Raw genomic sequence first — 55,672 nt, forward strand, 5'->3', positions numbered from 1 at the left:
CCGATCCCCATGCCGACGCCGGCCACCGCCCTGAGGGCGTTCCGGCGCCGACGGCACCACGCGTTCGAACAACTCCCACAAGCCGTCCGGCACCATCCGCTGCACAAGCCCAGTCGTCACCACACCAGACTGCCGCAAGATCACACCAAACGAAATGGCGTCTGAATACGCGAGGCGCGCGGGGCCTCCGGAGCCGTGTGCACTTACGGGAGAGCGGCCCCGAGGTCGTTTCGGGGCCGCTCTGTCGTGCTGGGGGGCGGCGCAGTCAGCCGAGGGGTGTCGGCCGTCCTGGGGTGTGTTCGCCTTCGACAGCGTGAGAGAGGCGGTGTCCGCGGCTGGTTGCTGTGCGGAGTGCGGCTCGGAGGGCGGCGGTCAGGTCTGTTGCCACGAAGTGGAGTTCGTCTGGGTCCGCCTCCGGATCGGCGAGTACTTCGAGGGAGTGGTCGAGGAGTTCGGAGGCTGACTGGAGCTGTGCCTCCTCGGTGATGTCGGCCAGGCGGGACAGGAAGCCACCCCTGTTGTCTGTGCTCAGGAAGCAGGGTTTGTCGTCGGGGCCCGACCACGGGAGGAGGCGCAGTTCATTGGTTGAGGTCATCGCTTCGAGCCCCTCTCTTCGGTAATGGCTCGGGTGGTGAACAGCGCGTTCGCCCTGTCTCCCGGGAGGACCAGGAGGGCCGCCTCGACCACGCGACCGGTGGTGTCGGTCGCCACGCGTGTAAGCGAGAGGATCGCCAGGGACGTGCTGATGCGGAGGGCAGTTGCTTCGTCATGAGTGGGGAGGCGGGCGCTGACCGTCTCTTGGACTTCGGCCAGCGGCGGGCGGAGTTTGGCCAAGGCCAGCGCCGTCTCCTCGGGCGAGGTCACCCCTCTGGTCAGGTCGGGTGGTACGAGGTCGCTGGGGACGTAGACGCGGGCCAGACTGTGCGGCACCTTGCCTTCGTGAGCGACGAGGAGGAGTTCCGTCAAGGGGCTGCGGGTCGGCACGTTCAGCAGGCGGGTGAGGTGGTCGTCCGACCAGAGGTTCGTGGCGCGAACGGTCACTCGTAAAGGCTCGGAGAGGGCGGCGCACGCGGTCACCGTGCCCGCGCCCCCGAGGTAGGTGATGGGGTGGCGATGATGACGGACGAAGTTTCCACTGCCGTGGATCTTCTCCACCAGTCCCTCGCTCTGGAGCCGAGCGAGGGCGGTCCGCAGTGTCGGAGTGCTGACCGTGTAGCGGGCAGCGAGTTGGGCTTCGGACGGGAGACGTTCGCCGGCCTTGAAGCGGCCGGTCGTGATCTGGTGCCGGAGGTCATCGGTGATGGAGTCGCGGAGAGAGGCCACGGGAAGGGTCACCACTTCCTCGTCAACCGGAGGGCCGTGAGCCGACTGCGGGCGCGCATCGTGAGGACTTCGCCCGACTCGAACAGCAGGCGCTTCGCACCAGCGGGGAGTTGGACGAGGTCGGCCACACGGCAGGGCCGGCCGCCGACCTGGATGACGTCGCCGCACTGCACTTCGGCCGATGTGATCTCGATCTGGGCGGCGAGCGAGCTGCTGGGGGGACATCCCTTCACTGGTTCACCTGCTGCGGTTGGGGCTGGGTGCCCGGCGCGTGACAGGGGCAGTCGCAGGCCTCGTAGATCACGGGGATGCCGACCGGTGCCGTGATGGGGGACGAATGGGCGCACTCGTGGTGCGTACCGATCGCGCACACGCTGGACCGGTAGGTGGTTCGGGCGTGCGTGGCATAGGAGAGTGCGGGGAGTTGCAGCCCACTGGTGGGTGCGACGGCAGTGCCCTTACGGTTGAACACGCTGATCAGCTCCTATCGCTGATGGCCAGGTCCCCGGACATCGCCCGTCGCGGGGACCGCTTTGCCTACGGCCGCCCACAGGGTGCGGCCGGTCAAGCTGCTGGCGAGAAGACCGAATCGGTCGGCCTCTGCCATCACTTCCAAGACCGCGCGCCACGTCTCGGCGGGCAGCGCCTCCGGTACCTCCGCTTCGATCGACGTATGGGTGGCGTGCCGCTCCACTCGTGTGGTCAGGCCCAGGGCCGACAGCTGGGCGGCGAGGTCCTCGGCCCTTGCTTCCGAAGCGGGCACAGAGGACCTCCGTCGCCGATCAATCACGTTGAGTGAAGCTAGTTAACTAGATTAGAGCTAGTGGACTAGATTTTCCATATGCCTGAGCAGCCGCCTTATCTCCGCATCGCCGACGTACTGCGGCAGCGGATCGCGGAGCACGAGTGGACGGTCGGCGATCGGCTGCCCTCTCGCGCCCAGATCGCCGGAGAGTGCGGCGTCGGCGAGAACGTGGTCCGTCGAGCACAGGAACTCTTGATCTCGCAGGGCGTTTTGGAAGGGCGGGCGGGTTCGGGTACGTACGTCGCCGAGCCCCGTCGGCGTGTGCGGGTGGTCCGGTCGTCCGCCCGTGAGCAGCCCAGCGGTTCGCCGTTCCGAGCCGACATGCAGGCCCTCGGCAAGCAGGGGCATTGGGAGAGCCGGACCGAAGCGAAGGTGCCGGCGCCGGGCGAGATCGCGGCGCGGCTGGGCATGGCGGCGGGTGACCTCTGCGTCCGTACCGTCTACGAGTTCCTCGCCGACGGGCGGCCCGTGCAGCTGTCCACGAGCTGGGAGCCGTACGAACTCACCGCGGGCACCCTCGTCGTACTTCCCGAGGGCGGGCCGCACGCCGGGGTCGGCGTCGTGAACCGCATGGACGAGATCGGCGTCACCGTCAGCCATGCCGTCGAGCAGCCTGAGCCACGGCACGCCACCGCCGAGGAAGCCTCGCTCCTCGGGATTCAGAAGGCCGCTCTTGTCACGCACATCCGGCGGACGTACTACAGCGACGAGGGACGGCCCGTGGAGACTGCGGACATCGTCGTCCCCGCCGCATCGTGCGAGATCGTCTACGAGATTCCCGTCAACCGATAGCCGGGCCTGCTCCAAAGACCTCCGTCTCGGAGACTTCGAGGCAGGGAGACGAGATGATCACCCTCAACAAGGAAGTAACTGAGGGGGGACCATGCGGATCCGCACCATCACCGTCGGGGTGTGCTTACTCGTTTGCCTTACGGCCTGCTCGGAGCCTACGGACTCCACCGATGGTGCCAGCCGCGCCACCCCGGCACCCAAGACTGAGACACCGACACCAGCGAGCCCCACTCCCGCCGCCCCGCTTCAGATCGGCCAGGAACTCACCTGGGGAGGCGGCGCACAAGGCCCAGCAAGCGGCACGACCGTCGTCCTGGCCTACGAGCAGCCCGCCAAAGGCTCCACACCGCCCGGCGAAGGCCTCGGTGTCGACGACGCCGTGTGGGCCGCCGTCGAGGTGAAGGTGTGCAACAAGCAGGGGCCGGACATCAGCAGTGATCAACAGCCCTGGTCGCTGGCCTTTGCCGACGGGACACGGACGCAGACGACCGGGTTGAACGGAGGGGACTTGCCCAAGCCGGAGTATCCGACGCTCCCCACCGTGGTGAAGGCTGGCGACTGCCTCCGTGGCAAGATCCCGTTTCCTGTGTCGAAGGATCAGCGACCCACGAAGATCATCTACCGATCGGCAAGTGCTCTGACGTCCACCGAGTGGGCCGTACCCGCCTCGTAGGGCATCCAGCGACAGCCTGGCTTGAGTGTCCAACTGCGTGACAACCGGTGCGTACGACAGCGGACCGTGGCGGACGTTTACGGATCGCCATCGCAGGTCAGCGAGGTAGAGTCGGGGCTTCGCCCCTTGGCCCGGAATGCTTCGGGACGAAGAGGTCGTGGGTTCAAATCCCGCCACCCCGACTTCGTAAGACGCAAGAGGCCTGATCCACTCGGTGGATCGGGCCTTTCGTGTCTTTTCCGCACGCCCTCCGCCGCTTCGGGCGTGCCCGAGCTTGAGGTCCGTATCCGTGTCTCCTTCCTCTTCCTCCATAGCCGCGCGGCTGCCCGGCTTGCGTCGGCCCGCGCGGCCGGTCTGGTTCTCGCCGAAGGTCCTGCGGACCGAGGTGCTCGCCGGGCTGGTCGTCGCGCTCGCGCTGATCCCGGAGGCGATCTCCTTCTCGATCATCGCGGGGGTTGATCCGGCGATCGGGCTGTTCGCCTCGTGCACGATGGCCGTCGTGATCGCCTTCGTCGGCGGGCGGCCGGCGATGATCTCCGCCGCGACGGGCGCCGTGGCGCTCGTGATCGCCCCGTTGAACCGGGAGCACGGGCTGGGCTACCTGATCGCCGCCGTGATCCTGGCCGGCGTCTTCCAGATCGCGCTCGGCGCGCTCGGCGTGGCGAAGCTGATGCGGTTCGTGCCGCGCTCGGTGATGGTCGGCTTCGTCAACTCCCTCGCCATCCTGGTCTTCATGGCCCAGGTGCCCCAACTCGTCGGCGTGCCCTGGCCCGTCTACCCGCTGCTGGCGGCCGGGCTGGCGCTGATGGTGTTCTTCCCCCGGGTCACGAAGGCGGTTCCGGCGCCGCTCGTGTCGATCGCCGTCCTCACCGCCGTCACCGTCGCCGCGGGGATCGCGGTCCCGACCGTCGGTGACAAGGGGGCGCTGCCGTCCGCGCTGCCGGTGCCGGGGCTGCCGGACGTGCCGTTCACCCTCGACACGCTGGTCCTCGTCGCGCCGTACGCGCTGGCCATGGCGCTCGTCGGGCTGATGGAGTCGCTGATGACGGCCAAGCTGGTCGACGAGATCACCGACACGCGGTCCTCGAAGACGCGGGAGTCCGTCGGCCAGGGCGTGGCCAACATCGTCACCGGGTTCTTCGGCGGCATGGGCGGCTGCGCGATGATCGGCCAGACGATGGTCAACGTGAAGGTCTCGGGCGCCCGGACCCGGCTCTCGACCTTCCTCGCGGGCGCGTTCCTGATGGTGCTGTGCATCGTCTTCGGGCCGGCCGTCTCGGACATCCCGATGGCCGCCCTCGTCGCCGTCATGGTCATGGTCTGCTTCGCGACCTTCGACTGGCACTCCGTGGCGCCGAAGACGCTGAAGCGGATGCCCGCCGGGGAGATCGCCGTCATGCTCGTGACCGTCGCGTGCGTGGTCCTCAGCCACAACCTGGCCGTGGGCGTCGTCGTGGGCTCGGTCACCGCGATGGTCGTCTTCGCCCGGCGCGTCGCGCACCTCGCCCAGGTCACCTCCGTCCTCGATCCGGACGGCGGGCAGGTCGTCTACTGCGTGACCGGCGAGCTGTTCTTCGCCTCCTCCAACGAGCTGATCGAACAGTTCGACTACGCAGGCGATCCGGACCGGGTCGTCATCGACCTCTCCGCGGCCCACATCTGGGACGCCTCCTCCGTCGCCACCCTCGATGCGGTCGAGCACCGCTACGCGCAGCGCGGCAAGAGCGTCGAGATCACCGGGCTGAACGGGCCCAGCGCCCGCCTGCACGGCACGCTCAGCGGTGAGCTGGCCGGCGGAAGCTGACCCTCCGCACGACGCGCGCCCGACGTCCCCGGCCGGCCGCGGCCGCAGTCCCCCGCCGGCCGCGGCCGCCCGCCGGAGTGCCGGGTTCCGGGTCGCGGGTGACCATGGAGGGCGGGGGACCGCCCGCCGGGGGGCCGGATCCGGGGAGAAGCCCATGTCGGAGACCTCCGCAGGAACCACGGACGTACTGGTGGCCGGGGCCGGTCCGGTCGGGCTGACGGCCGCGGCCGAGCTGCGCCGGCGCGGGGTCCGCTGCCGCCTCGTCGACCGGCTCCCGGCCCGGCTGCCGTACGCGAAAGCGGTGGGCATCCAGCCGCGCACCCTGGAGATCTGGGACCGGATGGGCTTCGTGCACGACGCCCTCGACCTGGCGGTCCCGCTGCGCGGACAGCTGACCTACGTCGACGGCGCCGAGCAGCCGCGGCTCGACCTGGTGCTGCCGCCGGAGGTCCCCTACGGCTTCGCCGCGCTGCCGCAGTACGAGACCGAGCGCCTCCTGGAGGCGTTCCTGAACCGCTTCGGGACCGGCATCGAGCGCTCCACCGAGCTGGTGTCCTTCACCCAGGACGCCGGCGGGGTGACCTGCCTGCTGCGCACGCCCACGGGGGAGGAGGAGGTCCGCACCCGGTTCCTGGTGGGCTGCGACGGCGCGCACAGCACCGTGCGCAAGGGGCTCGGGCTGGGCTTCGAGGGCGGCGCCTTCCCCGAGGAGTACATGCTCGCCGACGTGGAGGTCGCGTGGGACCTCCCGCGCGGGTACGGGCTGCGCGCCATGCGCCGGGACGGGCGGGGCGACGTCGCCGACGTGCTCGTGTCCATCCCGCTGCCCGGCGCGGGCCGGTACCGGATGTCCATGAAGGTGCCGCCGGAACTGTCCGCTGCGGACGCCGCGGCCGGCGGCGGCGGGGAAGGGATCGCCCACGGCCTGGCCGCGGAGGGCGCCCGGGCCCCGCGCCTGGAGCACATCCAGGCCGTCCTGGACCGGCTGTCGCCGTGGCCGACGACCGCGGGCGCGATGCGCTGGTCCTCGGTGTTCCGGATCAGCCACCGGCTGGTGGACCGCTACGGGGAGGGGCGGGTCTTCGTCGCCGGGGACGCCGCGCACATCCATCCGCCGACCGGGGCGCAGGGCATGAACACCGGCATCCAGGACGCCTGGAACCTGGCATGGAAGCTGGCGCTGGCCGTCAAGGACGCGGCCGGTCCGGGGCTGCTGGCGAGCTACGACGCCGAGCGCCGCCCGGTCGGCGAGGAGGTCGTCGGCCGCACCGTCCGGCACGCCGCCCAGGGGGTCCAGGCGGACCCCTCGGACCCGCGGACGACGCTGCTGCGCGAGGCCCAGCTGCTGGTCGGCTACCGCGGCAGCCCCCTCGTCGACGGGCCGGGGGCGGACGGCGCCCCCGGCCCGCTGCCCGGCGACCGGGCACCCGACTGCGGCGGCCTGCGGGGGGCGATCACCGCCTATCCGCTGCGCCTGTTCGACCTGCTGCGCGGCCGGGAGCACCTGCTGCTGCTGTACGGCCCCGGACCCGCCGCGGACGGTTTCGGCGAGCTGGCCTCCGCCGTGCGGGAGGGGGCGCCGGACGGCGCGCTCACGGCGTGCGCGGTGCTCCCCGAAGCGCAGGACGCGGACGGCGCGGACGGCGCCGCCGGGGCGCCGCTGCCCGTGTACCGCGACGCCCGGGGCGAGTTCGCCCTGATGTACGGCGTACGGGAGGCCACCGCGTTCCTGATCCGCCCGGACGGCTACCTCGCGGCGCGGCTCAGCCCGCCGGCGGTAGCCGAACTGCGCGGCTGCCTCGCGAAGGTGTTCGCGTCCTGAGCCCGGCCCCGCGTCACGCCGTGCCGGTGAGGCGCAGCGACAGCCACAGGGCGACGGTCGACAGGGCCAGCGCGGCCGGGGTGGTCAGCAGGCCGAGGCGGGTGAACTCGCCGAGCCGCACCTCGTGCTCGTGGTGGTGCGCGATGCGGCGCCACAGCAGGGTGGCGAGGGAGCCCGCGTAGGTGAGGTTCGGGCCGATGTTCACGCCCAGCAGGACGGCGAGCACGGCGCCCGGGCCGCCCGGCACGGCCAGGGGGACGAGGGCCAGTACCGCGGGCAGGTTGTTGATCAGGTTGGCCAGTACGGCGGCCAGCGCGGCCAGGCCGAGCAGCGCGGGCAGGGCGGAGCCGTCCGGGACGGCGTGCGCGAGGGCCGCGCCGAGCCCGTTGTCCACCAGCGCCCGTACGACGATGCCCAGGGCCAGGACGAAGGCGAGGAACGGCAGCGCGGCCGAGCGGACGATCGCGGCCGGGGTGGTGCGGCGCCGGGCCAGCGCCCGCACGCCCAGCACCAGGGCGCCCGCCGCGGCGGCCCAGGCCGGGTCCACGCCGACGGCGGAGGCCACGGCGAAGCCGGCCAGCGTCCCCGCGACGGTCAGCAGGGCGAACAGCGGGAGCTCCGGCGCCTCCAGGGCCTCCCGGCCGGCCGGTTCGGCGTCGAGGTCGGCGGCGAAGTAGCGGCGGAAGACCAGGTACTCGACGCCGATGGCGACCAGCCACGGCAGGGTCATCAGGGCCGCGAACCGGGTGAAGCTCAGGCCGCTCGCGGTGAAGGCGAGCAGGTTGGTGAGGTTGGAGACGGGCAGCAGCAGCGACGCGGTGTTGGACAGGTGGGCGCAGGCGAAGAGGTGCGGCGCGGGCCGGGCCCCCATGCGGGCGGCGGTGGCGAAGACGACCGGGGTGAGCAGGACGACGGTGGCGTCCAGGCTCAGCGCGGCGGTGATCAGCGAGGCGAGGACGAAGACCGCGCCGAGCAGGCGTCGGGGTCGGCGCGCCGACCAGCGGGCCATCCAGGTGCCGCAGGCGTGGAAGAGGCCTTCGTCGGCGCAGAGCTTCGCCAGGACGAGGACGGCGGCGAGGAAGCCGATGACCGGACCGAGGCGTTCGGCCTCCGCCCGGACCGCGTCCGCTCCGATGGCCCCGCAGCCGATGACCACGACCGCCGCCGGTACGGCGAAGAACGCCTCGGGGCGGCCGAAGGGGCGGACCACCGCGCACACCAGCACCACCAGCAGCGCGGCCAGCGACACGGTGAAGGGGACGGCGTCGAAGGACATGCCCGCGATCATCTCAGCAGCGGGCGGCTCCCGCGGCCCGGGCCCTCGCCCCGCGGGCCGCCGCCCCGCGGGCCCGTGTCCCCCGGTCCTCGTCCCCCAGGCCCCTGCCCCCGGACCTGGTCACCGGGCCCCCGCCCCCTCAGCCCGCCGCGTCCAGCAGCGCCGTCAGCTCGTCCCGGACCAGCTCCATGAACGCCCTGGTCGCCGCGGGCTCCACCGCGCGCTCCGCGGCCACCGCGTAGAGGTGCCCGAGGACGGCCTCCAGGTCCTCGAAGGGCCCCACCGGCCGCAGCAGCCACAGGCGGCCCGCCGGCCGGGGCGGCAGACCGAGGCCGGCCAGGGTCGCGTCGGCTTCGGCGTCCATCCCGTGCAGGTCGGCGGCCGGGAGCGGCGCGCACTCGACGTCGGTGACCCGGCCGTGGCCGTCCAGCCGGGTCTCCACCGCCCAGCGGGTGGAGCGGTCGGCCACCCAGCACCGGGCGGCGGCGGGCCACACATAGGGCAGGAACACCCACAGCGCCTGCTCGGGGGCGCTCTCCCAGCCGAGCACCTCCAGCTCGCGCACCTCGGGCAGCCGGTCCGGCTCCAGTTCGCTGCGCCCGGAGCGGCGCAGCGAGAGGGGGTGCGCGGTTCCGTCCTCGTCCCAGTCCCATGACATGGGCGCAGGCTACCGACGCCGGGGCCCCACGGCCGGGAGGCCCACGGCGGGCGCAGCCGCGGCCGCGGCTGCGCCCGCGCGCGTCAGCCCAGCGGGTTCTTCGCGATCCGCTCCGCGATGCCGTTGGAGACCAGGCCGGCCGCCGAGCAGTGCGGCTTGCGCACCGCCTGGTCCTCGAACAGGGCCAGGAAGGACGGGCCGAATTCCGCCCGCGGGTAGGCGTCGAGCAGTTCGGCGCGGAAGCGCTCGTCGAACTCCTCCACCCGCAGGCCCGACACGTCGGCGCTCGTGCCCACCTGCAGGAGGTGGCTCTCCACGTCCTCGTCGGCCGTCACGTCCTCGCGCATGTGCCGCACGATGATCTCCTCGGCGCGGGCGCGCCGGGCCGGGGCCCAGCCGAGGCCCGCCGTCAGCACGCGGGCCACGTGGCCGCCCGCCTCCTCGAAGGGCAGGGTGTGGCTGTCGAAGGGCGCGGTCAGTCCCAGGTCGTGGAGGAGCGAGGCGACGTAGAACAGCTCCTCGTCGTACGCCAGGCCGTGCTCGGTGGCGTAGCGCGCGCCGAAGGCGTAGGAGCGCACGGAGTGGTTGAACAGCGCCTCGTCCGCATACTCCGCGGCGATCTCGCGCGCCGCCTCGGCCGATCGTCCCGCTATGGTCCACATGTCGCTGGGTTCCCCTCCGCCGTACGCCGGTTGACGCTGGTCACTGTAGGCGGCGGGCGAAATTCACCGGCTGCGGGTCCTCTCCCGGCCAGCTCAGCCTGGTCGGCGCCACCGGGGTCTCGGCGAGGATGCGGCCGCGCGAGACGACGTGGCTCGGGCGGACCTGGCGGCGCAGCACCTCGGCCGGCGAAGGCGCGGGCAGCAGCACGAAGTTGGCGGGGGCGCCCTCCGCGATGCCGTACGCCTCGCCCTCCAGCCCGAGCACCCGGGCCGCGCGGTCCGTCACCATGGAGAACGCGGTGGGGATCTCGTCCGTTCCCGTCAACTGGGCCGCGTACAGGCCCACCAGGGCGGTCTGGAGCGGGTTGCCGGTGCCCAGGGCGTTCCACGGGTCCATTACGTCGTCGTGCCCGAAGGCCACGTTGACCCCGGCCGCGAGCATCTCCTTGACCTGGGTGAGGCCGCGCCGGCGCGGGTAGGCGTCGAAGCGGCCCTGGAGGTTGAGGTTGGCGAAGGGGTTGCTGACCAGGTTGATCCCGGACCGCTCCAGCAGCCGCTGGAGCTTGTAGCTGTAGGCGCCGTTGTAGGAGCCCATCGCGGTGGTGTGGGAGGCGGTCGCCCGGCCGCGCAGGCCGGAGCGCAGCGCCAGGGTGGCCAGTACCTCCACGAACCGCGACTGCTCGTCGTCGATCTCGTCGCAGTGGGCGTCCACGGGCAGCCCGTGCCGCTCGGCGAGTTCGAAGGCGAAGCGCAGCGAGTCGACCCCGTCCTCGCGGGTGTCCTCGAAGTGCGGGATCGCGCCGATCACGTCCGCGCCGCGCACGACCGCCTCCCGCATCAGGCGTTCGCCGTCCGGGAAGGAGACGATGCCCTCCTGCGGGAAGGCCACGATCTGGAGGGTCATCACGTCGCGCACCCGGTCGCGGACCTCCGCGAGCGCGTCGAGCGCGGTCAGGGCGGGGTCGGTGACGTCGCAGTGCGTGCGGACGTACAGCACGCCCTGGGCGGCCTGCCAGCGCAGCACCTCGGTGGCGCGCGCGACGACGTCCTCGCGGGTCAGGGTCTTCTTGCGCTCGCTCCAGCGGGCGATGCCCTCCCAGAGGGTGCCGGAGGCGTTGGGGCGCGGCTCGCCCGCGGTCAGGGCGGTGTCCAGGTGGATGTGGGGCTCGACGAAGGGCGCGGTGAGCAGCCCGCCGTGCGCCTCGATCAGGGTCCCGGTCACCGGGGGTTCGCGCTCGTCGTCGTGCGGGATGAGGTGGGCGATCCGGCCGTCCTCGGCCACCTCGACGTCGACGAGGTCGGCGGCAACCGCGCCGCGGCCCTCTCCTGTGTGCAGCCGGGCACCCCGGACGATCATGCGCATACCGTGACGTTATAGCGGTACGGGCGCACGCGCGGCGGCATCCGGGCACCGCCCCGCCCGGTGCGGCGAGAATGGGACGCATGACCAGCGATGTGAGCAGCGACGTGAGCGACGCGAGCGCCCCGACCTCCAGTGCCCCGCCCGCCATGCCGGACTGGGAGAAGCGGTTCCGCGCACCCCGCGTCGGCCTGCCCGACTGGGCCGAGGACGCCCCGGACCGCAGCCTGTTCGTCTCCAACGCGACGGGGACCTACGAGCTGTACGCGTGGGACCGCGCGAGCGGCACGCAGCGCCAGGCCACCGACCGCCCCAACGGCACCACCGACGGCACCCTCTCCCCCGACGGCAACTGGATCTGGTGGTTCTCCGACACCGACGGCGACGAGTTCGGCGTCTGGGTGCGCCAGCCCTTCGAGGGCGGTCCCGACGAGCCCGCGACCCCCGGCCTGGAGCCGTCCTACCCGGGCGGTCTGGCCATCGGCCGGGACGGCACCGCGGTGGTGGGCCGCTCCACCGACGAGGACGGCTCGACGCTGCACGTCGTGCGCCCCGGCGCGGAGCCGGTGGAGATCTACCGCCACTCCGAGTCGGCGGGCGTGGGCGACCTCTCCCGCGACGGCACCCTCATCGTGATCGAGCACACCGAGCACGGCGACGCCATGCACTCCTCGCTGCGCGTGGTCACCCTGGACGGGGCGACCGTGGCCGAGCTGGACGACACCAAGGGCGGCACCGAGGAACTGGGCCTGTCCGCGCTCGGTTTCGCGCCGGTCGCCGGCGACACCCGGCTGCTGGTGGGCCACCAGCGGCGCGGCCGCTGGGAGCCGATGGTGTGGGACGTCGCCGCGGGCACCCAGGAGGACCTGGAGATCGACCTGCCGGGCGACGTGAGCGCCGAGTGGTACCCGGACGGCACCGCCCTGCTGATCGCCCACGAGTTCGAGGCGCGCGGCGAGCTGTGGCGCTACGACCTCGCGACGCGGGAGCTGCTGCGGGTGGACACCCCGCGCGGTACGGTCTCGGGCGCGACCGCCCGCCCCGACGGCACCGTCGAGTACCAGTGGTCCTCGGCCGCCGAGCCCGCCTCGGTACGGTCCACCACCGGCGCGGTGGTGCTGGACCCGCCCGGTTTCCGGCCGCCGGGCTCGGTGCCCGTCGAGGACGTGTGGGTGGAGGGCCCCGGCGGGCGGATCCACGCGCTGGCACAGCGCCCGGCCGGGCACGGCGAGGGCCCCTTCCCGACCGTCTTCGAGATCCACGGCGGGCCCACCTGGCACGACAGCGACGCCTTCGCCGCCACCCCCGCGGCCTGGCTGGACCACGGCTTCGCGGTGGTCCGGGTCAACTACCGGGGCTCGACCGGCTACGGGCGCGAGTGGACCGACGCGCTCAAGCACCGGGTCGGCCTGATCGAGCTGGAGGACATCGACGCGGTGCGCGTCTGGGCGGTGGAGTCCGGGCTCGCCGATCCCGCGCGCCTGGTGCTGTCCGGCGGCTCGTGGGGCGGCTACCTGACCCTGCTGGGCCTGGGCACCCAGCCCGAGGTGTGGGCGGTGGGGCTGGCCGCGGTGCCCGTCGCCGACTACGTGGCGGCGTACGAGGACGAGATGGAGCCGCTCAAGGCCCTGGACCGGACCCTCTTCGGGGGGACGCCCGAGGAGGTGCCCGAGCGCTTCACCACCTCGTCCCCGCTGACGTACGTGGACGCGGTGCGCGCGCCCGTGCACATCGCGGCGGGCGTCAACGACCCGCGCTGCCCGATCCGGCAGATCGACAACTACGTGGAGCGGCTGGCGGCGCGCGGCGCCGAGCACGAGGTCTACCGCTACGACGCCGGGCACGGCTCGCTGGTCGTGGAGGAGCGGATCAAGCAGGTCCGGATGGAGCTGGACTTCGCGCTGAAGCACCTGCCGCGGGGCGCCTCGCTCTGACGGCCCGCCCGGCGGCCCGGCCCCGCGCCGGCGACCCGGGACCGAGGCAGCGGTGCACCCCCCGTACCGTGGTGGGGTGCACCGGTTTCTCCTGACCCCGCGCTGGTGGGGGATCAACGTCTTCGTCGTGCTGGCCGTCCCCTTCTGCCTGTTCATGGGGACGTGGCAGCTCGGCCGGTTCGAGAACCGCGTCGGCAGCCACCGGGAGGCGTCCGCCGCGCGGCCCGCCGACCGCGCCGCCGCCCCGCTGGACTCCCTGCTCCCGGTGGACACCCGGACCTCGGGGCGCCTGGCCTCCGTCTCCGGCACCTACGCCGAACAGCTGCTGGTCCCGGACCGGCAGCTCGACGGGAGGACCGGCTTCTACGTGCTGACCCTGCTGCGCACCGACGGCGGCAAGGCGGTCCCGGTGGTCCGCGGCTGGCTCCCGGGGGCCCCCGACGCGGCCCGGGCCCCGGCTCCGCCGGCCGGGCGGGTCGAGGTCACCGGCGTCCTCCAGGCCTCGGAGAGCTCCAGCAGTAAGGGCGTCCACTCCCAGGGCGGACTGCCCGCCGGTCAGCTCGGCGTGATCGGGGCCGCCTCGCTGGTGAACCTGGTGCCCTACGGCCTGTACGACGCCTGGCTGACCGTGCCGACGGCGGCGGACGGCATGACCGCGGTACCGGCGACGGCTCCGGTGAACACCGGGCTCGACCTCAAGGCCTTCCAGAACCTCGGCTACACCGGCGAGTGGTTCGTCTTCGCGGCCTTCGTCCTCTTCATGTGGTTCCGGCTCTACCGGCGCGAGGTGGAGACGCTGCGCGACGCGGAGGCCGGGCTGCTGACCGGGGCGGCCGCCGACGGGAGCGCCGCCCCCGCGCCCGCTACGGCGTCGGCGCCGCGTCCAGCGCGATGACGCCCGTGCGGTAGAGCGTCCCCCCGCAGGCCGCGGGGAGGGTGGTCCGGGTGGCCGGCGCGCCGGGCTGGACGGTGTGCGTGACCGCGATCCCGGCGCCCTGCGGGGTCGGCGAGGCGCTCGGCTGCGCGCCCGTCCCGCTGTCGGCGTCCGCCCGCGCGCCCGTGTCCGGGGCGGTGCCGGCCGGCGGGGTCTTGGTCCCCGGCTCCGCGGTGGCGCCCGTGCAGGGGGTGTCGGGCACCCACGCGAAGCGCACCTCGTAGCCCGCGGCCGGCTGGAGGATGAGGCCGGGCGTCTCCACCGCCGGGTCCGGCAGTCCGGTCGCCGGGTCGCCCGCCGTGTGGGCGAGGACCGTGACGGCGGTCTTGCCGGTGGCCGCGCCCGATGCCGGGGCGGCCGTGACGGTGTCGGCGCCGGTGACCGTACAGCCCGCCGCGGAGACGTTCGTGACGCGGAAGCTGCCGTACACCTTGCCGTCCGCCTCCGCGCCGCGCGCGCTCGCGACCACACCGAGCTGGGCGTCGGCGCAGCCGGGCAGGCCCGCGGCCGCGGGGGGCAGCGGGCCGCCGCCGGTCGCGGCGCCCGTGGCGGCCGGGCCGGTTCCGGCCCCGCCGACGGCCTGCGCCGACGCCGCGGGGCCCGGAGTGCTGTCGGCGCCGCCCGCGCCCTGGCCGGGGGCCGGGGGCTGCGCGGTCGCGGGGGCCTCACCGCCGCCGGCGGCGTGCGGGTCGGAGGAGCCGCCGCCGGGTTCGCCCTCGGCGGCGGCGCCGTGGCCCGCCATCGCCGGGTGGTCGCCGGGCGGGCTCTCGGCCGCCGTCAGGTGCATCGCGGCCGGGACCGCGGTACCGCAGAGCAGCACGGCCGCGGCGGCGCCGATGACCGCGCGGCGCTTGCGGGCCCGGCGGACCGGGACGGCGTGGCGCAGGCGCTCCAGCGCGCCGTCCGAGGGCGCCAGGCCCCCGACGGCTCCGTGCAGCAGCCCGCGCAGGTCGTCCGGTCCGAGGGGGCCGGGCGACCCGGGGGCGCGGTCGTGGTCGTGGCCGCCGGGTTGCTCGTCGTGCGTCCCGCCGGACCGGTTCACCTGGTCGTTCATGACTGCGCAGCCTCCATCGCCACCCGCAGCGCGGCAATGCCCCGCGATCCGTACGCCTTCACCGAGCCCAGGGATATCCCGAGGGTCTCGGCGACCTGGGCCTCCGTCATGTCCGCGAAGTAGCGCAGCACCAGCACCTCGCGCTGGCGGCGTTGCAGTCCCCGCATGGACTTGATCAGGTCGTCCCGCTCCAACTGCTCGTACGCGCCCTCTTCGGCGCTCGCCATGTCGGGCATCGGCTTCGACAGCAGCTTGAGGCCGATGATGCGGCGGCGCAGCGCGGAGCGCGAGAGGTTCACGACGGTCTGGCGCAGGTACGCCAGGGTCTTCTCCGGTTCGCGGACCCGGCTGCGCGCGGAGTGCACCCGGATGAACGCCTCTTGAACCACGTCCTCGCAGGAGGCGGTGTCGTCGAGCAGCAGCGCGGCCAGGCCCAGCAGGGAGCGGTAGTGCGCCTGGTAGGTGGCGGTGAGGTGGTCGACGGTGGTCCCGACGGCCGGGGCGGCCTCTGCGGCCTCGGCGGCCACCGGCCGGACCGCCGCCTCGCCCGTGGCGGGAGCCGCCGGGGGCACGGCGGAGCCGTCACGCGGGGAGGGCACGAGCACCCCCCTGGCCTTCGCGGCGGGCACGGCCGGCGCGCCGGAGCCCGGCGTTCCCGCCGGAAGGGGCACGATCACCGGGAAGCCGTCGGCGGCGCCGGAGCGCGGTGAGCGCCGCCGGACCGGAAGGATCGCGGGGCGCACCGGTGGAGCCACGAAGTCGAGCAATGCCTCTGCCACGCCAGTTGGACACGCGTCCCCCGGTCAGGGTTGTACGCGTGCGGCAGCCTCACCAGCATTGTGTCGCCCGCCCTCATGCGTAACCGCTCTTCGCCTTGATCAGGGGATCGCACCCGTCGATCAGGGGATCACACCGATCCTACAAAGCGAATTACGCGAATTCACCAGCGATCAGTTCCGCGATCTGGATGGCGTTCAGTGCCACGCCCTTACGGAGATTGTCGGCGCACACGAAGAACTCCAGCGCACGGGGGTCGTCCAGGGACACCCGCACCCGTCCCACCCAGGCCGGATCGGTGCCCGCGGCGTCCACGGGCGTGGGGAACTCCCCCGCGGCCGGGTCGTCCACGAGGACCACGCCGGGGGCCGCCTCCAGGACCTCGCGGGCCCGCACCGGCTCGACCGGTTCCCCGAAGGCGGCCCGCACCGTCAGCGAGTGCCCGGTCATCACCGGTACCTGGACGCAGGTCACGGCCACCGCGAGGGCGTCGAGTTCCAGGATCCGGCGGACCTCCGCCCGGACCGCCAGCTCGTGCGAGGACCAGCCGTCCGCGCGCAGCTCACCGGACCAGGGCACCACGTTGAGGGCGAGCGGCCCCTCGAAGGGCCCGGTGTCCTCGCCCACGGCCCGGCGCACGTCCCCGGTGTGCTCGCCCAGCGCGGTCCCGGCGACCAGGGCCAGCTGGCGGCGCAGGGTCTCGGCTCCGGCCCGGCCCTCGGCGCTCGCGGCCTGGTACGAGGAGACGACCAGCCCGGTCAGCCGGTACTCGGCGTGCAGCGCGCCCACGGCGGCGATCATCGCGGCCGTGACGGAGTCCGGCCCGGCGACGATCCCGCGGGGGCGCTTGCGCAGCGCGTGCGCGTTGATCTCGGGCACCACCAGCGGCACGTCGGGATCGTCGCGGAAGGCCGCGGAGTGGTCGACGACGGCGGCGCCGCGGGCGGTCACCACGGGCGCCCAGCGGGCCGACACCTCGGCCGGGGTGAGGAAGAGCGCGACGTCGCCCGGGCCGAGGCCCTCGAAGGCGTCCTCGGTGAGGGCGAGCACCTCGCTCTCCTCCCCGCGCACGGTCAGCCGCCGGCCGGCCGAGCGCGAGGAGGCGATCAGGCTGATCCGGCCCCAGACGTCCGCCCGCTGGGACAGCATCCGGAGCAGGACGGAGCCGACCGCTCCGGTCGCCCCGACCACGGCCAGCGCCGGGGCGGACGACCGGTCGGCGGTCATCGTCCGGTGCCTCCGTAGACGACGGCCTCGTCGCTGTCGGAGTCGAGGCCGAAGGCCGAGTGCACGGCGCGGACGGCTTCGTTGACGTCGTCCTGGCGAGTGACCACCGAGATGCGGATCTCGGAGGTCGAGATCAGCTCGATGTTGACGCCCGCGTCGGACAGGGCCTGGAAGAACGAGGCGGTGACGCCGGGGTTCGTCTTCATGCCCGCGCCGACCAGGGAGATCTTGCCGATCTGGTCGTCGTAGCGCAGGGAGTCGAAGCCGATCGCGCCCTTCGCCTTCTCCAGGGCGTCGATGGCCTTGTGGCCCTCGGACTTGGGGAGGGTGAAGGAGATGTCCGTCAGGCCGGTGGAGGCGGCGGACACGTTCTGCACGATCATGTCGATGTTGATCTCGGCGTCCGCGATGGCGCGGAAGATGGCCGCGGCCTCGCCCGGCTTGTCCGGCACCCCGACGACCGTGATCTTGGCTTCGGAGACGTCGTGAGCGACTCCGGAGATGATGGCGTGCTCCACCGGCTCGTCCCCTTGCGGATTCTCGTTGCTGACCCAGGTGCCGCGCAGTCCGGAGAAGGACGAGCGGACGTGGATCGGGATGTTGTATCGGCGTGCGTACTCCACGCAGCGGTGCAGCAGCACCTTGGAACCGGAGGCGGCCAGTTCCAGCATGTCCTCGGAGGAGATCCAGTCGATCTTCCGGGCCTTCTTCACGACGCGGGGGTCCGCGGTGAAGACGCCGTCGACGTCGGTGTAGATCTCGCAGACCTCGGCGTCGAGCGCCGCGGCCAGGGCGACGGCGGTCGTGTCCGACCCGCCGCGGCCGAGGGTGGTGATGTCCTTGCTGTCCGCCGAGACGCCCTGGAAACCGGCGACGATGGCGATGTTGCCCTCGTCCAGCGCGGTGCGGATCCGGCCCGGCGTGACATCGATGATGCGCGCTTTGTTGTGGACCGAGTCGGTGATCACGCCCGCCTGGCTGCCGGTGAACGACTGGGCCTCGTGGCCCAGGTTTTTGATCGCCATGGCCAGCAGGGCCATGGCGATCCGCTCCCCGGCGGTGAGCAGCATGTCGAATTCACGCCCGGCAGGCATCGGGGACACCTGCTCGGCGAGATCGATCAGCTCGTCCGTCGTGTCGCCCATCGCGGACACCACGACGACGACCTGGTGGCCGTCCTTCTTGGCGTCGACGATCCTCTTGGCGACCCGCTTGATGCCCTCGGCATCCGCTACGGAGGAGCCTCCGTACTTCTGCACGACTAGGCCCACGTGCGCTCCTCGATCAAGTCCGTCTGTTTGCGGGTGCAGTCTAACGAGCGGCCGCGATCCGACCGCCCCGTACCACATCATGAGACGAAGAGATCAAAAAATAAGTTCCCGGTCCGCGCTACTTGTCGCGCAGGCCGAGCGGGCCCGCGAGCTCCTGCGCCATCACCAGTCCGGCCTGCTCCGCGAGGTCCTCGTCCGTCAGGTCCTCGTCCGTATCCAGGCCGTCCAGCTCCTGGAGCGGCTGGTCGAGGCGGACGTGCGCGACGAGCGACTGCAGGGCCCGCAGCGTGGCCGAGGCGGTCGATCCCCAGTTGGAGAAGTACGAGAACTGCCACCACCACAGGGCCTCGGCGGTGCGCCCCGCCCGGTAGTGCACCAGGCCGTGCCGCAGGTCCGCGACCACGTCGGCGAGGTCGTCCGAGATCCGGTGCGCGACCGGCGCCTTGCGCGGCTCGTACGGGTCGAAGACCTCCGAGTACACGTCGACCGGGTCCAGCATCAGGGCGAACCGCTCGCGCAGCTCGTCCACGCCCGGCTCCGGCCCGATGTCCGGCTCGTAGCGCTCGTCGGGCACGACGTCCTGGTACGCCCCCAGCCGGCCTCCCGCCAGCAGCAGCTGGGAGACCTCCAGCAGCAGGAACGGCACCGCGCTGTCCGGGTCCTCGCCCTTGGCCACCTCGGTGACCGCGACGATGAAGGACTCGATCTGGTCGGAGATCTGGACGGCGAAGTCGTCCGGATCCTGGCCCACGGCGTGCAGCGTTGCGTCAGACATCGAGAAGTCGCCTTCCTTCAAAGGCCCGCCCGAGCGTGACCTCGTCCGCGTACTCCAAGTCTCCCCCCACGGGGAGCCCGCTGGCCAGGCGGGTCACCTTCAGGCCCATGGGCTTGATCATGCGGGCGAGGTACGTCGCCGTCGCCTCGCCCTCCAGGTTCGGGTCGGTGGCGAGGATCAGCTCGGTCACCGTCCCGTCCGCGAGGCGCGCCAACAGCTCGCGGATGCTCAGGTCCTCGGGGCCGACGCCCTCGATCGGGCTGATCGCGCCGCCCAGGACGTGGTACCGGCCCCGGAACTCACGCGTCCGCTCGATCGCGACGACGTCCTTCGACTCCTCGACCACGCAGATCACGGTGAGGTCCCGGCGCGGGTCGCGGCAGATGTTGCACCGCTCCTCCTGCGCCACGTTCCCGCACACCGCGCAGAACCGGACCTTGTCCTTGACCTCCAGCAGCGTGTGCGCGAGGCGGCGGACATCGGCGGGCTCGGCCTGCAGGATGTGGAAGGCGATCCGCTGCGCGCTCTTGGGCCCGACGCCGGGCAGCCTGCCCAGTTCGTCGATCAGGTCCTGGACCACGCCTTCGTACAACGGACTGCCTTCTTTCGTCGTCGCCCCGGACCACGGCGGTCCGGGAGGGGGAGCTTAGAACGGGAGGCCGGGAATGCCGCTGCCGCCGCCCAGGCCCTGCGCCAGCGGGCCCAGCTTCTCGGCCTGGAGCGCCTGCGCGTTCTCGTTGGCCGCCTGGACGGCCGCGACCACCAGGTCGGCGAGCGTCTCGGTGTCCTCGGGGTCCACGGCCTTCGGGTCGATCACCAGCGCGCGCAGCTCGCCGGAGCCGGTGACGGTGGCCTTGACCAGGCCCCCGCCCGCCTGGCCGTCGACCTCGGTGCGGGCCAGTTCCTCCTGGGCCGCGGCGAGGTCCTGCTGCATCTTCTGGGCCTGCTGGAGCAGCTGCTGCATGTTGGGCTGGCCACCGCCGGGGATCACTGTCACTCACTCCATACGTCGGACTGCTACGGGTGAAACCGAGCCTACGTGCTCCCCGGGCGCCGCGCCCCACGCCGTCGAGACCAACTCTTTCGAGTGAGCGTGAGGCGTGCACGCACCTGATCAAGGGCCCCTTGCGAGCGGAGATCCCGGGATTCGTCGCCCACCGCCCGCCGTTCGGAGGTAGGAAGGGCATGCGCACCATTGCGCACACGCGCACCACCACACGTCAGCGCAGGCAGAGGGAGTGCCGGGTGAGCCAGCCGGAGATGCAGCCCGAGGGGCCACCCCGGGATCCCCGGGAGGAGGGCGGCGCAGCGATGGCCGCCGCGGGCGATCTGACCGGCCGGCCCTTCCCGCTCGGGGACTGGGGCGAGCCCGCCGAGCGGCTCGACGAGCTGTACCGGCGGGTCGAGGCCGATGCGCTGCGGACCGCCGGGTGGTACCTCGGCGACCGCGCCCGCAAGCGGCGCGGGGCCCGGATCCTGCGCGCCGGGGCGGCCCTGGGCGCGCTCGCCGGCGCCGCGCTGCCGCTGCTGGAGCTGACGGGGGCCGCGCCCCGGCTGGCGGCGTACGGCTACCTCGCGCTGCTGCTCGCCACGGCCTGCCTGGCCTGCGACCGCTTCTTCGGCCTGACGTCCGGGTGGATGCGGGACGTGGCGACGGCCCAGGCGGTGCAGCGAAGACTCCAGACGCTCCAGTTCGACTGGGCGTCGGAGAACGTGCGCGAGGTGCTCGGCCCCACCGAGGGCACCGCCAGTGAGGCCGCGGACCGCTGCCTGAGCGTGCTGCGGCGCTTCCAGGAGGACGTGACGGAACTCGTCCGCTCCGAGACGGCGGACTGGATGGTGGAGTTCCGCTCGGGTCCGGCGCCGCTGGTGATGCAGTCCCTGGGCGCCGCCGGAACGCGGACCGAAGCGGGCCTCCCGCCGGTCCGCTTCCCGCTCCCGCCGGGGACCCGCCCGAACATGCCGCGCCAGCGGCCCCCGGAGCAGCCCCGCTGAGACCCCGGGCCACGGCCCGGGCGCAGGCCGGATCGCCCGCGGAGGGATCCGGACCCCGGCACGCAACGCCCGGGAACGCCCGGAACCACCCGGGAGCGTCCCGGAACGCTCCGGACGCGGGGTCAGCTGAAGATGATCATCGAGCCCTGGCCCAGGCTGCGCGTCGCCGCCGCGTGCAGCCCCAGCCAGACGTGCCGCTCGCGGGCGAACGGACTGTCGTCGTACGGGATCGGCCCCGCCGGCTCCTCCAGCGAAGTCGGCCGCCCCGGTGGCGCGGGCGGCGCGGGGGGATTGCCCGGGTCGATCCCGATCGAGGGCGCCACGAAGGCCAGCTCCCGCAGCAGGCCCTGGGCGGAACCCAGCGGTCCGCCCCCGGCCAGCAGCTCCTCGTTGGCCAGCGGAACCGCGAAGTCCACCGGCACGTACGCCCCGGCGTGGTCGTAGTGCCACACCAGGTGCGACTGCTGGGCCGTGGGCTCGAACATCTCCAGCAGCTGCTCGTAGTCCCCGCCCAGCTCGTCCACCGGCGTCACCGGCAGCCCGCAGAGCTGGAGCAGGTAGGCGCGCCGCAGGAAGTGCAGGGCGTCGTAGTCGAACCCGGCCACCGGGGCGACGTCCCCCGACAGTCCGGGCATGTACGCGAAGACGGGCACGGACGGCAGTCCGGCCTCGCCCAGCGCCTTGTCGTACGAGGCGATCTCCTCCGCGAAGGGATTGTCGGGGCTGTGGCACAGCACGTCGACAAGGGGGACCAGCCACAGGTCACAGGCCACGCGGGCTCCGTCCGGTCGTTGTCCGCCGATCGGCCCAGCGTAGTGCGCCGGACACCCTCCGCGAAGGGGTCGGCAAAGGTCCGCTCGCCGATCCGGCGCGCGGACCTACCGCGGACCCACCCGCCAGACCCACGCGTCGCGCACCTTCACCGGGGGCTCCCCCAGCAGATCCGTCAGCGTGCGCACCAGCTCCGCCGAGCGGTCCTGCTCCGGTACGACCACCGCGCCCGCCTTCCAGTGCGCCAGGTCGCGGCGGGCCTGGGCGCGCCACTCCGGGCCGACCACGGGCGGCTCGGTCCCGTAGCGGACGTCCCGCAGCAGGTTCGACAGGTGCCGCGGGGGCGCCCCGTAGATCCCGATCCGGTCGGGGCCCCAGGGGCCGTTGTAGTAGCCCCCGGCCAGCCGGAAGCCGAAGTCCGCCTCGACCTGCCAGCGCAGCGCGTCGGCCGAGCCCGGGTCGGGCAGGGGCACGGCGACCAGCGACTCGCCGTCCCTGACGTACTGCTTCCAGGCGCCGGAGGTGACGAAGGCCGGCACCGGGTCCCGCTCCCGCACCGCCAGCGGCAGCGGCAGCACCGGGATCAGGACGGCGGCCACCGCGAGCAGGCCGAGGGTGCGGTGCTCGCGCGCGGGAGCGGCCAGGATCCGGTCCAGCGCGAGGGCGAGCAGGATGCCGAGGACCGGCGCGCAGACCATCGCCACGCGCCCCTCGATGACCGACTCGAAGAGCGGCAGCTCGATGATCCAGCGCCACGGGCCGGGCAGGGTGAGGTCCGTGTGCGGGACCGGGACGACCGGGCCGAGGGACAGCACGGCCGCCACGACACCGGTGAGCGCGAGCGCGCGGACGAGCCGCCGCCGCCACAGCCCGACGCAGGCGACGGCGCCGAAGGCGAGCAGGGGCCAGCCGTAGAAGGCGTTCTGCTCGGTGGTGTTCATGGACAGCCTGCCCGCGGTCTCCGGATCGCCGAAGAGCGAGCGGCCCGCGTACTCGACGAGGGCGCGCGGGCTGTTCCCCGCGTTGTCCCCGTGCAGCACCGAGTGGTAGCTCTGCGGGCCGGAGAACTGCCAGTACAGCGGGTAGGCCACCAGCGGCAGGCAGACCGCCAGGGCGACGAGCACGCCCAGGCCCAGCGGGCGCCAGGCCGCCCGGACCCGCTCGCGGTCGACCACGGCGTAGGCGAGGCCGAAGACGACCAGGCCCAGCGCGGTGATGAGCAGCGGCTCCTCGCCGATGAAGATCTGGTACGCGGAGAACAGGCCGAGCAGCACCCCGTCGCGCACCCGCACCCGGCCCCCGTCGGATCCGTCGCACAGCCGCAGCGCCCGGTCGATGATCAGCGGGATCATGAACAGGACGACGAAGTTCGGGTGGCCGTTGGCGTGGGAGACCATCGGCGGCGCGAACGCGGCGAGCGCGCCGCCCGCGGCGGCCGCCCACCGGGAGCGCACCAGACGGCGCCGGATCAGCCAGTACCAGGTCCAGCCGGACGCGGCCATGCCGAGGGTGAGGACCAGCACGAAGGTGACGGTCTCGCCGAAGGCGAGGGTGACCGGGATCAGCGGGACGGTGAGGCCGAGCATGGTCGCGTTGGCCATCAGGTTCACGCCGTCGGGCATGCCCTGGGCGGTGGTGAAGAGCGGGTTGCGCAGGTGTGTGATGTTGTCGGTGGTGACGCCGACGAACCACTCCCACTGGTTCTGGTCCTGGAGGGCGTCCCGCAGGTAGGCGCCGTCGAGGTCGAACCAGAGGCGGTGGAAGAGCAGGAAGGCCAGGGCGACGAAGAAGGCGGCGACGGCCAGGCCGCCCGCGTTCAGCCGCAGGAGCTCACGGACGCGCGGCGCGAGCGCCCGGTCGCCCCCGCGGGGTGCGCGGAGCGGCCACCGCTCCCCCGGGGGCCGGCCGGCCGGCCGTTCCGCGGTCGCCCAGCCCTGCGCGCGGCACCAGCGCAGCACCTCGGCGTCGACGGCCGGCCCGTGCAGGGTCGAGGCGGTGAAGGCGGCGCGGGCCCGGCCGCCGTCGAAGAGGGCGAAGGCGAGGGTGTCGGGGCGGAAGCCCGGCACGCCCGGGATGCCGAGGGTGCGGGCCAGGCGGCCGCGATGTCGGCCGCAGACCACGGCGGTCGCGGCGGGGGCGCGGTCGAGGTCGCGCTGGAGCGCGTCGAGGCCGTGCAGGTGGCCGGCGGCGTGGGCGGTGTCGGTGAGCAGCACGCGGCGGCCGGTGGTGGCGCGGACGGCCGCGCGCAGGGTGGGGACGGTCCGGATGCGGTGGTCGGACGCGGGGTCGGGGGCGTGAGCTTCGGCGGGGCCCGTGGCGGGCGCGGGGTCGGTGGCCGGCGCGGGATCGGTGGCGGGCGCGGGGTCTGCCGTCGGCGTGGCGTCGGGGGTGTCCGGCTCCACCACCAGCAGCTCCCAGGCGCCGCCGCCGGGCCAGGACGCGGCGTGCGCGTCGAGGTCCGCGCGCAGCCGGGCCAGGAGCGGGGCGGTCCGGTCGGCGGGGGCGCCGTGCGTCCGCAGCACCACGCTCAGCCGGACCGGCTGCGGCCAGGTGGCGCCCGTACGTGCGTCGAGGCGCCCGCTCGGCGCGCTCATGCGCCCGCCGCCGTCAGCGCGGCGGCCCAGTCCAGGTTGTGCTGGTTGTAGGCGTGCACCAGGCGGCGCACCTCGTGCGCGTCCGCGAGGGTCACCGCTTCGACGAGTTCGTTGTGCCCGTTCCACAGCGCCGCGTGCAGCTTCGGTTCCCGTTGCAGGTAGGGCACGGCGAAGACCCAGCACTGCACGCGGATGCGGTGCAGGAACTCGGAGATGTAGACGTTGCCCACCAGAGCGCTCAGCTCCCTCCAGAAGCGCAGGTCGTAGCCGATGAGCACCTCCAGGGAGCCGCTCAGCGCGGCCCGCCGGGCCTCCTCGGCCCGGCGGCGCACCGACACCAGCATCTCGCCCGAGCCGGGCGCCGTGCCGCGCTCGACGAGCCGGCGGAAGATCCCGTCGACGATCAGCGTGCGGGCCTCGACCAGGCCCCGGAAGTCGTCCACGGAGAAGATCCGCACCCGGAAACCGCGGTGCTGCACGGAGTCCAGCAGGCCTTGGGCGGCGAGGTCGACCAGCGCTTCGCGCACGGGCGTGGCGGACACCCCGTACTGCTCGGCTATCTGCTTCACCGTGAACTCGGTGCCCGGCGGCAGGCGTCCCGCGAGCACCTCGTCACGCAGCGCGTCCGCGATCTGCTGGCGAAGTGTGTTGCGGGTGACAGCGCCGCTGCCTGGCATAAGGGTCCGTCTCCTTCGTAGAACTCCGGACACCTTAGGCCAGGCAGCGGCGCCGCGACCGGGACGCTGTGTGATCACTGCGTGGTCGTTGCGCGGACGCCTCGTGAGCGCCCCGCGGATGCGCGGTGCCCGCCGGGGGGTGCGGCCCCTCGGCGGGCGGCGCGCGGAAGCGGCCGGGGCGGCGGCGCGGCGGGCTATGCGGAGGCCGTGTGCCGGTCCGCGACCGTGAGGGCCTCGTCGAGCAGGGCCAGGCCCTCCTTCGCCTCCGCCTCCGAGATGGTGCAGGGCGGCACGACGTGGGTGCGGTTCATGTTCACGAAGGGCCACAGACCGGACGCCTTGCAGGCCGCCGCGAACTCGGCCATGGGCACGTTGTCGGCGCCCGCCGCGTTGTAGGGGACGAGCGGTTCGCGCGTCTCCTTGTCCCGTACGAGTTCCACCGCCCAGAAGGCGCCCAGGCCGCGCACCTCGCCGACCGAGGGGTGGCGCTCGGCGATCTCGGCGAGCGCCGGGCCGATCACGTTCGCGCCGAGGTGGGCGGCGTGCTCGACGACGCCCTCCTGCGTCATCGCGTTCATCGTGGCGACGGCGGCTGCGCAGGCGAGCGGGTGCCCGGAGTAGGTCAGTCCGCCCGGGTAGGGGCGCGTGGCGAAGGTGTCGGCGATGGCGCCGGAGATCGCGACGCCGCCGAGCGGTACGTAGCCGCTGTTGACGCCCTTGGCGAAGCACAGCAGGTCGGGCGTGACGTCCCAGTGCTCGGCGGCGAACCACCTGCCGGTGCGGCCGAAGCCGGACATGACCTCGTCCAGGATGAAGACGATGCCGTAGCGGTCGCACAGGGCGCGGACCCCGGCGAGGTAGCCGGGCGGCGGGGTCATGATCCCGGCCGTGCCCGGTACCGACTCCAGGATGATCGCGGCGATGGACTGCGGTCCCTCGAAGGCGATGGTGTCGGCGAGGTGGCGCAGGGCGCGCTCGCACTCCTGCTCCTCGGTCTCGGCGTGGAAGGCCGAGCGGTAGAGGTAGGGGCCCCAGAAGTGCACGACCCCGGCCGAGGCGGTGTCGGAGGGCCAGCGGCGCGGGTCGCCGGTCAGGTTGATCGCCGCGGCGGTCGCGCCGTGGTAGGAGCGGTACGCCGACATGACCTTCTGGCGGCCGGTGTGCAGCCGGGCCATCCGGACGGCGTTCTCGACGGCTTCGGCGCCGCCGTTGGTGAAGAAGATCTTGTCCAGGTCGCCGGGCGTGCGCTCGGCGATCAGACGGGCCGCCTCGGAGCGGACGTCGACCGCGAAGCCGGGGGCCAGGGTGCACAGCCTGGCGGCCTGCTCCTGGATCGCGGCGACCACCTTCGGGTGCTGGTGGCCGATGTTGGTGTTCACCAGCTGGGAGGCGAAGTCGAGGTAGCGCCCGCCCTCGTAGTCCCAGAAGTACGACCCCTCGGCCCCGGCGACGGCGAGCGGGTCGATCAGGGCCTGGGCGGACCAGGAGTGGAAGACGTGGGCGCGGTCGGCGGCCTTGACGGCCGCACCGGCGCCCGGGTCGGCGGACACGGCGTGGGGAGCGGCGTGCGGGACATGAGGGGTCATGCGAGCAGGCTAGAAGTGCGCAGGTGGGAGGGGATATCGGCGGTCTGTATGGGGCTGGGGCGCGGACCTCGGCAACCTGTCCGGGTGACGGGCCGGACGACGGGTCGGGGGCGGGGCGCGATTCCTACTGTTTCGTCCTATGGGAACGCAGGGTGAGCCCATGATTGTGTCGACCTCAATAAGCCTGTACGCAATGCTTGTTGCGCAGGTCACAGGCGTCGCACACTGCCGCTCATGGAGCCGTTGAACGTAGTTGCAGAACTGTGGGAGCGGATAGAGGCCCGGGACTGGGACGGGGTCGGCGCGCTGATCGCGCACGACGCGGTGATCGAATGGCCGGTCAGCGGGGAGCGGATCGTCGGGCGCGCCAACTTCATCGCCGTGAACAGTGACGGCGCGGCGGACGCCGACGCGGACGCGGAGGGGCGGTCCGTGGAGGTGCTGCGGATCCTCGCCGACGGTGATTTCGTCGTCACCGAGGTCGAGATCCCGCAGGACCACGTCGTGTACCGGGCGGTGTCGCTGTGGACGGTACGGGCCGGGGAGGTCGTCGAGGCGCGCGAGTACTGGACCAGCCCCGGCCAGGACCCCGCGCCGCGCTGGCGCGCGGGGTACGTGGAACCCCTGGTCGCGGACTGAGCGTGCCGTGTCACCCAGTCGCCGACTGAGCGTGCCGTGTCACCCATGTAATACCTGAGAGCTACGCGGAAACCCCACTCCCTGGCGTGACGCTGACGACGGATCTCGGTTCATAGCTTCGGTACCGGAGAGAACGCCCCTCTGGACCGAAGGACCAGCCACATGTCGCTCAGCGCGCACAGCCGCCCCGTACGACTGCGCCGTGCGCTGCTCGCCGGGCTCATCACCGCGTCGGTCGTCCTCCCCGTGTCCGGCGCCGCGCCGCCCCAGGTCCCCGCTCCGGCGGCCGTGCGGTTCTCCGCGGAAGCCAGCGCCTCCGAGCGGTACGCCGCCAGCCTCACCAACCTGCGCGAGGCGGCCCGCATGGCCGAGGACGCGGGGCGCCCGGAGCGGGCCGCCAAGCTGCGGGCCATGACGGCGGGCGGCGCAGCGCGCTTCCTGTCCTTCGACGGCAGGGGGACGGGGCGGGCCGTCGAGGTGCTGGGCGACCTGGATACGGCGGACCGCATCGCGGTCCTGGTCCCGGGGTCCGACACCACCCTCGACACCTACCAGCGGTTCCGTGCCGGAGCCCTCGCCCTCCAGCAGCGCCTCCGGACCGAGCATCCGCGCTCCGCGGTGGTCGCCTGGCTGGGGTACGACACCCCGGGCACGGTCAGCACCACCGTCCTGACCACGGACCGTGCCGAGGACGGGGCGAGGAAGCTGGCCCCGTTCCTGGAGGAGCTGCGGCGGCTGGGCGGGAGCGACGCGCGGCTGTCGCTGCTCTGCCACTCCTACGGCTCGGTGGTCTGCGCCCGGACCGGGACCGGCCCTCGCGTCACCGACATGGCGTTGTACGGCAGCCCGGGGACCGGCGCCGACACCGCCGCCCAGCTGCCCACCGGCGCCCGGGTGTGGGCGGGGCGCGGCGGCGACGACTGGATCGCGGAGGTGCCGCACGTGCGCATCGCCGGGCTCGGTTTCGGTACGGATCCGGTGGATCCCGCGTTCGGTGCCCGTGTCTTCGACGCCGGGGCCGGTGGGCACAGCGACTACCTCCGGCCCGGGACGACCTCCCTCGACAGCCTCGCCCGGATCGTTCTGGGCACCGGCGCCCCCACGGAGGCCCCCCGTGCATGAGCTCCGGGCCCGCTGGGCCGCTCTGGCCCGCCGCACCGACGCCGCCACACCCGCCGACCGGGACCGGACCGTGGACGCGCTGCGCGCCTTCGCGATCCTCGGGGTGGTGCTGGGGCACTGGCTGGTCACCTCGCTGAACACCACCGAGGGCGGGCCGGCCACGAGCAGCCCGCTGGCGTCCATGCCCTGGCTCGCGCCGCTGTCGTGGGTGCTCCAGACGCTGGCCGTGTTCTTCCTCGTGGGCGGTCGGGTGGGGGCGTTGGGCTACGCGTCGGCCCGGGCGGCCGGCGTCTCGTACGGGCAGTGGATCGGGCGGCGGCTGGGGCGGCTGTTCCGGCCGGTCGCGGCGGTGCTCGTGGTGTGGACGCTCGTGGCAGGCGCGCTGCTGGCCTCCGGGGTCGAGTACGGCACGGTGCGCGGGCTGGTGAAGCTGGTCCTGTCCCCGATGTGGTTCCTGCTGGTGTTCGCGGGGCTGACGGCGCTGACTCCGCTGGTGGCCCGGTTGAGCCCGCTGGGGCCGCTGGCCGTCGTCGCCGTGGTGGACGTGTGGCGGTTCGCCCTGGGCGGGCCCGCCTGGATCGGCTGGGTCAATGTGGTGGCCGGGTGGCTTGTGCCCTACACCCTGGGGGCCGCGTGGGCACGGGGCGCCTTCGCCCGGCGCACCCCGGCCGTCCTGCTGCTCGCGGGCGGGGCGGTGGGCACCGCCGCCCTGGTCCTGGGGTGCGGTTACCCGGCGTCGATGGTGGGTGTCCCGGGGGCCGCGGTCTCCAACCTGAATCCGCCGACGCTGGCGGCGGTCGCTTTCGGGCTGGCCCAGTGCGCGCTGGCGCTGCTGGTACGGGGGCCGCTGGCGCGGGTCATGCGCCGGCCGATGGCGTGGGCGGGGGTGGCGCTGGTCAACCTGTCCGCGATGACGGTCTTCCTGTGGCACCAGAGCGCGATGATGTCCGTCACCGCGCTCGGTCTGCTCGGCGGGGTGGACCTGCCCGGTCTGCACACCGTCCCGGACTCCCTGGCGTGGATGGGTGCCCGGCTGCTGTGGCTGCCGGTCTTCGCGGCAGCGCTGCTGGTCTGCTGGGCGGCCTTCCGCACGTTCGAGCAGGGCGGCCGCAAGCGGCGGTCGGCCGGCACCTCGCGCATCGTGCGCACCGCAGGCACCGCGGCTCCTCCCGTGAAGGCCGCCGCCCGTGCCTAGGGTGAGCCTCGTGAAAGAGCCGATCAAGACCGCGGGCAGCCGCCCTCCGAGGGCCCGCAGCATGCTGCGGGCCCTGCGGGAGGATCTGCTCACCGCCCGCTGGGACCCCCTGCCGAGGCTGTCCCGGCCGCGCTGGCTGGCCCGGCTGCCGCATCTGCTGACCGGCTGTGTGGCGGCGCTGTTCGGCTTCCTGGTAGGCACCCAGGCCAGCGCGCAGTACGAGGTGGACCATCTGCCGGCGGTCCTGCTGGGCGTGCTGACCAGCCTCTCCATCGTGCTGGCGATGTGCTGGCCGATGCTGGGCTGGTGGCTGGCACTGGCCGCGTCGGTGAGCGTCGCCGTCGTGATCCACCCCCATGTGATGCTGGGGCAGCCCTGGCCGTGGATCCCGATGGGCGCGTTCGCCTTCGCCCCGGTGGTGCTGCTGGTCGCCCTCCGGGTGCCGCCCCGCGTGACCGCGGGGGTCGTCGGCACCACCCTCCTCCTCAGCCTCGTCGGCGAGCTGGGCTTCCGCCCGCCGCCCGGCCGCTCCACCCTTACCGAGGCGGTGGTCGTCCTCGGGGTCGCCGGGGTGCTGGGGTACTCGCTGCGCGCCGTGCGCCTGGCCCGCGGCCGGCTGGTGGAGCAGGAGACCCTGACCGAGGCCGAGCGCGCCCAGCGCACGCTGCTGGAGGAGCGCAGCCGGATCGCGCGCGAACTGCACGACGTCGTCGCGCACCACATGTCGGTCATCTCCATCCAGGCACAGGTCGCCGTGCACCTCGCGGAGAATCCGTCCGACGAGCTCAAGGAGAACCTGGCCGGGATCCGGGGCAATGCGCTGGAAGCGCTGACCGAGCTGCGCCGGGTCCTGGGCGTGCTGCGCTCGGAGCATCCGGACGATCCGGCCAATCCGCACCACCCGCAGCCGACCCTGGCCGAACTCGACGCGCTCGTCGCCAATGTGCGGGCCGCCGGGATGGAGGTCACCACGCAGATCGCGGGCGAGCGGCGGGCGCTGTCCCCGGGGATCGAACTGACCGCGTACCGCGTGGTGCAGGAGGCCCTGAGCAACTGCCTGCGCCATGCGCCCGGTTCCAGGGTGGAGGTCGGCCTGGCGTACGGGCCGCATAGTCTGCACCTGTGCGTCGCCAACTCCGCACCGACCGCACCGGCTGCGCCGTCTCCGGGGGCGGGGCACGGACTGCTGGGCATGCGGGAGCGGGCGGGCATGCTGGGCGGTGAGCTGGCCGCCGGACCCCGGCCCGGCGGCGGGTACGAGGTGAGCGTGGTGCTCCCGCTGGATCCGCCGTCCGACGCCCTCGCCAAGGAGAGTAGAGACCAGTGACCACTCCGATCCGGGTCATGATCGCCGACGATCAGATGATGGTCCGCCAGGGCTTCACCGTGCTGCTCAACGCGCAGCCGGACATCGAGGTCGTCGGCCAGGCCGTCGACGGGGCCGACGCGATCGCCCAGGCCGCCGTGCTCGGGCCGGACGTCATCCTGATGGACATCCGGATGCCGGGCATGGGCGGGATCGAGGCCACGGAGGCTCTCACCACGGCGCCCGGCTCCACCGTGAAGGTGCTGGTGCTGACCACCTTCGACCTGGACGAGTACGTGTACGAGGCGCTGCGGGCGGGAGCTTCCGGGTTCATGCTCAAGGACGCCTCGGCGGACCAGCTCGCCGAGGCGGTGCGGGTGGTCGCGGCCGGGGAGGCGCTGCTCTCGCCGAACATCACGAAGCGCCTGATCACGGAGTTCTCCCGGCTGGGGGCGCCGCGGGCGCCTTCGAAGGAGCGCATCGCGGAGCTGACCGAGCGGGAGACCGAGGTCCTGTCCTTGGTCGCCCAGGGGCTGTCCAACGGGGAGATCGCGGCGCATCTGATCGTGGCCGAGCAGACCGTGAAGACGCATGTCGGCCGGATCCTGGTGAAGCTGGGCCTGCGGGACCGGACCCAGGCCGCCGTCTTCGCGTACGAGACAGGTCTGGTCCGCCCGTCGGGCTACTGACTACGCCGGGTAGTACTTGAGAGGGAGGCTGATAAGTCCCCATCAGCGGCGACGCGGACCACGGGCTCGGCGGCCTACGGTTCATAGGTGACCGAGACGACCACCGGGGCAGCCCCCCGGACCCCTGAGATCCGGCTGGCGTCGGGCTTCATGCACAGCCTGCGCCGGGACCTGTTCACCGATGCCCTCGCCTACCGACCGCTCATGCCCTTGCGCGTGGACAACCCCCTGATACGCCGGCTTCCCCAGCGGATCCGGCGCGAGGCCGCCTTCGCCCCCCACGCGGTGGTGGCCGCGGTCGCCTTCGTCGTCCTGCTCAACGCGGGGCGCGGCACAGGCTACGAATCCCCGCTGCGGACGCTGGTGATCGGGCTGCTGACCGCCGTACCGGTGGTGATGACGCTGGTGCGGCCGCTCGGGGCGTTCTGGGCTTCGATGGCCGTCATGGCGGTGCTGGCCGTGCTCAATACGGGCGGGTCGCTCTGGCCGTGGTCGCCCGGGTCCTTCTTCGCGCACCTGGCCGTGCTCACCCTCGTGGCGATCCGGACCGGCCCGCGGGTGGCGGCCTGGATGTGGGTGGTCAGTACGGGGGCCGGGGTCGCCTTGAGCGTGCTCCTGGGCCGGGGGCATTCGATCGGGACGATGCCCATGGTCTTCCTCTCGGCTTTCATCCTGCTGGCGGTCAGCGTCCGCCACATACGGGTGGCGGCCGAGCAGGAGGTCTCGGCGCAGCAGGAGGTGACGGCCGTGGAGCGGGACCGGCGCACCCTGCTGGAGGAGCGCACGACGATCGCCCGCGAGCTGCACGACGTGGTGGCGCACCACATGTCGGTGGTGGCGATCCAGGCGGAGGCCGCACCGTACCGGGTGGAGAACCCCCCGCCGGAGCTGGAGGCGGCCTTCGTCACCATCCGGGAGAACGCGGTGGCGGCGCTCACCGAGCTGCGGCGGGTGCTGGGCGTGGTGCGGTCCTCGGACTACGAGGCACCGGACGCGCCCCAGCCGACGCTCGCCTCGCTGGACGGGCTGCTGAGCAATGTGCGGGAGGCGGGGATGACCGTGGAGAAGACGGTGACGGGCGCGGTGCGCGAGCTGCCCCAGGGGGTGGAGCTGTCGGCGTACCGGATCGTCCAGGAAGCCCTGAGCAACACCCTGCGGCACGCGCCGGGTGCGGCGGCCGGGGTCGAGGTGTCGTACGTCCTGGGCGGGCTGGGGGTGCGGATCGTCAATGGCGCGTCGACCGAGGACGTCCGGCCCTCGCCGGGCGCGGGGCACGGCATCACCGGGATGCGCGAGCGGGTGGCCATGCTGGAGGGGGAGATGACGGCCGGCCGGACGCCGGACGGCGGGTATGAGGTAGCCGTGTTCATACCGGTGCGCCCCCGGCCCTCCGAGGACGCGGCATGACGATCCGGGTACTGATCGTGGACGATCAGATGATGGTTCGGGAGGGGTTCTCCGTCCTGCTCAACGCGATGCCCGGCATCGAGGTGGTGGGGGAGGCCGTCGACGGCCGGGAGGCCCTGGAGCAGGTGACGGCGCTGCGGCCGGACGTGGTGCTGATGGACATCCGGATGCCGGTGATGAACGGCCTGGAGGCGACGCGGCTGATCGTCGCGGCGGACGCGGCGGCGAAGGTGCTGGTGCTGACCACCTTCGATCTCGACGAGTACGTGTACCAGGCGCTGCGGGCCGGAGCCTCCGGGTTCCTGCTCAAGGACGCGTCCGCACGGCAATTGGCCGACGGCGTGCGGGTGGTGGCGTCCGGTGAGGCGTTGCTGGCGCCCTCGGTGACCAAGCGGCTGATCGTGGAGTTCGCGAAGCTCGCGGAGACGCCCCGGGTGGCGGAGCCGGGGACGGTGGAGGAGCTGACCGAGCGGGAGACGGAGGTGCTCATCCTGATCGCGCAGGGCCTGTCCAACGCGGAGATAGCCGACCGCCTGGTGGTCGCGGAGTCCACGATCAAGACCCATGTCAGCCGGATCCTGGTCAAGTTGGGGCTGCGGGACCGCACCCAGGCCGCCGTCTACGCGTACGAGACCCGCCTGGTCTCGCCCGCATAGGAGGCGCCGCTGCCTAAGGTACGGGGATGGACTTCGATCCGTGGGACGCCGCCTTCGTCGCCGATCCGTACCCGGCCTACCGGGAGTTGCGGGAACGCGGGCGGGCGGTGTGGTGCGAGGCCACCGGACAGTGGTTGATCCCGCACTACGCGGACGTGAACGCGCTGCTGCGGGACCGGCGGCTGGGGCGGACGTACCTGCACCGCTTCACCCACGAGGAGTTCGGACGCACCGCGCCGCCGCCGGAGCACGAGCCGTTCCACGTCCTCAACGGCAACGGGCTGCTGGACCTGGAGGACCCCGCGCACGCGCGGGTACGCCGCCTCGTCGCGAAGGCGTTCACGCCGCGCACCGTGGAGCGGCTCGCGCCCGCCGTGCAGCGCCTCGCCCGCGAGCTGACCGCCCGGTTCGTCGCGGCGGGCGGCGGGGACCTGCTCACCGCGGTCGCCGAGCCGCTTCCGGTGGCGGTGATCGCCGAGCTGCTCGGCATCCCGGAGGAGGACCGGGCTCCGCTGCGGCCGTGGTCGGCGGACATCTGCGGGATGTACGAGCTGCGGCCCGGGCCCGAGAGCGCCGCGCGGGCGGTCCGCGCGAGCCTGGAGTTCAGCACGTACCTGCGCGACCTGATCGCGCAGCGCCGCACGTCCCCGGGTCCGGACCTGATCTCCGCCCTGATCGCCGCGCACGACGAGGAGGGCGGCGGCCGGCTCAGCGAGCAGGAGATGATCTCCACCTGTGTCCTGCTGCTCAACGCGGGACACGAGGCCACCGTGAACACCACTGCCAACGGCTGGTGGGCCCTTTTCCGCAATCCCGGGGCGCTCGACCGGCTCCGCGCCGGGAATCCCGAAAAGTTGTCCACAGCTGTGGATGAACTCATGCGGTACGACACCCCGCTCCAGCTGTTCGAGCGCTGGGTGCTCGACGACATCCGCGTCGGGGACACCGTCATCCCGCGCGGCGCGGAGGTGGCGCTGCTCTTCGGCTCCGCCAACCGCGACCCGGCCCGCTTCACGCGCCCCGACGAACTGGACCTCTCGCGCACGGACAATCCGCACCTGAGCCTCGGGGCGGGAATCCACTACTGCCTCGGCGCCCCACTCGCCCGGCTGGAACTCAGCGCCTCCTTCGGGGCGTTGCTCGACCCGGCCGTCCCACCCCTGCGCCTGACGCGCGAGCCGCAATGGCGGGACGGCTACGTGATCCGCGGCCTGCGGGAGCTGCTCGTCGAATGCTGAGCCGAGCACCGAATCGAGTGCCGACTGGTGCGACTCGGCACGCCTCGGCCCTAAGTCCCAAGACCTAAGCGCTGAACGGGCCTTCGTCGACGAATCTGCGCAGTTGGCGGGCGAACGACCGCGCCTCCTCCTGCGGCCAGGAGCTGAGCGACGCCTCGATCCGGTCGGCGAGGCGCTGCCGCATCGTTTCCACCGTGCGCGTGCCCTCTTCGGTGAGGGCCAGGAGGACGGCCCTGCGGTCGGCGGGGTCGGGTTCGCGACGGACCAGGCCGCCGGTTTCCAGTCGGGACGCTCGCCTGCTGACGCCGGAGCGGTCCAGGCCCACTTCGACGGCCAGGTCGGCGGCGCTGCGCGGGCCGGTTCTGGCGAGGCCGCTGAGGACGGGGTAGGTGACCTCGTCGACGGCTTCGCCGAGGTTCTCGGTCAGGGCCTGGTAGAGCCCGGCTCTGAGGGTGCGTTTGAGCAGGTCGCCCAGGGCGTCGGCGGCCGCGTGACCCGTTTCGTTGTCCACATCCCGAAGAATAGCGTGCGCAGCGCACGCGATAAGGTAGTCTCCCTCCTGAAGCGTGCGTCGCGCACGCAATCCCGTGCAGGGACTCTTCGACCATGGAGACACCATGAGCAGCAGCACCCGCGCCCTCACCCCCGCCCGCACCGACATCGCCACCGCTCTCGGCGAACTGCTCTTCTCCCCGGAGTCCGACCTCCACGAGGTCGCCGACCGGCACTTCGCGCCCGGCTACCGGCAGCGCACGGACGGCGCTTGGGCCGACCGGGCCGGGTTCCTGGAGCACATCGCCCACCTGCGCACCGTGGTGGCCGAGGGCAGCGTCGAGGTGCACGAGGAGCTGACCGACGGGACTCTGTACGCCGACCGCCACACCGTCCGCGTCACCAAGAAGGACGGCTCCACCGTCCGCATGGAGGTCTACCTCTTCGGCGAGTTCGCTCCCGACGGCCGGTTCCTGCGCATCGAGGAGACCACCCTCATGCTGGACGGCGACCCGGCCGACCGAAACCTCGGCAGCGCCCGCTGAGCCCCCGCCCCAGAAGCCCCGGCCCCAGGACCCCCGCCCCCGTCAGCCCACCAGGTCGCGCCGCCGCAGGGAGGCCAGGCCCGCCCCCGTGAGCACGGCCGCCAGCCCGGTCAGGGTCGCCACCGGTATCCACTCGACCGCCCCGGGCCCGGGCAGCCGGGGCAGGTGGGCGAAGGGCGACAGGTCCAGGGCGGCCTGCGGGAGGCCCAGCGCCGGGCCGACCCAGCCCAGGGCCAGCGCCGCACCCGCCACCGCCCAGGCGGCCACCGCGAACCGCGGCAGCGCGCCGTGCAGCAGCACCGCCAGCGCCCCGATCACCCACACCGCCGGAAGCTGCGCGAGGCAGGCCCCCACCGCCGCGCCCACGTCCCGGCCGTGCCCCAGGCCCAGGCCGAGCCCGCCCAGGGCCAGGATCAGCGCCGAGCCGCCGAAGGCGATCACCAGATGGCCGCCCGCCCAGCGCAGGCGCCCGACGGCGGCCGCCAGCAGCGGTTCGGCGCGCTGCGCGTTCTCCTCGCCCCCGAGCCGCAGCACCGACGAGACGATGTACAGCGCCGCCACCATCCCCAGCATCCCGGCCATCGCCGCGAGGAAGGCGTCGGTCACTCCAGCCTGTCCACCCATCCGCTCGATGATCTCGCGGGTCTTCGCGTTGTCCCCGACCAGTTGGGCCACGCCTTCGGTCATCGCCCCGAAGGACGCCCCGGCCGCGAGGAACCCGGCGCTCCACCCCAGCACGCTCCCCCGCTGGAGCCGCCACGCCAGCGCCGCGGGCCCACCGAGCCGCCCGCGCGCCGGTCCCGGCCGGGCCGCGAAGAAGCTCATCCCCAGGTCCCGGCGCCCGGCCAGGACGTACGCGAGCACCAGCAGCACCAGGCAGGCCGCGGCGAAGAGGCCGAGCACCCACCAGCGTTCGGCGGCGAAGGCGCGTACGTTCTCCAGCCAGCCCAGCGGCGAGGCCCAGGTCAGCGCCGACCCCCCGGCGGCCCGGCCCGCGTCCCCGGAGGCCCGCAGCACGAACGCCGCGCCCAGCACCGCGCCCGCCATCCCCTTGGCCAGGCGCGCGCTCTCGGTGAGCTGCGCAGCGATCGCGGCCACCGCGGCGAACACCATCCCGGTCGCGCCGAGCGCGGCCCCCAGCGCCAGCGCACCGGCCGCTCCCCGGCCCGCCAGTCCGGCCGCGACCAGGACCGCGACGAGCGCGTTGGCGACGAGGGCGGCCAGCAGGGCGGCGGTCAGCGGGGCCGTGCGCCCCACCATGGCGGCGCAGAGCATCTCCTGACGGCCGCTCTCCTCTTCCTCCCGGGTGTGCCGGACGACGATGACGAGGCTCATGACCGCGGCGCACAACCCGGCGAAGACCCCGCCCCTCCACGCGCTGAGCGCGCCGATCGAATCGCCGAAGACCGGCCCGTACAGGGCGCGCAGCGAGCCGTTGGCGTTCATGGTGACGGCCAGTCGGGCCCGCTCGGCCGCCGTCCCGTACGCCGATTGCAGCGCGGCGGGCATGCTGAGCACCAGCAGCGAGACCACCCCGATCCACACCGGCATCAGCACGCGATCCCGGCGCAGCGCCAGCCGCAACAGCCCGCCCGTCCCGGCGAGGCGGCCCCTCATCGCGCGCCACCCGCCACCGCGCCGGGCTGCTCCCGCACGTCCTCGGCGGCGTCCGCTTCCCCGTCCGCCCCCGTGTAGTGGCGCAGGAACAGCTCCTCCAGCGTCGGCGGCGTGGACGTCAGCGAGCGGACCCCCGACGCGGCGAGGGCGCGCAGCACGGCGTCCAGCTTGTCGGTGTCGGCCTGGAGGCGGACCGTCAGGCCCCGCACCTCGACGTCGTGCACGCCGGGCAGGTGCGCGAGGCCGTTGGGGGCGGCGGCCAGCTCGGCGGTGATCGAGGTGCGCCTGAGGTGGCGCAGTTCGGCGAGGCTGCCGCTTTCCACGGTCCGCCCCTTGCGGATGATGCTGACCCGGTCGCAGAGGGCCTCCACCTCGCTGAGGATGTGCGAGCTGAGCAGGACGGTCCGCCCGGCGGCGCGCGCGTCGGCCACGCAGCCGTGGAAGACCTCCTCCATCAGCGGGTCCAGACCGGAGGTGGGTTCGTCGAGGATCAGGAGGTCGACGTCGGCGGCGAAGGCGGCGACGAGGGCGACCTTCTGCCGGTTGCCCTTGGAGTACGTGCGCCCCTTCTTGGTGGGGTCGAGTTCGAACCGCTCGATCAGCTCGGCCCGGCGCCTCGCGTCCAGTCCGCCGCGCAACCGCCCGTACAGGTCTATGACCTCGCCGCCCGAGAGGTTGCGCCACAGGGTGACGTCCCCGGGGACGTAGGCGACGCGCCGGTGCAGGGCGACCGCATCGGCCCAGGGGTCGCCGCCGAGGAGCACCGCGCTGCCGGAGTCCGCGCGCAGCAGACCCAGCAGGACCCGGATGGTGGTCGACTTCCCGGAGCCGTTGGGACCGAGGAAGCCGTGTACCTCGCCGGCCGCGACCGAGAGGTCGAGCCCGTCCAGCGCGTGGGTGCGGCCGAACGACTTGTGGAGTCCGGCGACACTGATGGCCTTCGTCATGTTCCGAAGGTACGCTGGTTTCATAATTTTGTGAAGGTTGGAAATCGAGTAAAGTCGGGAGGGTGGCGGACATGAAGACGAAGACCCAGACGAAGAAGCCGACGGGCCCGGAGCGGGCGGACGCGGACGCCGCAGCCCCGGTCCCAGCCCCAGCCCCGGCCCCGGCCCGCGACGAGGAAGCGGTCAACCGCTTCGTGGAGCGCTTCGCCTCGCAGCTGACCGAGGCGGGCATGCAGCGCATGGCCTCTCGGGTCTTCGCCGCCCTGCTGGCCAGCGACGTCGGGGCGATGACCTCGGCCGAGCTGAGCCTGGCCCTGCAGATCAGCCCCGCCGCGGTATCGGGCGCCGTCGGCTACCTCACGCAGGTCAACATGGTCAGCCGGGAGCGCGAACCGGGCTCACGACGCGACCGCTACGTCCTGCACAACGAGTTCTGGTACGAGACCTTCACCCGCCGCGACCAGATCCTCACCCTGTGGGAGAAGACCCTGCGCGAGGGCGCGATCGGCCTCGGCCCGGACACCCCGGCCGGAAGCCGCGTCGCCGAGACCGCGGCCTTCTTCGAGTTCATGCACGGCGAGATGCTGGACCTGATGGATCGCTGGCGCGCCCACCGCGCCACCCTCGACCTGCCCTGACCCGCACCCTCCCCCGCCCCAGCCCGCGCGCCCCCGGCGCCCACACCCAGCACCGGCCCCCCGGAGCCCCCTCCGCGAGCCACAGCACCGCGTCCCCCGCCGACCCCGGCGGCCAGGGCCGCCCCGGGAACCCGCCTCCCGAGCGGTCCCAGCGCCACCACCCCCTGACCCTCCCCGAGCAGCACCACCGGGCCCCCGAGCCGGCCCCGGCGCACGGTGACGCGGTACGGCCTCCAGGGAGCCGGGGTCAGCAGCGCGCTCCGGGCCCGCCGGGCGACGTACAACTCGCGCACCCCCAGCACCACCGGGCTCAGCAGCACCACCTCCCCCACCCCAGCCCACCCACCTCATCGCGGCAGCGTCAGCCCCCACGCCCCCGGCCGCAAGGTCCACGTCCGGCGCCGCACCGGGCCGGTGTCGGCGTGGTCGGCGCGGTAGCGGAAATCCGCGCCCGAAACCGTCACGGACAGCCCCCGTCCGATCACGGCGGGCTCGGCGTCCACCATCCGGACAACGACTTCGACCAATCCGTCGCGGGCCTCCACGGCCACGTCGGCGACCGCCCGGTCCACGTCGCTGACCAGCACTCCGTCCGCCTCCACCCGCAGGCGCAGCCGCTGTGCGGGGACCGCCCCGCGGCCCACGGGCGGCCGCACCAGGGTCCGCACCAGCGACCGGCACGCACTCCACACGGACAGCGCGCCGGGCGCCCCGGGCGCGGCCGCACGCCCCACCCCGGCCCCCGCGACGGCACCCCCGCCACCCCCCGCACCGACGGGCCGGCCGACCGGCCAACCGGACGGCGCGACTCCGGTCCGGCGGCCGGGCGGACCACCCGGCCCGGCGATCCGCAGACCCCCCAGCACCACCCCGTCACTGTCGTCGACCAGCAGGTCACGGGTGCGCACGGCCCCGTCGAGCACCGCCCGCGCCCCCGCCACGGCGCCCACCGGAACGCCCAGCGCGCGGGCCAGCGACAGCGATCCGGCGGCACCGACGGGCACCAGCGCGAGCGCCGCGTCGGCCAGCTCGCGGCGCCGGTGGAGCAGCCCCACGGTGCGCACCAGCGCCTGGTCGTCACCCACGATCACCGGCTGCCGATGACCCCGGCGGGCGAGGGCCCGCGCGAACTCCTCAAGGCTCTCGGGGAGGCAGATCTTCGTCGCCGCCCCCGCCGACAAGACATCCTTCGCGATCCGCACGGACTCGCCGTCGAGGCGGCGGGCGACCGGGTCGACGAGCACGAGCAGGCCGCCTACCGGCGCGCCCGCATGGCTCATGGTGGGCTCTGGAGCCGACACCTCGGTCCTTCCTCGGGTAGCATCTTTGTGCAAGAGGCCCTTGCGCTATTGCGCCAGGGCCTTCGTCTATTCCGGGGTACCGGTCCGACGGCTCAGCCTGCGGTGTACATCGTCGTACGCCCCCTGACCTTGGACATGCCCCATCCGGAAGAGGTGTACGCCTGTGCCCGCTCTTGTGCTGCTCGGAGCTCAGTGGGGTGACGAGGGCAAGGGAAAGGCCACCGACCTGCTCGGTGGATCCGTTGACTATGTAGTGCGTTACCAGGGTGGCAACAACGCCGGCCACACGGTCGTCGTGGGCGACCAGAAGTATGCACTGCACCTTCTCCCTTCCGGCATCCTCTCCCCCGGATGCACCCCGGTCATCGGCAACGGTGTCGTCGTCGACCCGGCCGTCCTGCTCTCCGAGCTGCGCGGCCTGAACGAGCGCGGCATCGACACCTCCAAGCTGCTCCTGAGCGGCAACGCGCACCTGATCACGCCGTACAACGTCACCCTCGACAAGGTCGGCGAGCGCTTCCTCGGCAAGCGGAAGATCGGCACGACCGGCCGTGGCATCGGCCCGACGTACGCGGACAAGATCAACCGCATCGGCATCCGGGTCCAGGACCTCTACGACGAGTCGATCCTCACCCAGAAGGTCGAAGCGGCGCTGGAGGGCAAGAACCAGCTCCTCGCGAAGCTGTACAACCGGCGGGCGATCGACGCCGCCCAGATCGTCGACGAGATGCTCGGCTACGCGGAGCTGATCAAGCCCTACGTCGCCGACACCACCCTCATCATCAACAACGCGCTCGACGAGGACAAGGTCGTGCTGTTCGAGGGCGGCCAGGGCACGCTGCTCGACGTCGACCACGGCACGTACCCCTTCGTCACCTCCTCGAACCCGACCGCGGGCGGCGCCTGCACGGGTGCGGGTGTCGGTCCGACGAAGATCAGCCGCGTCATCGGCATCCTCAAGGCGTACACGACCCGCGTCGGCGCGGGCCCGTTCCCGACCGAGCTGTTCGACGCGGACGGCGAGGCGCTGCGCCGCATCGGCGGCGAGCGCGGCGTCACCACCGGCCGCGACCGCCGCTGCGGCTGGTTCGACGCGCCGATCGCCCGCTACGCGACCCGCGTGAACGGCCTGACGGACTTCTTCCTCACCAAGCTCGACGTGCTCACCGGCTGGGAAGAGATCCCGGTGTGCGTGGCGTACGAGATCGACGGCAAGCGCGTCGAGGAGCTGCCGTACTCGCAGACCGACTTCCACCACGCGAAGCCGATCTACGAAACCTTCCCCGGCTGGTCCGAGGACATCACCAAGGCGAAGACCTTCGACGAGCTGCCGAAGAACGCCAAGGCGTACGTGAAGGCCCTCGAAGAGATGTCGGGCGCCCCGATCTCCGCGATCGGCGTCGGCCCCGGCCGCACCGAGACGATCGAGATCAACTCGTTCCTGTAGCCGGACCGGCGGCCCCGCGGGCCGCCACCCGGTACGACGCCCGAGGGGCGGACCGCCACACGCGGTCCGCCCCTCGTGCGTGGCGGGGCCGGGGGCGGGGGGTCGGTGAAGGCCTTGAGCCCCCTCAGGGTCGCCACCTGCGCGGTCGGCAGCGTGACGGTGATGCGCGTGGTTCCCGGCATGGCGCGAGCGTAGGGCGGCCCGCGCCGAGCAGGTGGGCAAGTCCCCGGGATCACCCGTCCGGGTGACAGAGCACGCGACGCGCGCGGCTACCGGGCCACCGGACCGTCCAGCCGGTTGCGGTCGATGGTGAGGGTTTCGCCGCCCCAGGTCTCCTTCACGTTGCCCGCGAACTGGTGGATGCGGGCGTCCTTCGGCCACAGGCCGGCGGTCAGCGGGCCCTGGTCGGCCGTCGTGTCCCGCTGGTCCCAGCGCGCGTACCAGAGTGCTTCGGGGAGCGGCGAACGGCCCGCGCGGGCCGCTTCGGCCAGGTCGCGGACGCCGGAGCCGAGGCTGGAGTAGAAACCGGCCCGGTAGCCGGATGCCTTCAGCTCCCGCGTCCAGCCCACCACCGCGTCCACGACGGCCCGGCCGCATGCCGCAGGCGCGTCCTTGACGGCGTACGACTCGACGTCCAGGTAGACCGGGCTGCCCTTGCCGATGCCGAGCGCGGTGAGCGCCGTACCGCCTCGCGCGCCTGGGCGCGGCCCTGTTCGACGGCGCGGGCGGGCTCGAAGCGCTCCGTCTTGTGCGGGTAGTCGTTGCAGGGGGCCTGCATGCCGACGTGCGCGGGGATCAGCCGCCACCCCATCGCGCGCACCTGCCGGACCCACTCGGCGGTCAGTTCGGGCTGCGCGCAGTGCCGTTGGCTGCCGCTGACATAGATGCCGACGGCCCGGTAGGGGGAGGTCCCGTACCAGGCGCGCATCGCCTTCACGGGGGGCGCGGCGCAGGCGTCGAAGCCGAGGCCGTGCACCACCTCGGTGGCCGGCGGGGCGGGGGCGGCCGCGAGGGCGGGGGCTCGGACGGTGGCTGGGACGGTCGCGCCGAGGAGGGCGAGGGAGGCGGCGGTCAGACCGAAGTTCCGCAGAAGAGTGCGCACCGACCGGGACCCTGCCGCCCGGATGCCGCCAAGTGGGGGACCCGTACGGCGTGTCGCCGCACGACCACCCCATCCGGTTTCGGCGTCCCGGGCCTTGACGCGGGGAGCGCCTTCCTTTGTACGTCGCCTGCGCATCCGGCACCTGTCCCGCCGGGCTCGGCTCCGCCGGGCGCGGAGCCGGATCCCTGCGCCCCATGGGCCGACCGCGTGGACCGGCACGCCCAGGCGGCGGCCGGAGGCGGCCGGAGGCGGTCGGAGGCCGCCTCCGTTGGCCGCCAACGGTCCGCTGTGGGTGGGCCGGACCACCATCGGCCCGCATCAGCGAACCTCGGCAGTCGGGGCCATCCACCAGCCGAGGGTGTTCCCGGTCCGACCCGGCCCCTCAAGGGCGCTCCTTCGTCGCGTCGCTACGCGATGGCCTGCGGCCACCCTTGACCGCCCGCGCCGGACCGGCAGGCAATGAATGCCTGGCGGAGGGCCCCGACAAAGGACGCCCAGGGGGAAGCGGTTCCCGACGACCGGGATCTCATCTCTGCGGCCGGGTCAGGTAGTCGTCAACGAACCGCGCGACCTGCTCGGTGTACTGCACACGTCTCTTCATCCCGTCAGAGCGTATGGAGGGGAGAACATCCCTGCCGGGAATATGGGCCCACCAGACCCGTCCAAGCGAAGTACGTCCAGGTCAGGACGGGAGATCGAGCGGATCGGGTCGTCTGGAGGCCCCGGCCGCGCCCGGGCCCGGCGGAGCTCTGCGTGGGCGGTTCCCCGCCTGGCACTCCTGGCCCCGCCCCGGGACATCGCGTCAGCGGGTGCCCAGGACGATGACGGTTAGCGCACCGAGCACGATCAGGACGTACAGGAGCTGGCGCAGGTGCTCGTTCACTGCTCCTGTTCCTGTTCCTGTCCGCCTGTCTCTTCCCGCTGTGCGCGGCGGCGGGTCTGGTGCTCGGCTTCTTCGGTGAGCAGGTCACGGATCGCTTCCGCGAGGGCGACCGCCTTCCGCCAACCGTCCGGAAGGCGGGTCGCCGTGTGCCACGCGGCCAGGGCGGCCGCGGCCGTAAGGGTTCGACGGCCTTCGGCCTTGAAGTGCGAGGACCGGACGCCATGAGCGAGGAGGCCGCCGCCTTCGCCCAGGTACGCCAGCCACTCCACGGTGGTCGCGCTGTCCGGCGGCTGCTCCGCGTGGGCGAGTACGTACGCCGCTTCCTGCGCGAGTCGCGACTCCCATCCGCCAGTCCGGATGGGGTCCTCTCCGGCCGCGCAGATCCGGGGCGCGGCGGTGTTCACAGCCGCACCAGGGTGTCCGGTGCCGCCGTGAACTCCAGGCCGTTCGGCGCCCGGACGAATGCGGTGCGGGTGTGCCGCGGTGCCCCAGCGACCGTGCCGACGTACTCCTCGACCACGGCCATCAACTCACCCTCACGATCGGACCTGGGGTCGCGGACTTGTCGGCGGAGGTGGGGGTGGTCGACGTGTCCGAATGCTTCGTTCGTCGGAATCTGGCGCATCACACATCTCCGTTCTTTTGGCTCCAGCCGCTCTATCACTGTGAGTAGTGGAATGACTACGACGCTACTCGCAGTTTTTCTGTGAGTCAAGAGAATCTGTTACTCGCAGGAAATCTGTGTACCTGCGAGACTGTCTGCGACCGAAAGGAGCACGTATGAGCGAGGGATTCGGCCTGGTCGTGCGGTTTTCACTCCGCGATCAGGCAGCGGCGGCGGCTTTCGACGAGCTGTGCGCAGCCACCCTGGAGGGCATCAAGAGCGCCGAGCCGGGGACGCTGACCTACGTGGTGCACGTGCCGGAGGGTGAGCCGCTCATCCGCGTGTTCTACGAGCTGTACGCGGATCGGGCGGCGTTCGACGCACACGAGGCCCAAGCCCACACGAAGCACTTCCTCGCCGAGCGGGAGCAGTACCTTGCCGGTGTCGAGGTCACGTTCCTCGAAGCGATCAGCGGGAAGGTGGCAGCACAGCAGTGAGTTCCGAGGAGCGGCGCGTCTTCGGCGCGCGAGTGGCCGACCTGCGCAAGCAGCGGGGAATGACGCAAGGGGAACTCGCCGCGGCCATCGGGCGGACGGCGAGCTGGCTGTCCCAGGTCGAGCGGGGAATCCAGCCGGTGAACCGCCTCGATGTGCTGCGCCTGCTGGCCGACGGGCTCGGTGTGCCGCTCCAGGTGCTCGAACCCGCTGCCCCGCCGCCGGCCGAAGCCGAGCCGACGCCTCAGCCGGAGACGAACGACCTGGATCAGGCCCGCCTCGTGCTGTCCGGCCATCCTGCGCTTGGCGTTCTCCTCAGCCCGCGCCAGGACTTCCGGCCCGACACGCTGGACGATCTGCGGGCAGCGGTCGTGAAGGTCTGGGATCTCACGCACGGGGACCGCTTCGCCGAACTGAGCGCCGCTGTCGGCCCCCTGGTACCCCGGTTGGAGCGGGCGAGCAGGACTGCGCCGGCGAAGTACCTGCCCGAACTGCACGATCTCCTGGCCAGGACCTACCAGGCGCTGGCAGCCGCGTTCGTCCGCCAGAACGAGGCGGACGCCGCATGGGTCGCGGCCGACCGGGCCATCCGCGAAGCGGAACTGTCCGGCGATCCACTCGGTGTCTTCGCGGGCGTCTACCGCCTGTGCCACGCGTTCGTCCGCCTGCAACACCTCGACCAGGCCGAGCACGCGGCCGCGACGGCGGTCAGTGCCCTACAGCACCACGCCGAGGTCGACGAGCCCGCGCCGCAGCACCTCTCCGTGTTGGGCTCGCTGCACCTGATGCTGGCGCTCGTCCACGCCCGCTCCGGTGACAGGCCGTCCGCACGCCGTGAGATCGATGCGGCCCGGGTCATCGCCCATCAGCTCGGCACGGACCGGAACGACTTCAACCTGGAGTTCGGCCCGACGAACGTGGAGGTCCAGGCGGTCTCCACGGCAGTCGACCTCGGTGACGCGGGCGAGGCTCTCGACATCGCCAAGGACCTCGACACCGCCGGTCTCTCCTCCGAGCGGCAGGCTCGTCTCCTCATGGACGTGGGCCGCGCACACGCCCAGCGCCGGCAGTACGCCGATGCCCTCGACAGCCTTCTGCGCGCCGAGGAGCTGGCCCCCGAGATGATCCACACGCATGTCGCCTCGCGGTCGGTCGTACATGACCTCGTACTCGTGGCGGGCCGTGCCGCCTCGGACGAACTCCGCGCCCTGGCCGAGCGCACGGACAGTCTCCCGTGAGGGCCGTCCGGTAGCGCGGCGCGGCGGACTCGTAGACCTCGATGTCCACGACGTCCATCGGTCGGTCACTCACATCGGCGGACCAGATGGCGTTCCCGGGTCCCGCTACCAGGCCAGTTGGGCGATTTCTTCCGAGACCACTGCGCAGGCGTCGGCCGAGGGGTCGATCAGGGGGAAGTGGCCTACGCCGTCCAGGAGGGTCAGGCCGACCATTTCGCCCGCTTGCGCGGCGGCGTCCACGTAGGCCTCCGCCACCTCCGGCGGGACCACGATGTCGTCGCGGCCCTGGACCAGGGTGGTGGCGATGCCCGTCGGGAGGAGGGCGGCCGGGTCGGCGTACGGGAGGCGGGCGGAGAAGTGTGCCGGGCCGCCCAGGAGCTGGGACGAGGCGCCGCCGCAGACGTCGCGGGACTCCGCCTCGCGGAAGTGGGCGATGGGGGCCAGGGCCACCACGCCGCGCAGGGGCGGCGGGGCCGGGAGTCGCCAGGGGGCGTCGGCGGGCAGGACGTGGCGGGCGGCGGCCCACAGGGCGAGGTGACCGCCTGCCGAGTGGCCGGTGACGACCATGCGGCGCGGGTCGATGCCCGGGAGGGCGGTCGGCACCAGGGCGGGGAGCGCGTCCAGGGCGGCGGCGACGTCGTCGAAGGTCTCCGGCCACCGGCCCGCGATCGGGCCCTCGGCCTGCTGGTGCGGGAGGGAACTGCCGCGGCGGTACTCCACGTTGGCGACGGCGAAACCCTGGCGGGCCAGGAAGTCCGCGAAGGGGGTGATGTGGTGGCGGTCGTAGGGGGCGCGCCAGGCGCCGCCGTGCAGGACGACGACCAGCGGGGCCGGGCCGGGGCCCGCGGCGCGCGGGGCGTAGAAGTCGATGACCTGGTCGGGGTGTTCGCCGTAGGCGGCGGTGGTGTCGGGCTCGACCGGCGGGTGGGAGAAGGCCGACGCGGCCTCGGCAGCGTCACGTTCCACTGCGGGGTCCGTCATCAGCTCAACCTCCGGTAACGCGTGGGACAGCGGGGACAGCAGAGCCGGCGGGTACATGTGTTCCGGGCAGAGCGGGACCGTATCAGGCTGGAACCCGGCGTTCCGTGCCACCCCGGGCGCACGGGGGCGCATATGCGGGGGCGGGCGGAGCCGCAGCCCCGCCCGCCCCCTTGCCGTGACGTTTCGCCCCGACATCACCCGTATATGTGACCCAGCGTCCGGGCGGCCCGCTCCGCGTCGGCGAAACCGACGTACAGCGGGGTGAAGCCGAACCGCAGCACGTCGGGGGCCCGGAAGTCGCCCACGACGCCGCGCGCGATCAGCTCGGCCATGACGGCGGAGGCGTTCTCGGTGCGCAGCGACACCTGGCTGCCGCGCTCCGCGTGCGCGGCCGGGGTCACCGACTCGACCGCGCCCTCGGGCACGTACGCCGCCACGCACTCCAGGAAGAAGTCCGTCAGCGCGAGGGACTTGGCGCGGACGGCGTCCACCGTCACGCCGTCCCAGGCGTCCAGGGCCGCTTCGAGGGCGAGCATGGACAGGATGTCCGGGGTGCCCACCCGGCCGCGGACGGCGCCCTCGGCCGGGGTGAAGCCGGGGGTCATCGCGAAGGGCTCCGCGTGGCCGTTCCAGCCGGGCAGCGGCGAATCGAAGTCCCGCTGGTGGCGGGCCGCGATGTAGAGGTACGCCGGGGAGCCCGGGCCGCCGTTCAGGTACTTGTACGTGCAGCCCACCGCGAGGTCGACGGCGTTGTCGTCGAGGTCCACGGGCAGGGCGCCCGCGCTGTGGCACAGGTCCCAGACGGTGACCGCGCCCGCCGCGCGGGCCGCCGCCGTCAGACCGGGGAGGTCGTGCAGGCGGCCGGTGCGGTAGTCGACGTGGTTGAGCAGGACGACGGCCGTGGACGGGCCGAAGGCCTCGGCGGCGCGGTCCGGGTCGACGGGGACGACGTTCAGGCCGGTCATCCGGGCCGCGGAGGCGGCTATGTAGCCGTCGGTGGGGAAAGTGGCCGCGTCGACCAGGAGGTCGGTGCGGCCTTCGCCCGCGAGGCGGGCGGCGCCGACCAGGGCCTTGAAGAGGTTGACGCTGGTGGAGTCGCCCACGACGGTCTGGCCGGGGGCCGCGCCGATGAGGGGGGCGATGCGGTCGCCGATCCGCTCGGGGGCGGTCCACCAGGTGCCCTCGGACCAGGAGCGGATGAGGTTCTCGCCCCACTGGCGGGTGACGACGTCCGCCGTCGTGGCCGCGACGCCTGCCGGGAGGGCGCCGAGGCTGTTGCCGTCCAGGTAGACGAGGCCTTCGGGGAGGGTGAAGCGGGTGCGGAGCTTTGCCAGGTCGTCCTTGGCGTCCAGGTCCGCGGCGCGGGCCTGTAGGGCCGATTCCTTCGGGGCGGCTGGCGTGGCCTGCGGGGCCGGTGTCGTGGCCTGCGGGGCGGCTGCGCCGGGCGTTTCGGGGCTCCGCCCCGGACCCCGCTCCTCAAACGCCGGAGGGGCTGGATGTGCCGGAACGGCGGCTGGATGTGCCGGAACGGCGGCTGGATGTGCCGGAACAGGGGCTGGGTGTGCCGGAACAGGGGCTGAAACAGCCGGGGTCTCAGACATGGCTGCGCGCCGTCCAGAGTTCCGGGAAGACGTTCTTCTGGGCGCGCTTCTCCAGCCAGGTGACGCCGGCCGAGCCGCCCGTGCCCGTCTTCGCGCCCATCGCGCGGCGGGTGGCGACCAGGTGGTCGTTGCGCCAGCGCCAGACCAGTTCCGCGACGTCGGTCAGGACCTCGCCGAGGCGGTGCAGGTCGCCGTGGGCGTCCGGGTCGGCGTACAGCTCGGTCCAGACGGCTTCCACGACCGGCGAGGGCTCGTAGCGCTGGGTGAGGTCGCGGCCGAGGACCGAGGCGGGGATCCGCAGGCCGCGGCGGGAGAGCAGGCGCAGCACCTCGTCGTAGAGGCTGGGCTCGGCCAGGGCCTTCTCCAGCTCCGCGTACACGCGCGGCGCGCCGCGGTGCGGGACCAGCATCGACGCGGACTTCTCGCCGAGGAGGAATTCCATGCGGCGGTACATCGCGGACTGGAAGCCGGAGCCCTCGCCGAGGGCGCCGCGGTACGAGTTGAACTGCGCCGGGGTGAGCTGGGCGAGGGGGCGCCAGGAGGCATTGAGGGCCTCCAGCTCACGGAGGGATCGTTTCAGCGCGTCCATCGCGACGGGGAGGTCGTCCTCGCGCAGGGCGCGGGCCGCGGTCTCCCACTCGTGGACGATGACCGTGAACCACAGCTCCATGACCTGGGTGGTGACCAGGAAGACCATCTCGCCCGGGTCGTCAGAGCGCAGGTGCTGGAGGTGGGTGAGGACGTCCGCCTGGACGTAGTCCTCGTACGGGGTCGTGCCGGCGAAGTCGAGGTTCGGGGTTTCCGAACCGCCCACTCCGGAGGCATCAAGGTTTTCCGACATCGCTGTCTCCTCGATATGAACTTCCGGGTAGCGGTCCGCCCCTTCCTGCTGGGTGAGTGGAGCTCCGGTCCCCTGCTCGCATCATAGGCCGGGGGCCCGCGGGGCCCGCCAGTGGAAGGTGACCACCTTCACACCTTCCCCGGCGGCCCCCGAGGAGCGCGGACCTCAGTTCAGGGTGTCGGCCGCCGTCGCCGAGGAGTCGCGCAGGAAGGTCGAGCAGCGCTCGTACTCCGCGTCCTCGCCGATGGCGTGCGCGGCGCGCGCCAGGGCGTGCAGGGCGCGCAGGAAGCCGCGGTTCGGCTCGTGCTCCCACGGCACCGGGCCGTGGCCCTTCCAGCCGGCGCGGCGCAGCGAGTCCAGGCCGCGGTGGTAGCCGGTGCGGGCGTAGGCGTACGACTCCACGGCGCGGCCGGCCTCGAACGCGTCGTCCGCCAGGCGGGCCCAGGCGAGGGAGGAGGTCGGGTACTTCGCGGCCACCTCGGCCGGGTCGGTGCCCGCGGCGAGGGCCTCGCGCGGCTCGGGGTCGTCGGGCAGGTGGGTCGGGGCAGGGCCGCCGAGCAGGTTCTCGTGAATCGACATGCCCCCAGTCTGCGGTACTGGCGGCCCCGTGGTGGGGGGCCCACCACACCGGGCGCGATGTGTGTGCCCGGCGCACCTCCCCCCGTGCGGGGGCCGCACCGGACGGTGGGGTCGAAGGTCGACAGTTGACTTGACGGGGGAAACACAGTGAGCACGAGCACCATGTACAGGAGTCATGTCCCGACCCGCCCGCGCAGCCGTAGCGGGCCCGGGCGCGTCGACGCGGGAGACCGCGCGCACGAGGCGGCCGCCGATCTGTGCGGGGCGGTCTTCGGTTCGCTGCGCCGCCGCGACCAGCGGGAAAAGGGCCTGCAGTACGTCCGGGGGCTGCTCGCGACGCCCGGCCGCAAGTCCATCCGCAACATCGCGCAGCAGATCGGCGGGCCCGCCGCCGAGCAGAGCCTGCACCACTTCATCGCCGGTTCCACCTGGGACTGGCAGCCGATCCGCACCGCCCTGTCGCAGTACCTGGAGCAGTCCTCGCCGCTGACGGCCTGGGTGGCCCAGCCGATGGCGATCCCGAAGGGCGGGGAGCACTCGGTGGGCGTGGGCCGCCAGTACGACCCGCACCGCGGGCAGATGTTCCGCGGGCAGCAGGCCTGCGGGATCTGGTTCACCTCGGCCGATGTGGTCACGCCCGTCGGGTGGCGGCTGTACCTGCCGGAGGAGGGCCCGTCCGCGGACGGACCCTCCGCAGAGGGTCCGGACGCCGCCGGGTTCGAGGGCGGCGAGCGGTCCGGGGAGACGTACGAGGAGTGCGCGGTGACCGGGGTGCTGGACGCCGTGCGCCAGGTCGCGGTGCCGCCGCGGCCGGTGCTGCTGGACATCCAGAACATCGGCACCCGCTCCACGATGAACCGGTTCGCCGACGCGAAGCTGCCGGTCCTGGCCCGGATCAGTCCGGCCGCCCGGCTCCTGGTGACCGACCCGGCGCTCCCCGGGCACGGCGCGGGGACCCTGGCGGCGCGGGACGTGCTGCAGAACGTACGGGCGCTGCGCACGCCCGTCGAGTGGGCCGACCCCCTGTACCCGGGCCAGCGGCGCACCTCGCTGGTGGCCGCGGTGCGCGTGATGATGCCGGACCCCTCGCCCGCGCGGCGCCGCCACCTGACCCTGCTCGGCGAATGGACGGATGCCCGCAGCATGCCCACGCAGCTGTGGGTGACGGACCTGGCCCGGCCGGTGCCGGTGACCCCGGCGGTGCTGTTGCGGATGACGAAGCAGGCGCGCCGGGTGTCGGCGACCTCGGCGCGCAGCGTGCAGGAGGTCGGCCTGCGGGACTTCGCGGGGCGCTCGCTGCCGGGCTGGCACCGGCACGTGACGATGGCCTCGGTGGCGCACGCGGCGCGCTGCCTGTCGGAAACCGGGATGCCGGTGGGGCGGGACCTTCTCTAGGGTCGTGCCGTAACTCGATGGAGGATGACGGGGGTTCGTTGTGCACAGTGCCGTGGTGACCGCGGAGGGGGACCGGATCCGGTGGGTCGAGCTGGCCGGGGAGGAACCGGCGCGGGTCTACCTGCACGGACTGGGCTCCACCTCGCCCGCGTACTTCGCGGCGAGCGCGACGCACCCCCGGCTCGCCGGGCGCCGCTCGCTGCTGCTGGATCTGCTGGGGCACGGCCACAGCGACCGGCCCGAGGAGTTCTCGTACACGCTGGAGGCGCACGCCGACGCCGTGGCCGACGCGCTCCTGGAGGCGGAGGTCGCCGGGGCGGAGGTGATCGCCCACAGCATGGGCGGGGCGGTCGCGATCGTGCTGGCCCACCGGCACCCCCGGCTGGTCTCGCGGCTCGTCCTCGTCGACGCCAACCTCGACCCGGCGGAGCCGCCCGCGCCCGGAGCGGAGGTGCCGGCCGGGAGCAGCGGGCTCGCCGCCTACACGGAGGAGGAGTTCCTGGCGGGCGGCTGGGCCGAGGTGCGGGACCGGGTCGGCGCGCACTGGTGGTCGACGATGCGGCTCGCGGGTCGGACCGCCCTGCACCGCAGCGCCGTTCACCTCGCGGCGGGAACCCGGCCCACCATGCGGGAGCTGCTGGTGGGGCTGCGGATCCCGCGCGCCTTCCTGTACCCGGCCGAGGACGGCGCCCTCGCGGGGGCCGCGGAGCTGGAGGCGGCCGGTGTGAGCGTCGTGCCGGTCGCGGACTGCGGGCACAACATCATGCTGGACAACCCGGACGCGTTCGCGGGCGCGGTGCGGGCGGCCCTGGACGCTCCGGTGCACGTGCGCTGAGGGGACCGCGCCGACCCGGGCCCGCGCCGGCTCCGGCGCGGGCCCGGGTCACGTCGGGGGGCGGGTGCGGACGAGGATCTCGCGGGTGCGGCGCAGGCGCAGCGCCATCTGGATCTCCAGGGCCTGGGCCGGCTTCTGCCAGCCCTCGCCCAGGAGTTCCGCGATGCGCTCCAGGCGGCGCGAGACCGTGTTGGCGTGCACGTGCAGCGCTTCGGCGGCGTGCGTGGGGCTGGCGCCGGACTCGAAGTACGCCTCCAGGGTGCGGGTCAGCTCGGTGAAGCGGGCCGCGTCGTACTCCAGGACCGGCCCGAGGGCCTGCGCGATGAAGGCGTCCACGTCGTGATCAGCCGACAGCAGCAGGCCCAGGAAGCCGAGTTCGCGCAGGGAGGCGGTGCCTCCGGCGCCGTCGAGCGCGGTCAGCGCGTCGAGGCAGCGCGCGGCCTCCTCGTACACCCCGGCCACCGCCGACGGGCCCTTCGCCGGGCCCGCCGCGCCCGTGGAGACCGGGTGGCCGAGGAGCGGGGTGACCTCCATCGAGACCTGCCGGGCCGCCGCGGAGGCGTCCTCCCCGGGCAGCAGCAGCACGATGCAGCCGCGGCGGACCCCCTTGAGGCCGCCGACCCGGTAGGCGTACGAACTCGCCCAGGCGACCGCGCGGCCCAGCTCCCCGCCCTCGGGCCGGACCACGACCACCACGTGCGGCACGTCGAGGTCGATGCCCAGGCGCCGGGTGCGCTCGCGCAGGTGCAGGTCGGAGAGGTGGTGCGGGCGGTCGAGCAGCTCCTGGAGCAGCTCGTCGCGGACGGGGCCCTCCGCGGCCGCCGTACCGCGTTGGATCAGCATGAGGGAGGCCACTGACAGCGCCGCCAGTTCCAGCAGCCGCACGTCCTCCTCGGTGAGGGGCTCGGCGGCGTGCAGCACCAGGACGCCGAGGTCCTCGGCCCCGGCGGTGACGGGCGCGACCCACACCTCGCCCGCGGGCCGCGCGGCGCGGGCGTCGGACAGGCCGACCGGGCCGGGGCCCGCGGGGGCCTGCGTCTCGCGCGGGAGGCGGACCGGGCGGCGGGCCGTGTGCGCGTGCAGGGCGCCGCGGGTGACGGCGGCCTCGCCGAGGCCGAGCGGGGCGGGCCCCGGGGTCAGCGGGCGGCCGCCGGGATCGCGGACCTGGAGTACGCCGTCCAGCGCGTCCGCGGTGGTCCGCGCGAGCGTGGCCAGGCCGGCCCCGTCCAGCACGAGCCGGGCGAGGCGGGCGTGGCAGTCCCACAGGTAGCGGACCCGGGTGAGCGTGGCGTCGGTGACGGAACCGAAGCGCTCCAGCTCGGTCACCTCGTCGCGGGCCCGTTCCAGCAGCCGCGCCTTCTCGATGGCCACGGCGGCCAGGTCGGCCAGCGACAGCAGCATCCCCACCTCGGCCGGGGTGAAGGAGCGCACGCGCCGGTCCGCGCCGTAGAGCACGCCGAGGACGCCCTCGCGGTGGCGCAGCGGTACGGCGACGACGGCGCGCACGCCCTCGGCGCGGACCGCGGCGTCCACGCCGGGGGCGTGCGCGAGGGTGGTGTCGTGGGGGTAGTCCGCGCTCCAGACGGGGGCGCGGCGTTCGCGCACGAGCGCCCCGAGCCCCTCGGCGCAGCCGAGCCCGAGCCCGGACTCGTACCCGGCGCTGCTGCCGTCGGAGAGGTACGGGTAGGAGGTGCCGTCGGGCCGGGTGAAGCTGAGGCGGACCACGTCGAGGCCGAGCAGCCGCCGGGCCCGGCGCGCGATGACGCGCAGCAGGCTGTCGAGCTCGTAGGCGGAGGTCAGGTCGTGCGCGGTGTCGACGAGCGCGACGAGGCCGTCGGCGTTGTGGTCGCCGGGGTCGCCGGGGTCGCCTTGGACGCCGCGGTCGTCGTGGACGCCGCGGTCGTCGTGGACGCCGCGGTCGTCGTGGACGCCGCGGTCGTCGTGGTCGCCTTGGTCGCCGCCGCGCTCATCGCCGGATCCGCCGTCACGTGCGTCATCGGACCCGCCGTCGTCATCCGACGGCGCCGCAGCGGCCACGGCCTGCGGCTCCGGCGGCCGCCCGGCGCCGGCACGGATCGCGTGGGCCAGGGCGACGGCCCGGGTCAGTGCGGGGTCCGCCGCGGGCAGGAGCGCGTCGAAGGCGGCCGCGGGCGCGCCCGCGGCCAGCAGCTCCAGGACGGCGAGAGCCGCCCCGGCGCCCCCCGCGGCGTTCCCGGCGTCGTCCGGCACTGGTCCCATGGGCCCGTTCCCCCCGCTCCCTGACGTACCGGCACGCATCAAGCCATCCGAACCTAGGTTCCGCCGTGATCGTGGTCAAGTGAGCTTTCGCTGGTCAGAGCGGGTGCGGGGGCTCTAGGACCGGTACACGGCGGGCTCAGGGTGTCCCCCCGCAGGGCGGGCAGCCCCTGCAGCGCGCGCAGGGTCAGGGCGGCCGCGGTCCCCCAGCCGATGAGGCCCGGCAGGTCCTCCGCGCGGTCGCCGAGCGCCGTCCACAGCAGCCGGTGCGGGCGGGCGCCCGCCGCGGCCAGGCTCCGCCACCGCTTCCCGCCGAGCGCCCGGTCGTAGCGCGCGTACAGCAGCTGCGCGGTCGGCACGGCCAGCGGGCCCAGCTCGCACACGCGCAACGACGCGAACGCCGGGAGCGCGGCCAGGTCGAGGCCGCGCTCCCGGGCCCGCTCCAGGCCGCTCAGCCACGCTCCCAGGACCCCCTCGTACGTCCTGGGACCGGTCATCGGGCCGAAACACACACCGACGCCCTCGCCGAGCAGCCGCGCACCGGCCGCCGGGCCCTCCCCCGAGGCCGGCAGCACGACGATCAGATTGGGCCGGTCCACGGCCGCCACGAGCGCGCGGGCCGCGTCGTACGAGCACCCGTCACCCGGCGGCGGCGCCGCGACCAGCCCGCCGCGCGCGAGCAGGACGTCGCACACCGCGCCGAGGGCCGCGGGCCGCCGCGGCACCCCGTACAGCAGGTTCCGCACCGTCAGGCGGTCCGCGAACTCCGCCATCCGGTAGGGGCCGACGCCCGGTACGCCCTCCAGCCAGGGACTCACCCCTTCGGCCACCAGTCGGCGCACGGCAGCCGCGGCGCCGGGTTCTTCGACAAACGC

The 55,672-nt window shown here is 73.4% G+C and carries 54 protein-coding genes and 1 pseudogene (1 of these 55 cut by a window edge); 22 read left to right on the forward strand and 33 right to left on the reverse strand.

The features are described from left to right. Positions 1 to 265: 265 nt before the first annotated feature. From AC0693_RS21760 to AC0693_RS21780, 5 genes are read right to left on the reverse strand one after another with little or no spacing between them, the layout of a single operon-like run. Positions 266 to 595, reverse strand: a complete 330-nt coding sequence (locus AC0693_RS21760; RefSeq protein ID WP_478802612.1) for a hypothetical protein — start codon at positions 593 to 595, stop codon at positions 266 to 268. Next, complete coding sequence (locus AC0693_RS21765; protein ID WP_478802613.1) at positions 592 to 1,323, reverse strand: GntR family transcriptional regulator; 732 nt, start codon at positions 1,321 to 1,323, stop codon at positions 592 to 594. The genes AC0693_RS21760 and AC0693_RS21765 overlap by 4 nt, the downstream gene beginning before the upstream one ends. A gap of 8 nt (positions 1,324 to 1,331) precedes the next feature. Beyond that, positions 1,332 to 1,556 (reverse strand): hypothetical protein, encoded by a 225-nt coding sequence (locus AC0693_RS21770; RefSeq protein WP_478802614.1) that lies wholly within the window; start codon positions 1,554 to 1,556, stop codon positions 1,332 to 1,334. Then, on the reverse strand, positions 1,553 to 1,795 hold the full coding sequence (locus AC0693_RS21775) for a hypothetical protein (RefSeq protein ID WP_478802615.1): 243 nt from the start codon (positions 1,793 to 1,795) through the stop codon (positions 1,553 to 1,555). Before AC0693_RS21775 ends, AC0693_RS21770 begins: the two co-directional genes overlap by 4 nt. Before the next feature lie 12 nt (positions 1,796 to 1,807). Beyond that, positions 1,808 to 2,086 carry a hypothetical protein gene (locus AC0693_RS21780; protein ID WP_478802616.1) on the reverse strand — a complete coding sequence of 93 codons (279 nt, stop codon included), beginning with the start codon at positions 2,084 to 2,086 and terminating at the stop codon, positions 1,808 to 1,810. A 78-nt stretch (positions 2,087 to 2,164) separates the two neighbouring features. Here AC0693_RS21780 and AC0693_RS21785 point away from each other — a divergent pair, with 78 nt between their 5' ends. From AC0693_RS21785 to AC0693_RS21800, 4 genes are all read left to right on the forward strand, one after another. Beyond that, positions 2,165 to 2,920, forward strand: a complete 756-nt coding sequence (locus tag AC0693_RS21785; RefSeq protein WP_478802617.1) for a GntR family transcriptional regulator — start codon at positions 2,165 to 2,167, stop codon at positions 2,918 to 2,920. A 91-nt stretch (positions 2,921 to 3,011) separates the two neighbouring features. Next, a complete protein-coding gene (locus AC0693_RS21790) occupies positions 3,012 to 3,593 on the forward strand; it encodes a hypothetical protein (protein ID WP_478802618.1) in 582 nt (193 codons plus the stop codon). Between the two features lie 289 nt (positions 3,594 to 3,882). Then, positions 3,883 to 5,397, forward strand: a complete 1,515-nt coding sequence (locus tag AC0693_RS21795; protein ID WP_469319762.1) for a SulP family inorganic anion transporter — start codon at positions 3,883 to 3,885, stop codon at positions 5,395 to 5,397. A 154-nt stretch (positions 5,398 to 5,551) separates the two neighbouring features. Beyond that, positions 5,552 to 7,219 carry an FAD-dependent monooxygenase gene (locus tag AC0693_RS21800; RefSeq protein ID WP_478802619.1) on the forward strand — a complete coding sequence of 556 codons (1,668 nt, stop codon included), beginning with the start codon at positions 5,552 to 5,554 and terminating at the stop codon, positions 7,217 to 7,219. 13 nt (positions 7,220 to 7,232) lie between these two features. On the opposite strand, the gene AC0693_RS21805 is transcribed toward AC0693_RS21800, so the two are convergent. From AC0693_RS21805 to codA, 4 genes are all read right to left on the reverse strand, one after another. Beyond that, a complete protein-coding gene (locus AC0693_RS21805) occupies positions 7,233 to 8,495 on the reverse strand; it encodes an SLC13 family permease (protein WP_356406485.1) in 1,263 nt (420 codons plus the stop codon). Between the two features lie 139 nt (positions 8,496 to 8,634). Next, entirely contained in the window at positions 8,635 to 9,153 is a 519-nt protein-coding gene (locus AC0693_RS21810; RefSeq protein WP_356406482.1) for a DUF5956 family protein, read from the reverse strand. Positions 9,154 to 9,236: 83 nt separating this feature from the next. Then, entirely contained in the window at positions 9,237 to 9,815 is a 579-nt protein-coding gene (locus AC0693_RS21815) for an HD domain-containing protein (protein WP_469319765.1), read from the reverse strand. A 40-nt stretch (positions 9,816 to 9,855) separates the two neighbouring features. Further along, on the reverse strand, positions 9,856 to 11,178 hold the full coding sequence (gene codA, locus AC0693_RS21820) for a cytosine deaminase (protein WP_478737964.1): 1,323 nt from the start codon (positions 11,176 to 11,178) through the stop codon (positions 9,856 to 9,858). A gap of 146 nt (positions 11,179 to 11,324) precedes the next feature. On the opposite strand from codA, the gene AC0693_RS21825 reads away from it, so the two are divergent. Beyond that, positions 11,325 to 13,109 (forward strand): S9 family peptidase, encoded by a 1,785-nt coding sequence (locus AC0693_RS21825; protein WP_478802828.1) that lies wholly within the window; start codon positions 11,325 to 11,327, stop codon positions 13,107 to 13,109. A 76-nt stretch (positions 13,110 to 13,185) separates the two neighbouring features. Next, on the forward strand, positions 13,186 to 14,004 hold the full coding sequence (locus AC0693_RS21830) for an SURF1 family protein (RefSeq protein WP_478802620.1): 819 nt from the start codon (positions 13,186 to 13,188) through the stop codon (positions 14,002 to 14,004). Here AC0693_RS21830 and AC0693_RS21835 read toward each other — a convergent pair. From AC0693_RS21835 to AC0693_RS21865, 7 genes are all read right to left on the reverse strand, one after another. After that, positions 13,973 to 15,097 carry a hypothetical protein gene (locus AC0693_RS21835; protein ID WP_478737966.1) on the reverse strand — a complete coding sequence of 375 codons (1,125 nt, stop codon included), beginning with the start codon at positions 15,095 to 15,097 and terminating at the stop codon, positions 13,973 to 13,975. The genes AC0693_RS21830 and AC0693_RS21835 overlap by 32 nt on opposite strands. Continuing rightward, positions 15,094 to 15,876 carry a SigE family RNA polymerase sigma factor gene (locus tag AC0693_RS21840; RefSeq protein ID WP_468469829.1) on the reverse strand — a complete coding sequence of 261 codons (783 nt, stop codon included), beginning with the start codon at positions 15,874 to 15,876 and terminating at the stop codon, positions 15,094 to 15,096. Before AC0693_RS21840 ends, AC0693_RS21835 begins: the two co-directional genes overlap by 4 nt. Before the next feature lie 151 nt (positions 15,877 to 16,027). Further along, the gene (locus AC0693_RS21845) at positions 16,028 to 17,101 is read right to left on the reverse strand and encodes an aspartate-semialdehyde dehydrogenase (RefSeq protein WP_356406465.1); all 1,074 of its coding nucleotides are present in this window, start codon (positions 17,099 to 17,101) and stop codon (positions 16,028 to 16,030) included. After that, positions 17,098 to 18,372 carry an aspartate kinase gene (locus AC0693_RS21850; RefSeq protein WP_478802621.1) on the reverse strand — a complete coding sequence of 425 codons (1,275 nt, stop codon included), beginning with the start codon at positions 18,370 to 18,372 and terminating at the stop codon, positions 17,098 to 17,100. Before AC0693_RS21850 ends, AC0693_RS21845 begins: the two co-directional genes overlap by 4 nt. 118 nt (positions 18,373 to 18,490) lie before the next feature. Further along, a complete protein-coding gene (locus AC0693_RS21855; protein WP_356406462.1) occupies positions 18,491 to 19,147 on the reverse strand; it encodes a DUF5063 domain-containing protein in 657 nt (218 codons plus the stop codon). Next, positions 19,140 to 19,739 (reverse strand): recombination mediator RecR, encoded by a 600-nt coding sequence (gene recR / locus AC0693_RS21860; protein ID WP_356406460.1) that lies wholly within the window; start codon positions 19,737 to 19,739, stop codon positions 19,140 to 19,142. The genes AC0693_RS21855 and recR overlap by 8 nt, the downstream gene beginning before the upstream one ends. 54 nt (positions 19,740 to 19,793) lie before the next feature. Continuing rightward, positions 19,794 to 20,138, reverse strand: coding sequence for a YbaB/EbfC family nucleoid-associated protein (locus AC0693_RS21865; RefSeq protein ID WP_356406817.1), 345 nt, complete (start codon positions 20,136 to 20,138; stop codon positions 19,794 to 19,796). A gap of 254 nt (positions 20,139 to 20,392) precedes the next feature. Here AC0693_RS21865 and AC0693_RS21870 point away from each other — a divergent pair, with 254 nt between their 5' ends. After that, positions 20,393 to 21,142: an SLATT domain-containing protein gene (locus AC0693_RS21870; protein WP_469319768.1), complete on the forward strand. Its 750-nt coding sequence runs from the start codon at positions 20,393 to 20,395 to the stop codon at positions 21,140 to 21,142. A 122-nt stretch (positions 21,143 to 21,264) separates the two neighbouring features. Here AC0693_RS21870 and AC0693_RS21875 read toward each other — a convergent pair whose 3' ends face one another. From AC0693_RS21875 to AC0693_RS21890, 4 genes are all read right to left on the reverse strand, one after another. Beyond that, positions 21,265 to 21,915, reverse strand: a complete 651-nt coding sequence (locus tag AC0693_RS21875) for a hypothetical protein (protein WP_356406454.1) — start codon at positions 21,913 to 21,915, stop codon at positions 21,265 to 21,267. 105 nt (positions 21,916 to 22,020) lie between these two features. Next, on the reverse strand, positions 22,021 to 24,507 hold the full coding sequence (locus AC0693_RS21880; protein WP_478802622.1) for a glycosyltransferase family 2 protein: 2,487 nt from the start codon (positions 24,505 to 24,507) through the stop codon (positions 22,021 to 22,023). After that, entirely contained in the window at positions 24,504 to 25,184 is a 681-nt protein-coding gene (locus AC0693_RS21885; RefSeq protein WP_469319770.1) for a GntR family transcriptional regulator, read from the reverse strand. Before AC0693_RS21885 ends, AC0693_RS21880 begins: the two co-directional genes overlap by 4 nt. 194 nt (positions 25,185 to 25,378) lie before the next feature. Then, positions 25,379 to 26,770 carry an aspartate aminotransferase family protein gene (locus AC0693_RS21890; RefSeq protein ID WP_356406445.1) on the reverse strand — a complete coding sequence of 464 codons (1,392 nt, stop codon included), beginning with the start codon at positions 26,768 to 26,770 and terminating at the stop codon, positions 25,379 to 25,381. A gap of 234 nt (positions 26,771 to 27,004) precedes the next feature. Between AC0693_RS21890 and AC0693_RS21895 the strand changes: the two genes are divergently transcribed. From AC0693_RS21895 to AC0693_RS21930, 8 genes are all read left to right on the forward strand, one after another. After that, on the forward strand, positions 27,005 to 27,409 hold the full coding sequence (locus tag AC0693_RS21895) for a nuclear transport factor 2 family protein (RefSeq protein WP_468469818.1): 405 nt from the start codon (positions 27,005 to 27,007) through the stop codon (positions 27,407 to 27,409). A gap of 162 nt (positions 27,410 to 27,571) precedes the next feature. Beyond that, positions 27,572 to 28,531, forward strand: a complete 960-nt coding sequence (locus AC0693_RS21900; protein WP_478802623.1) for an alpha/beta hydrolase — start codon at positions 27,572 to 27,574, stop codon at positions 28,529 to 28,531. Then, a complete protein-coding gene (locus tag AC0693_RS21905; RefSeq protein WP_478802624.1) occupies positions 28,524 to 29,726 on the forward strand; it encodes an acyltransferase family protein in 1,203 nt (400 codons plus the stop codon). The genes AC0693_RS21900 and AC0693_RS21905 overlap by 8 nt, the downstream gene beginning before the upstream one ends. A 10-nt stretch (positions 29,727 to 29,736) precedes the next feature. Then, positions 29,737 to 31,053 carry a sensor histidine kinase gene (locus AC0693_RS21910; RefSeq protein ID WP_469319774.1) on the forward strand — a complete coding sequence of 439 codons (1,317 nt, stop codon included), beginning with the start codon at positions 29,737 to 29,739 and terminating at the stop codon, positions 31,051 to 31,053. Between the two features lie 17 nt (positions 31,054 to 31,070). Beyond that, on the forward strand, positions 31,071 to 31,721 hold the full coding sequence (locus tag AC0693_RS21915) for a response regulator (RefSeq protein ID WP_468470046.1): 651 nt from the start codon (positions 31,071 to 31,073) through the stop codon (positions 31,719 to 31,721). Positions 31,722 to 31,808: 87 nt separating this feature from the next. Next, the gene (locus AC0693_RS21920; protein ID WP_469331303.1) at positions 31,809 to 33,128 is read left to right on the forward strand and encodes a sensor histidine kinase; all 1,320 of its coding nucleotides are present in this window, start codon (positions 31,809 to 31,811) and stop codon (positions 33,126 to 33,128) included. Beyond that, entirely contained in the window at positions 33,125 to 33,784 is a 660-nt protein-coding gene (locus tag AC0693_RS21925) for a response regulator transcription factor (RefSeq protein ID WP_356406428.1), read from the forward strand. The genes AC0693_RS21920 and AC0693_RS21925 overlap by 4 nt, the downstream gene beginning before the upstream one ends. 26 nt (positions 33,785 to 33,810) lie before the next feature. Beyond that, positions 33,811 to 35,022: a cytochrome P450 gene (locus AC0693_RS21930; protein ID WP_478802625.1), complete on the forward strand. Its 1,212-nt coding sequence runs from the start codon at positions 33,811 to 33,813 to the stop codon at positions 35,020 to 35,022. Positions 35,023 to 35,086: 64 nt separating this feature from the next. Here the strand turns inward: AC0693_RS21930 and AC0693_RS21935 are convergent, their stop codons facing one another. After that, a complete protein-coding gene (locus AC0693_RS21935) occupies positions 35,087 to 35,533 on the reverse strand; it encodes a MarR family winged helix-turn-helix transcriptional regulator (RefSeq protein ID WP_478802626.1) in 447 nt (148 codons plus the stop codon). Between the two features lie 106 nt (positions 35,534 to 35,639). On the opposite strand from AC0693_RS21935, the gene AC0693_RS21940 reads away from it, so the two are divergent. Further along, a complete protein-coding gene (locus AC0693_RS21940; RefSeq protein WP_469331295.1) occupies positions 35,640 to 36,059 on the forward strand; it encodes a nuclear transport factor 2 family protein in 420 nt (139 codons plus the stop codon). 42 nt (positions 36,060 to 36,101) lie between these two features. On the opposite strand, the gene AC0693_RS21945 is transcribed toward AC0693_RS21940, so the two are convergent. Further along, positions 36,102 to 37,676, reverse strand: coding sequence for an ABC transporter permease (locus AC0693_RS21945; protein WP_478802627.1), 1,575 nt, complete (start codon positions 37,674 to 37,676; stop codon positions 36,102 to 36,104). Next, complete coding sequence (locus tag AC0693_RS21950; protein WP_478802628.1) at positions 37,673 to 38,623, reverse strand: ABC transporter ATP-binding protein; 951 nt, start codon at positions 38,621 to 38,623, stop codon at positions 37,673 to 37,675. The genes AC0693_RS21945 and AC0693_RS21950 overlap by 4 nt, the downstream gene beginning before the upstream one ends. A 71-nt stretch (positions 38,624 to 38,694) precedes the next feature. Here AC0693_RS21950 and AC0693_RS21955 point away from each other — a divergent pair, with 71 nt between their 5' ends. Continuing rightward, positions 38,695 to 39,261, forward strand: a complete 567-nt coding sequence (locus AC0693_RS21955; protein ID WP_478802629.1) for a GbsR/MarR family transcriptional regulator — start codon at positions 38,695 to 38,697, stop codon at positions 39,259 to 39,261. Positions 39,262 to 39,608: 347 nt separating this feature from the next. On the opposite strand, the gene AC0693_RS21960 is transcribed toward AC0693_RS21955, so the two are convergent. Beyond that, entirely contained in the window at positions 39,609 to 40,541 is a 933-nt protein-coding gene (locus AC0693_RS21960; RefSeq protein ID WP_469319783.1) for a diacylglycerol kinase family protein, read from the reverse strand. Positions 40,542 to 40,725: 184 nt separating this feature from the next. On the opposite strand from AC0693_RS21960, the gene AC0693_RS21965 reads away from it, so the two are divergent. After that, the gene (locus AC0693_RS21965; protein WP_330331271.1) at positions 40,726 to 42,009 is read left to right on the forward strand and encodes an adenylosuccinate synthase; all 1,284 of its coding nucleotides are present in this window, start codon (positions 40,726 to 40,728) and stop codon (positions 42,007 to 42,009) included. 269 nt (positions 42,010 to 42,278) lie between these two features. Here AC0693_RS21965 and AC0693_RS21970 read toward each other — a convergent pair. From AC0693_RS21970 to AC0693_RS21980, 3 genes and pseudogenes are all read right to left on the reverse strand, one after another. Next, a pseudogene (locus AC0693_RS21970) lies at positions 42,279 to 43,420 on the reverse strand (DUF1906 domain-containing protein). Between the two features lie 570 nt (positions 43,421 to 43,990). Then, a complete protein-coding gene (locus tag AC0693_RS21975; RefSeq protein ID WP_478802630.1) occupies positions 43,991 to 44,398 on the reverse strand; it encodes a hypothetical protein in 408 nt (135 codons plus the stop codon). Further along, positions 44,395 to 44,520 carry a hypothetical protein gene (locus AC0693_RS21980; RefSeq protein ID WP_478802631.1) on the reverse strand — a complete coding sequence of 42 codons (126 nt, stop codon included), beginning with the start codon at positions 44,518 to 44,520 and terminating at the stop codon, positions 44,395 to 44,397. The genes AC0693_RS21975 and AC0693_RS21980 overlap by 4 nt, the downstream gene beginning before the upstream one ends. A 254-nt stretch (positions 44,521 to 44,774) precedes the next feature. On the opposite strand from AC0693_RS21980, the gene AC0693_RS21985 reads away from it, so the two are divergent. Then, positions 44,775 to 45,095 (forward strand): putative quinol monooxygenase, encoded by a 321-nt coding sequence (locus AC0693_RS21985; protein ID WP_478802632.1) that lies wholly within the window; start codon positions 44,775 to 44,777, stop codon positions 45,093 to 45,095. Further along, positions 45,092 to 46,330: a helix-turn-helix domain-containing protein gene (locus tag AC0693_RS21990; protein WP_478738008.1), complete on the forward strand. Its 1,239-nt coding sequence runs from the start codon at positions 45,092 to 45,094 to the stop codon at positions 46,328 to 46,330. The genes AC0693_RS21985 and AC0693_RS21990 overlap by 4 nt, the downstream gene beginning before the upstream one ends. Before the next feature lie 105 nt (positions 46,331 to 46,435). Here the strand turns inward: AC0693_RS21990 and AC0693_RS21995 are convergent, their stop codons facing one another. The 4 genes from AC0693_RS21995 to AC0693_RS22010 all read right to left on the reverse strand — a co-directional run bounded on the left by AC0693_RS21995 (position 46,436) and on the right by AC0693_RS22010 (position 50,332). Further along, positions 46,436 to 47,311 (reverse strand): alpha/beta hydrolase, encoded by an 876-nt coding sequence (locus tag AC0693_RS21995; protein ID WP_478802633.1) that lies wholly within the window; start codon positions 47,309 to 47,311, stop codon positions 46,436 to 46,438. A gap of 194 nt (positions 47,312 to 47,505) precedes the next feature. Beyond that, on the reverse strand, positions 47,506 to 48,912 hold the full coding sequence (gene kynU, locus AC0693_RS22000) for a kynureninase (RefSeq protein WP_478802634.1): 1,407 nt from the start codon (positions 48,910 to 48,912) through the stop codon (positions 47,506 to 47,508). Continuing rightward, positions 48,905 to 49,753 (reverse strand): tryptophan 2,3-dioxygenase family protein, encoded by an 849-nt coding sequence (locus AC0693_RS22005; RefSeq protein WP_356406383.1) that lies wholly within the window; start codon positions 49,751 to 49,753, stop codon positions 48,905 to 48,907. Before AC0693_RS22005 ends, kynU begins: the two co-directional genes overlap by 8 nt. Positions 49,754 to 49,918: 165 nt before the next feature. After that, the gene (locus tag AC0693_RS22010; protein ID WP_356406381.1) at positions 49,919 to 50,332 is read right to left on the reverse strand and encodes a DUF3151 domain-containing protein; all 414 of its coding nucleotides are present in this window, start codon (positions 50,330 to 50,332) and stop codon (positions 49,919 to 49,921) included. Positions 50,333 to 50,494: 162 nt separating this feature from the next. On the opposite strand from AC0693_RS22010, the gene AC0693_RS22015 reads away from it, so the two are divergent. Together AC0693_RS22015 and AC0693_RS22020 are read left to right on the forward strand one after the other, a co-directional pair. Then, positions 50,495 to 51,727, forward strand: coding sequence for an IS701 family transposase (locus AC0693_RS22015; RefSeq protein ID WP_478802829.1), 1,233 nt, complete (start codon positions 50,495 to 50,497; stop codon positions 51,725 to 51,727). 40 nt (positions 51,728 to 51,767) lie between these two features. Beyond that, positions 51,768 to 52,562 carry an alpha/beta fold hydrolase gene (locus AC0693_RS22020; protein ID WP_478802635.1) on the forward strand — a complete coding sequence of 265 codons (795 nt, stop codon included), beginning with the start codon at positions 51,768 to 51,770 and terminating at the stop codon, positions 52,560 to 52,562. 48 nt (positions 52,563 to 52,610) lie between these two features. On the opposite strand, the gene AC0693_RS22025 is transcribed toward AC0693_RS22020, so the two are convergent. Together AC0693_RS22025 and AC0693_RS22030 are read right to left on the reverse strand one after the other, a co-directional pair. Continuing rightward, a complete protein-coding gene (locus AC0693_RS22025) occupies positions 52,611 to 54,800 on the reverse strand; it encodes a helix-turn-helix domain-containing protein (protein ID WP_478802636.1) in 2,190 nt (729 codons plus the stop codon). Positions 54,801 to 54,853: 53 nt separating this feature from the next. Further along, positions 54,854 to 55,672, reverse strand: partial view of a hypothetical protein gene (locus tag AC0693_RS22030; RefSeq protein WP_478802637.1) — the 3' portion only. 9 nt of this gene lie beyond the right edge of the window; the window shows 819 of its 828 coding nt (coding positions 10-828); its start codon lies off the right edge, out of view; the stop codon is at positions 54,854 to 54,856.

Source organism: Streptomyces sp. NPDC043876, from assembly GCF_056435825.1.

Bases quoted from the DNA above. Each gene is read 5' to 3' on its own strand.
- AC0693_RS21760 (WP_478802612.1), bottom strand. From the start codon at position 595: ATGACCTCAACCAATGAACTGCGCCTCCTCCCGTGGTCGGGCCCCGAC.
- AC0693_RS21785 (WP_478802617.1), top strand. From the start codon at position 2,165: ATGCCTGAGCAGCCGCCTTATCTCCGCATCGCCGACGTACTGCGGCAG.
- AC0693_RS21790 (WP_478802618.1), top strand. From the start codon at position 3,012: ATGCGGATCCGCACCATCACCGTCGGGGTGTGCTTACTCGTTTGCCTT.
- AC0693_RS21800 (WP_478802619.1), top strand. From the start codon at position 5,552: ATGTCGGAGACCTCCGCAGGAACCACGGACGTACTGGTGGCCGGGGCC.
- AC0693_RS21805 (WP_356406485.1), bottom strand. From the start codon at position 8,495: ATGTCCTTCGACGCCGTCCCCTTCACCGTGTCGCTGGCCGCGCTGCTG.
- AC0693_RS21810 (WP_356406482.1), bottom strand. From the start codon at position 9,153: ATGTCATGGGACTGGGACGAGGACGGAACCGCGCACCCCCTCTCGCTG.
- AC0693_RS21815 (WP_469319765.1), bottom strand. From the start codon at position 9,815: ATGTGGACCATAGCGGGACGATCGGCCGAGGCGGCGCGCGAGATCGCC.
- codA (WP_478737964.1), bottom strand. From the start codon at position 11,178: ATGCGCATGATCGTCCGGGGTGCCCGGCTGCACACAGGAGAGGGCCGC.
- AC0693_RS21825 (WP_478802828.1), top strand. From the start codon at position 11,325: ATGCCGGACTGGGAGAAGCGGTTCCGCGCACCCCGCGTCGGCCTGCCC.
- AC0693_RS21835 (WP_478737966.1), bottom strand. From the start codon at position 15,097: ATGAACGACCAGGTGAACCGGTCCGGCGGGACGCACGACGAGCAACCC.
- AC0693_RS21845 (WP_356406465.1), bottom strand. From the start codon at position 17,101: ATGACCGCCGACCGGTCGTCCGCCCCGGCGCTGGCCGTGGTCGGGGCG.
- AC0693_RS21855 (WP_356406462.1), bottom strand. From the start codon at position 19,147: ATGTCTGACGCAACGCTGCACGCCGTGGGCCAGGATCCGGACGACTTC.
- AC0693_RS21880 (WP_478802622.1), bottom strand. From the start codon at position 24,507: ATGAGCGCGCCGAGCGGGCGCCTCGACGCACGTACGGGCGCCACCTGG.
- AC0693_RS21885 (WP_469319770.1), bottom strand. From the start codon at position 25,184: ATGCCAGGCAGCGGCGCTGTCACCCGCAACACACTTCGCCAGCAGATC.
- AC0693_RS21890 (WP_356406445.1), bottom strand. From the start codon at position 26,770: ATGACCCCTCATGTCCCGCACGCCGCTCCCCACGCCGTGTCCGCCGAC.
- AC0693_RS21895 (WP_468469818.1), top strand. From the start codon at position 27,005: ATGGAGCCGTTGAACGTAGTTGCAGAACTGTGGGAGCGGATAGAGGCC.
- AC0693_RS21900 (WP_478802623.1), top strand. From the start codon at position 27,572: ATGTCGCTCAGCGCGCACAGCCGCCCCGTACGACTGCGCCGTGCGCTG.
- AC0693_RS21915 (WP_468470046.1), top strand. From the start codon at position 31,071: ATGATCGCCGACGATCAGATGATGGTCCGCCAGGGCTTCACCGTGCTG.
- AC0693_RS21925 (WP_356406428.1), top strand. From the start codon at position 33,125: ATGACGATCCGGGTACTGATCGTGGACGATCAGATGATGGTTCGGGAG.
- AC0693_RS21930 (WP_478802625.1), top strand. From the start codon at position 33,811: ATGGACTTCGATCCGTGGGACGCCGCCTTCGTCGCCGATCCGTACCCG.
- AC0693_RS21940 (WP_469331295.1), top strand. From the start codon at position 35,640: ATGAGCAGCAGCACCCGCGCCCTCACCCCCGCCCGCACCGACATCGCC.
- AC0693_RS21945 (WP_478802627.1), bottom strand. From the start codon at position 37,676: ATGAGGGGCCGCCTCGCCGGGACGGGCGGGCTGTTGCGGCTGGCGCTG.
- AC0693_RS21950 (WP_478802628.1), bottom strand. From the start codon at position 38,623: ATGACGAAGGCCATCAGTGTCGCCGGACTCCACAAGTCGTTCGGCCGC.
- AC0693_RS21955 (WP_478802629.1), top strand. From the start codon at position 38,695: ATGAAGACGAAGACCCAGACGAAGAAGCCGACGGGCCCGGAGCGGGCG.
- AC0693_RS21960 (WP_469319783.1), bottom strand. From the start codon at position 40,541: ATGAGCCATGCGGGCGCGCCGGTAGGCGGCCTGCTCGTGCTCGTCGAC.
- AC0693_RS21980 (WP_478802631.1), bottom strand. From the start codon at position 44,520: ATGGCCGTGGTCGAGGAGTACGTCGGCACGGTCGCTGGGGCACCGCGG.
- AC0693_RS21985 (WP_478802632.1), top strand. From the start codon at position 44,775: ATGAGCGAGGGATTCGGCCTGGTCGTGCGGTTTTCACTCCGCGATCAG.
- AC0693_RS21995 (WP_478802633.1), bottom strand. From the start codon at position 47,311: ATGACGGACCCCGCAGTGGAACGTGACGCTGCCGAGGCCGCGTCGGCC.
- kynU (WP_478802634.1), bottom strand. From the start codon at position 48,912: ATGTCTGAGACCCCGGCTGTTTCAGCCCCTGTTCCGGCACACCCAGCC.
- AC0693_RS22005 (WP_356406383.1), bottom strand. From the start codon at position 49,753: ATGTCGGAAAACCTTGATGCCTCCGGAGTGGGCGGTTCGGAAACCCCG.
- AC0693_RS22010 (WP_356406381.1), bottom strand. From the start codon at position 50,332: ATGTCGATTCACGAGAACCTGCTCGGCGGCCCTGCCCCGACCCACCTG.
- AC0693_RS22015 (WP_478802829.1), top strand. From the start codon at position 50,495: ATGTACAGGAGTCATGTCCCGACCCGCCCGCGCAGCCGTAGCGGGCCC.
- AC0693_RS22025 (WP_478802636.1), bottom strand. From the start codon at position 54,800: ATGGGACCAGTGCCGGACGACGCCGGGAACGCCGCGGGGGGCGCCGGG.